At 62.1% G+C, this 54763-nt stretch carries 60 protein-coding genes (2 of these 60 cut by a window edge); 30 read left to right on the forward strand and 30 right to left on the reverse strand.

Translation table 11 applies throughout. The features are described from left to right. Together ACN6KF_RS25975 and ACN6KF_RS25980 are read left to right on the forward strand one after the other, a co-directional pair. Positions 1-1515: the 3' portion of an IucA/IucC family protein gene (locus tag ACN6KF_RS25975; protein WP_434959815.1), read on the forward strand. It extends 345 nt beyond the left edge of the window; 1515 of the gene's 1860 nt are visible here — the last part of the coding sequence; its start codon lies beyond the left edge, outside the window; it ends in the stop codon at positions 1513-1515. Beyond that, on the forward strand, positions 1512-2855 hold the full coding sequence (locus ACN6KF_RS25980; protein ID WP_434959816.1) for a lysine N(6)-hydroxylase/L-ornithine N(5)-oxygenase family protein: 1344 nt from the start codon (positions 1512-1514) through the stop codon (positions 2853-2855). The genes ACN6KF_RS25975 and ACN6KF_RS25980 overlap by 4 nt, the downstream gene beginning before the upstream one ends. 50 nt (positions 2856-2905) lie before the next feature. Here ACN6KF_RS25980 and ACN6KF_RS25985 read toward each other — a convergent pair whose 3' ends face one another. The 5 genes from ACN6KF_RS25985 to ACN6KF_RS26005 all read right to left on the reverse strand — a co-directional run bounded on the left by ACN6KF_RS25985 (position 2906) and on the right by ACN6KF_RS26005 (position 9192). After that, complete coding sequence (locus ACN6KF_RS25985) at positions 2906-4525, reverse strand: ABC transporter ATP-binding protein (RefSeq protein WP_434959817.1); 1620 nt, start codon at positions 4523-4525, stop codon at positions 2906-2908. Then, on the reverse strand, positions 4522-5361 hold the full coding sequence (locus ACN6KF_RS25990) for an ABC transporter permease (protein WP_434959818.1): 840 nt from the start codon (positions 5359-5361) through the stop codon (positions 4522-4524). The genes ACN6KF_RS25985 and ACN6KF_RS25990 overlap by 4 nt, the downstream gene beginning before the upstream one ends. After that, positions 5358-6302, reverse strand: a complete 945-nt coding sequence (locus ACN6KF_RS25995) for an ABC transporter permease (protein WP_434961302.1) — start codon at positions 6300-6302, stop codon at positions 5358-5360. The genes ACN6KF_RS25990 and ACN6KF_RS25995 overlap by 4 nt, the downstream gene beginning before the upstream one ends. A gap of 49 nt (positions 6303-6351) precedes the next feature. Then, the gene (locus ACN6KF_RS26000) at positions 6352-7929 is read right to left on the reverse strand and encodes an ABC transporter substrate-binding protein (RefSeq protein ID WP_434959819.1); all 1578 of its coding nucleotides are present in this window, start codon (positions 7927-7929) and stop codon (positions 6352-6354) included. Positions 7930-7998: 69 nt separating this feature from the next. After that, a complete protein-coding gene (locus ACN6KF_RS26005) occupies positions 7999-9192 on the reverse strand; it encodes a C45 family autoproteolytic acyltransferase/hydrolase (protein WP_434959820.1) in 1194 nt (397 codons plus the stop codon). Positions 9193-9312: 120 nt separating this feature from the next. Between ACN6KF_RS26005 and ACN6KF_RS26010 the strand changes: the two genes are divergently transcribed. Continuing rightward, complete coding sequence (locus ACN6KF_RS26010) at positions 9313-10212, forward strand: GntR family transcriptional regulator (protein ID WP_322434297.1); 900 nt, start codon at positions 9313-9315, stop codon at positions 10210-10212. A gap of 115 nt (positions 10213-10327) precedes the next feature. Then, the gene (locus ACN6KF_RS26015; protein ID WP_434959821.1) at positions 10328-12322 is read left to right on the forward strand and encodes a CocE/NonD family hydrolase; all 1995 of its coding nucleotides are present in this window, start codon (positions 10328-10330) and stop codon (positions 12320-12322) included. Positions 12323-12428: 106 nt separating this feature from the next. On the opposite strand, the gene ACN6KF_RS26020 is transcribed toward ACN6KF_RS26015, so the two are convergent. Then, positions 12429-13124 (reverse strand): glutathione S-transferase family protein, encoded by a 696-nt coding sequence (locus ACN6KF_RS26020; RefSeq protein ID WP_434959822.1) that lies wholly within the window; start codon positions 13122-13124, stop codon positions 12429-12431. Next, positions 13121-13747: a glutathione transferase GstA gene (gstA, locus tag ACN6KF_RS26025; protein ID WP_434959823.1), complete on the reverse strand. Its 627-nt coding sequence runs from the start codon at positions 13745-13747 to the stop codon at positions 13121-13123. Before gstA ends, ACN6KF_RS26020 begins: the two co-directional genes overlap by 4 nt. A gap of 153 nt (positions 13748-13900) precedes the next feature. Here gstA and ACN6KF_RS26030 point away from each other — a divergent pair, with 153 nt between their 5' ends. The 3 genes from ACN6KF_RS26030 (at position 13901) to ACN6KF_RS26040 (ending at position 15565) form a co-directional block, all read left to right on the forward strand. Then, on the forward strand, positions 13901-14881 hold the full coding sequence (locus ACN6KF_RS26030) for a LysR family transcriptional regulator (RefSeq protein WP_434959824.1): 981 nt from the start codon (positions 13901-13903) through the stop codon (positions 14879-14881). A 142-nt stretch (positions 14882-15023) separates the two neighbouring features. Further along, a complete protein-coding gene (locus tag ACN6KF_RS26035) occupies positions 15024-15275 on the forward strand; it encodes a type II toxin-antitoxin system ParD family antitoxin (RefSeq protein WP_434961303.1) in 252 nt (83 codons plus the stop codon). A 113-nt stretch (positions 15276-15388) separates the two neighbouring features. Then, positions 15389-15565 carry a type II toxin-antitoxin system RelE/ParE family toxin gene (locus tag ACN6KF_RS26040; protein ID WP_434959825.1) on the forward strand — a complete coding sequence of 59 codons (177 nt, stop codon included), beginning with the start codon at positions 15389-15391 and terminating at the stop codon, positions 15563-15565. Between the two features lie 39 nt (positions 15566-15604). Here the strand turns inward: ACN6KF_RS26040 and ACN6KF_RS26045 are convergent, their stop codons facing one another. The 4 genes from ACN6KF_RS26045 to bla form a co-directional block, all read right to left on the reverse strand. Then, positions 15605-17254 carry a sensor histidine kinase gene (locus ACN6KF_RS26045; protein ID WP_434959826.1) on the reverse strand — a complete coding sequence of 550 codons (1650 nt, stop codon included), beginning with the start codon at positions 17252-17254 and terminating at the stop codon, positions 15605-15607. Next, entirely contained in the window at positions 17251-17955 is a 705-nt protein-coding gene (locus ACN6KF_RS26050) for a response regulator transcription factor (RefSeq protein ID WP_434959827.1), read from the reverse strand. The genes ACN6KF_RS26045 and ACN6KF_RS26050 overlap by 4 nt, the downstream gene beginning before the upstream one ends. 17 nt (positions 17956-17972) lie before the next feature. Next, positions 17973-19532, reverse strand: a complete 1560-nt coding sequence (locus tag ACN6KF_RS26055; RefSeq protein WP_434959828.1) for a DUF4153 domain-containing protein — start codon at positions 19530-19532, stop codon at positions 17973-17975. A gap of 214 nt (positions 19533-19746) precedes the next feature. After that, positions 19747-20631 (reverse strand): class A beta-lactamase, encoded by an 885-nt coding sequence (gene bla / locus ACN6KF_RS26060; RefSeq protein ID WP_434959829.1) that lies wholly within the window; start codon positions 20629-20631, stop codon positions 19747-19749. 98 nt (positions 20632-20729) lie between these two features. Here bla and ACN6KF_RS26065 point away from each other — a divergent pair, with 98 nt between their 5' ends. Further along, on the forward strand, positions 20730-21617 hold the full coding sequence (locus tag ACN6KF_RS26065; protein ID WP_434959830.1) for a LysR family transcriptional regulator: 888 nt from the start codon (positions 20730-20732) through the stop codon (positions 21615-21617). 75 nt (positions 21618-21692) lie between these two features. Here ACN6KF_RS26065 and ACN6KF_RS26070 read toward each other — a convergent pair whose 3' ends face one another. From ACN6KF_RS26070 to trxA, 5 genes are all read right to left on the reverse strand, one after another. Further along, positions 21693-22157 (reverse strand): GNAT family N-acetyltransferase, encoded by a 465-nt coding sequence (locus ACN6KF_RS26070; protein ID WP_434959831.1) that lies wholly within the window; start codon positions 22155-22157, stop codon positions 21693-21695. A gap of 29 nt (positions 22158-22186) precedes the next feature. Continuing rightward, entirely contained in the window at positions 22187-23392 is a 1206-nt protein-coding gene (locus ACN6KF_RS26075; RefSeq protein ID WP_434959832.1) for a serine hydrolase domain-containing protein, read from the reverse strand. A 174-nt stretch (positions 23393-23566) separates the two neighbouring features. Continuing rightward, complete coding sequence (locus tag ACN6KF_RS26080; RefSeq protein WP_434959833.1) at positions 23567-23767, reverse strand: Trm112 family protein; 201 nt, start codon at positions 23765-23767, stop codon at positions 23567-23569. Positions 23768-23779: 12 nt separating this feature from the next. After that, positions 23780-24439 carry an LON peptidase substrate-binding domain-containing protein gene (locus ACN6KF_RS26085; RefSeq protein ID WP_434959834.1) on the reverse strand — a complete coding sequence of 220 codons (660 nt, stop codon included), beginning with the start codon at positions 24437-24439 and terminating at the stop codon, positions 23780-23782. Positions 24440-24627: 188 nt separating this feature from the next. Next, entirely contained in the window at positions 24628-25524 is an 897-nt protein-coding gene (gene trxA / locus ACN6KF_RS26090; RefSeq protein WP_434959835.1) for a thioredoxin, read from the reverse strand. Between the two features lie 684 nt (positions 25525-26208). On the opposite strand from trxA, the gene ACN6KF_RS26095 reads away from it, so the two are divergent. The 6 genes from ACN6KF_RS26095 to ACN6KF_RS26120 all read left to right on the forward strand — a co-directional run bounded on the left by ACN6KF_RS26095 (position 26209) and on the right by ACN6KF_RS26120 (position 30786). Continuing rightward, positions 26209-27099 carry a helix-turn-helix transcriptional regulator gene (locus ACN6KF_RS26095; protein WP_434959836.1) on the forward strand — a complete coding sequence of 297 codons (891 nt, stop codon included), beginning with the start codon at positions 26209-26211 and terminating at the stop codon, positions 27097-27099. Between the two features lie 341 nt (positions 27100-27440). Next, positions 27441-27896: a hypothetical protein gene (locus ACN6KF_RS26100; RefSeq protein WP_434959837.1), complete on the forward strand. Its 456-nt coding sequence runs from the start codon at positions 27441-27443 to the stop codon at positions 27894-27896. A gap of 361 nt (positions 27897-28257) precedes the next feature. After that, the gene (locus ACN6KF_RS26105; protein ID WP_434959838.1) at positions 28258-28848 is read left to right on the forward strand and encodes a hypothetical protein; all 591 of its coding nucleotides are present in this window, start codon (positions 28258-28260) and stop codon (positions 28846-28848) included. A 222-nt stretch (positions 28849-29070) separates the two neighbouring features. After that, complete coding sequence (locus ACN6KF_RS26110) at positions 29071-29610, forward strand: hypothetical protein (protein WP_434959839.1); 540 nt, start codon at positions 29071-29073, stop codon at positions 29608-29610. A gap of 101 nt (positions 29611-29711) precedes the next feature. Then, the gene (locus ACN6KF_RS26115; protein ID WP_434959840.1) at positions 29712-30083 is read left to right on the forward strand and encodes a hypothetical protein; all 372 of its coding nucleotides are present in this window, start codon (positions 29712-29714) and stop codon (positions 30081-30083) included. A 109-nt stretch (positions 30084-30192) separates the two neighbouring features. Continuing rightward, positions 30193-30786 (forward strand): hypothetical protein, encoded by a 594-nt coding sequence (locus ACN6KF_RS26120; RefSeq protein ID WP_434959841.1) that lies wholly within the window; start codon positions 30193-30195, stop codon positions 30784-30786. A 240-nt stretch (positions 30787-31026) separates the two neighbouring features. Here the strand turns inward: ACN6KF_RS26120 and ACN6KF_RS26125 are convergent, their stop codons facing one another. The 3 genes from ACN6KF_RS26125 to ACN6KF_RS26135 form a co-directional block, all read right to left on the reverse strand. Next, on the reverse strand, positions 31027-31542 hold the full coding sequence (locus tag ACN6KF_RS26125; protein ID WP_434959842.1) for a prolyl-tRNA synthetase associated domain-containing protein: 516 nt from the start codon (positions 31540-31542) through the stop codon (positions 31027-31029). A 126-nt stretch (positions 31543-31668) separates the two neighbouring features. Next, positions 31669-32436 (reverse strand): outer membrane protein, encoded by a 768-nt coding sequence (locus ACN6KF_RS26130; RefSeq protein WP_434959843.1) that lies wholly within the window; start codon positions 32434-32436, stop codon positions 31669-31671. Between the two features lie 67 nt (positions 32437-32503). Then, complete coding sequence (locus ACN6KF_RS26135) at positions 32504-32743, reverse strand: hypothetical protein (protein ID WP_434959844.1); 240 nt, start codon at positions 32741-32743, stop codon at positions 32504-32506. Between ACN6KF_RS26135 and mnmA the strand changes: the two genes are divergently transcribed. The 5 genes from mnmA (at position 32742) to glmM (ending at position 37976) form a co-directional block, all read left to right on the forward strand. After that, on the forward strand, positions 32742-33911 hold the full coding sequence (mnmA, locus tag ACN6KF_RS26140) for a tRNA 2-thiouridine(34) synthase MnmA (RefSeq protein ID WP_434959845.1): 1170 nt from the start codon (positions 32742-32744) through the stop codon (positions 33909-33911). The genes ACN6KF_RS26135 and mnmA overlap by 2 nt on opposite strands. A gap of 119 nt (positions 33912-34030) precedes the next feature. Continuing rightward, on the forward strand, positions 34031-35020 hold the full coding sequence (locus ACN6KF_RS26145) for a flagellar motor protein MotA (RefSeq protein WP_105863874.1): 990 nt from the start codon (positions 34031-34033) through the stop codon (positions 35018-35020). A 16-nt stretch (positions 35021-35036) separates the two neighbouring features. Beyond that, positions 35037-36074, forward strand: a complete 1038-nt coding sequence (locus ACN6KF_RS26150) for a peptidoglycan -binding protein (protein ID WP_434959846.1) — start codon at positions 35037-35039, stop codon at positions 36072-36074. Then, positions 36071-36541: a GNAT family N-acetyltransferase gene (locus ACN6KF_RS26155; RefSeq protein ID WP_434959847.1), complete on the forward strand. Its 471-nt coding sequence runs from the start codon at positions 36071-36073 to the stop codon at positions 36539-36541. The genes ACN6KF_RS26150 and ACN6KF_RS26155 overlap by 4 nt, the downstream gene beginning before the upstream one ends. Before the next feature lie 94 nt (positions 36542-36635). Next, positions 36636-37976: a phosphoglucosamine mutase gene (gene glmM, locus ACN6KF_RS26160; protein WP_434959848.1), complete on the forward strand. Its 1341-nt coding sequence runs from the start codon at positions 36636-36638 to the stop codon at positions 37974-37976. A 41-nt stretch (positions 37977-38017) separates the two neighbouring features. Here glmM and ACN6KF_RS26165 read toward each other — a convergent pair whose 3' ends face one another. Next, complete coding sequence (locus tag ACN6KF_RS26165) at positions 38018-39325, reverse strand: MFS transporter (RefSeq protein ID WP_434959849.1); 1308 nt, start codon at positions 39323-39325, stop codon at positions 38018-38020. Positions 39326-39350: 25 nt separating this feature from the next. Next, a complete protein-coding gene (locus ACN6KF_RS26170; protein ID WP_434959850.1) occupies positions 39351-40409 on the reverse strand; it encodes a histone deacetylase family protein in 1059 nt (352 codons plus the stop codon). A gap of 483 nt (positions 40410-40892) precedes the next feature. Between ACN6KF_RS26170 and ACN6KF_RS26175 the strand changes: the two genes are divergently transcribed. Beyond that, on the forward strand, positions 40893-41474 hold the full coding sequence (locus ACN6KF_RS26175) for a dienelactone hydrolase family protein (protein WP_434961304.1): 582 nt from the start codon (positions 40893-40895) through the stop codon (positions 41472-41474). Positions 41475-41636: 162 nt separating this feature from the next. Here ACN6KF_RS26175 and ACN6KF_RS26180 read toward each other — a convergent pair whose 3' ends face one another. Further along, complete coding sequence (locus ACN6KF_RS26180; protein ID WP_434959851.1) at positions 41637-42116, reverse strand: SRPBCC family protein; 480 nt, start codon at positions 42114-42116, stop codon at positions 41637-41639. Positions 42117-42811: 695 nt separating this feature from the next. Between ACN6KF_RS26180 and rpsU (ACN6KF_RS26185) the strand changes: the two genes are divergently transcribed. The 7 genes from rpsU (ACN6KF_RS26185) (at position 42812) to ACN6KF_RS26215 (ending at position 46859) form a co-directional block, all read left to right on the forward strand. Further along, a complete protein-coding gene (rpsU, locus tag ACN6KF_RS26185; RefSeq protein ID WP_434959852.1) occupies positions 42812-43096 on the forward strand; it encodes a 30S ribosomal protein S21 in 285 nt (94 codons plus the stop codon). Between the two features lie 705 nt (positions 43097-43801). After that, positions 43802-44038: a hypothetical protein gene (locus tag ACN6KF_RS26190; RefSeq protein WP_434959853.1), complete on the forward strand. Its 237-nt coding sequence runs from the start codon at positions 43802-43804 to the stop codon at positions 44036-44038. A gap of 36 nt (positions 44039-44074) precedes the next feature. Next, positions 44075-45145 (forward strand): lysophospholipid acyltransferase family protein, encoded by a 1071-nt coding sequence (locus ACN6KF_RS26195; RefSeq protein ID WP_434959854.1) that lies wholly within the window; start codon positions 44075-44077, stop codon positions 45143-45145. Between the two features lie 147 nt (positions 45146-45292). Continuing rightward, positions 45293-45778, forward strand: coding sequence for a hypothetical protein (locus ACN6KF_RS26200; RefSeq protein WP_434959855.1), 486 nt, complete (start codon positions 45293-45295; stop codon positions 45776-45778). Positions 45779-45897: 119 nt separating this feature from the next. Continuing rightward, a complete protein-coding gene (gene rpsU / locus ACN6KF_RS26205) occupies positions 45898-46188 on the forward strand; it encodes a 30S ribosomal protein S21 (RefSeq protein ID WP_434959856.1) in 291 nt (96 codons plus the stop codon). A gap of 91 nt (positions 46189-46279) precedes the next feature. Beyond that, on the forward strand, positions 46280-46621 hold the full coding sequence (locus tag ACN6KF_RS26210) for a hypothetical protein (RefSeq protein WP_434959857.1): 342 nt from the start codon (positions 46280-46282) through the stop codon (positions 46619-46621). A gap of 31 nt (positions 46622-46652) precedes the next feature. Next, complete coding sequence (locus tag ACN6KF_RS26215) at positions 46653-46859, forward strand: hypothetical protein (RefSeq protein WP_434959858.1); 207 nt, start codon at positions 46653-46655, stop codon at positions 46857-46859. Positions 46860-47095: 236 nt separating this feature from the next. Here ACN6KF_RS26215 and ACN6KF_RS26220 read toward each other — a convergent pair whose 3' ends face one another. The 3 genes from ACN6KF_RS26220 to ACN6KF_RS26230 all read right to left on the reverse strand — a co-directional run bounded on the left by ACN6KF_RS26220 (position 47096) and on the right by ACN6KF_RS26230 (position 48207). Then, complete coding sequence (locus tag ACN6KF_RS26220) at positions 47096-47305, reverse strand: cold-shock protein (RefSeq protein WP_434959859.1); 210 nt, start codon at positions 47303-47305, stop codon at positions 47096-47098. Between the two features lie 406 nt (positions 47306-47711). Then, positions 47712-47912, reverse strand: coding sequence for a hypothetical protein (locus ACN6KF_RS26225; protein ID WP_434959860.1), 201 nt, complete (start codon positions 47910-47912; stop codon positions 47712-47714). A gap of 88 nt (positions 47913-48000) precedes the next feature. After that, entirely contained in the window at positions 48001-48207 is a 207-nt protein-coding gene (locus ACN6KF_RS26230) for a hypothetical protein (RefSeq protein ID WP_434959861.1), read from the reverse strand. Between the two features lie 563 nt (positions 48208-48770). Between ACN6KF_RS26230 and ACN6KF_RS26235 the strand changes: the two genes are divergently transcribed. Both ACN6KF_RS26235 and ACN6KF_RS26240 read left to right on the forward strand, forming a co-directional pair. Then, entirely contained in the window at positions 48771-49019 is a 249-nt protein-coding gene (locus ACN6KF_RS26235; RefSeq protein WP_434959862.1) for a hypothetical protein, read from the forward strand. Positions 49020-50196: 1177 nt separating this feature from the next. Continuing rightward, complete coding sequence (locus tag ACN6KF_RS26240; protein WP_434959863.1) at positions 50197-50574, forward strand: hypothetical protein; 378 nt, start codon at positions 50197-50199, stop codon at positions 50572-50574. 309 nt (positions 50575-50883) lie between these two features. On the opposite strand, the gene ACN6KF_RS26245 is transcribed toward ACN6KF_RS26240, so the two are convergent. Together ACN6KF_RS26245 and ACN6KF_RS26250 are read right to left on the reverse strand one after the other, a co-directional pair. Next, positions 50884-51093, reverse strand: a complete 210-nt coding sequence (locus ACN6KF_RS26245) for a cold-shock protein (protein ID WP_149250444.1) — start codon at positions 51091-51093, stop codon at positions 50884-50886. Positions 51094-51379: 286 nt separating this feature from the next. Next, a complete protein-coding gene (locus tag ACN6KF_RS26250) occupies positions 51380-52192 on the reverse strand; it encodes an aminoglycoside adenylyltransferase domain-containing protein (RefSeq protein ID WP_434959864.1) in 813 nt (270 codons plus the stop codon). Between the two features lie 446 nt (positions 52193-52638). Here ACN6KF_RS26250 and ACN6KF_RS26255 point away from each other — a divergent pair, with 446 nt between their 5' ends. Then, complete coding sequence (locus tag ACN6KF_RS26255) at positions 52639-53100, forward strand: cupin domain-containing protein (RefSeq protein ID WP_434959865.1); 462 nt, start codon at positions 52639-52641, stop codon at positions 53098-53100. A gap of 112 nt (positions 53101-53212) precedes the next feature. Here the strand turns inward: ACN6KF_RS26255 and ACN6KF_RS26260 are convergent, their stop codons facing one another. The 3 genes from ACN6KF_RS26260 to ACN6KF_RS26270 form a co-directional block, all read right to left on the reverse strand. Then, positions 53213-53704 carry a GFA family protein gene (locus ACN6KF_RS26260; protein ID WP_434959866.1) on the reverse strand — a complete coding sequence of 164 codons (492 nt, stop codon included), beginning with the start codon at positions 53702-53704 and terminating at the stop codon, positions 53213-53215. Positions 53705-53845: 141 nt separating this feature from the next. Next, positions 53846-54400: a GNAT family N-acetyltransferase gene (locus ACN6KF_RS26265; protein WP_434959867.1), complete on the reverse strand. Its 555-nt coding sequence runs from the start codon at positions 54398-54400 to the stop codon at positions 53846-53848. A gap of 66 nt (positions 54401-54466) precedes the next feature. After that, positions 54467-54763, reverse strand: partial view of an ABC transporter permease gene (locus tag ACN6KF_RS26270; protein ID WP_434959868.1) — the end only. Its footprint extends 465 nt past the window's final position; 297 of the gene's 762 nt are visible here — the last part of the coding sequence; its start codon lies beyond the right edge, outside the window; the stop codon is at positions 54467-54469.

A 54763-nucleotide genomic window follows, 5' to 3' on the forward strand; every position in this document is an offset into this window, starting at 1 on the left:
CTGTGCATCTACGCCAAGGAGCTGTTCAGCACCTTGCTGGCGGATGCCCGGATCGCGACCATGGCGGGCTCCGGCGAGAGCGAACACCTGCTCACCCTGCCGGATGACCAGATCCAGGCCTATCTCGACGGCCATCCCAAGGCGCCGGCCAGCAAGGGCCGGATCGGTTGGGGCCTGGAGGACTTCGCCCGTTACGCGCCCGAGTTCCAGCCCACCTTCCAGCTGTTCTGGCTGGCCGCGGATCGCAGCCGCTGCCGCCTCAGCCTGGCCGGGGACATCGACGAAGAGGCGCTGCTCGCTGCCTCCCTTGGCGAGGAGGAGCGCGAGAGGCTGCTGGCCGCCTGCAAGGCAGCGGGCCTCGATCCGACCCGTTTCATGCTCCTGCCCGTGCATCCCTGGCAGTGGGACAACATGATCTTGGCGCAATTCGCCGGCGAAATGGCGGCCGGACGTATCGTGCCGCTCGGGCTCTTCGGCGATGCCTATCGTCCCCTGCAGTCCCTGCGCACCCTCGCCAATGCGGCCTCGCCAGCCAAGCTCCACCTCAAGCTCTCCCTTACCATCCTCAACACCTCGGCCTGGCGCGGCGTGCCCGGCAAATACATGACGATCGGGCCGGCCTTCTCGAACTGGCTCGCCGACAAGACCAGGCAGGATCCCGAGCTTGCCAACGCGCTGGTGCTGCGCGAATGCGCGGGTGCCTTCTATCCTCACCCCCTCTACGAACGCATCGCCGACGCTCCCTACCAGTTCCGCGAAATGCTGGGTGTGATCTGGCGCGAGAGCCCGGAAGCAGGCCTCGCCGCCGGCCGGCGCCCGCTGATGCTCGGCGCCCTCATCAAGAGCGACTTTGCCGGCGTGCCGCTCGCGGCTGCCCTGATCGCGGCATCGGGCCTGTCGCATGCGGAATGGCTGGCGCGCCTGTTCGATGCCGTGGTCCTGCCGCTCTACCACTTCCTCTGCCGCTATGGCGTGGGCTTCATCGCGCATGGCCAGAACATCACCTTGCTGCTCGAAGGTAGCGTGCCCTGCGGTGTCGCATTGAAGGACCTGCAGGGCGACGTCGACCTCGTCGACCAGGCCTTCGCGGAGGCCGCCGACCTCGAGCCCGCCATCCGCGACACCCTGCTGAAGCGGCCGGCGGCGCATCTCCTGCAGCACCTGCAGACCGGTCATTTCGCCAGCGTGCTGCGTTTCCTTTCCGATACGCTCGCAAGCCACGATCGTTTCCCGGAAATCGAGTTCTACGGCGTGCTGGCGCGGCGCCTGCGCCTCTATCAGGCGCGCCATCCCGATCTGGCGGACCGCTTCGAGCTGTTCGATCTCTTCACGCCGAAGGTGCCGCGCATCTGCATCAACCGCGTCCGGCTCGCCATCGGTTATGGCGACGCCAACCGCCGCCCGGTACCCAGCCTGGGCAGCGAACTCGACAACCCCCTTCACCTCGCCGAACGCGAATCCCGCCCCCTCCGGGACCGCAGTTTCGCCGACAAATCCGCAGGAGTTCAGGCATGACACAGCGCAATCCGCTCGACCTCGCCGGCATCGGAATCGGCCCATTCAACCTCAGCCTGGCCGCGCAGCTCGATGCCATCGACGGCGTCGAAGCCGCCTTCTTCGAGAAGCGCGAGCGCTTCAACTGGCATCCGGGCATGATGCTGCCCGACGTGACGCTGCAGACCTCGTTCCTGAAGGATCTGGTCACGGCCACCAATCCGACCAGTCCGTGGAGCTTCATCGCCTATCTCGTCGCGCATCGGCGCTTCTACGACTTCATCAATGCCGAATTCGCCGATGTTCCGCGCCAGGAATTCGCCAATTACCTGGCCTGGGTCGCCAAGGGCCTGGACAACCTGCGCTTTGGCGAAGACGTCCAGGGCCTCGATTTCGATGGCCGCCACTTCATCCTGCAGACGGGCAACGGCACGGTCGAAGCCCGCAATGTCGCACTCGGCATCGGCCTGCAGCCCTACCAGCCCGACTTCGTACGCAAGCTGACCGGCCAGAACCATTTCCACTCCTCGCGCGCCGCCTTCGAACTCGCCCGTGCCGCGGGCAAGCGCGTGGCGGTGATCGGCGGTGGCCAGAGCGGCGCGGAGATCCTGCTTCATCTGCTCGGAGCGGGCGAAGCCGCCGCGGCCTCGGTCGACTGGATCAGCCTGCGCCCAAACTTCCAGCCGCTCGATGCCACGCCCTTCACCAACGAATTGTTCACGCCGCATTATGTGCGCAACTTCCACAACCTCGCCGAGGGGCGGCGCCTGTCCACCGTGGAGCGCGAGAAACTGGCGGGCGACGGCGTTTCGGCCTCCACGCTGTCGCAAATCTACCAACGCCTCTACACGTTGCGCCATATCGAGCGCGGCGGCCCCCAGGCCCGCCTGATGCCGCATCGCGAAGTGCTGGATGTCGAGCAGAACGCCGGCGGCTTCCGGCTGGTGATGCGCAATGGCTTCGACGGCGGCATCGAATTCAGCCAGGCCGACGTGATCGTGCTGGCCACGGGCTATAGCTATCGCCTGCCCGACTGCATCGCGCCGATCCAGGACCGCATCGCGATCGACGGAACGGGCCGGCTGCGGCTGGATGCCGACTTCTCAGTGAAATGGGACGGCCCGGCCGACAACCGCATCTTCGCGTTGAATGCCGGGCTGATCAGCCATGGCATCGCCGAACCCCAGCTCAGCTTGATGGCGTGGCGCAGCGCGGTAATCGCCAATGCTCTGCTTGGCCAACCCTTTTTCGACGTCGAGCCGCCGGCCTCGCCGCTGGCCTGGTCAACGGGCGGCGACCAGGCGGAGGTCGCCGACGCCGAGGTCAAATATTTGCGCCATCCGTCCCATCGCAGTTGCTGACGATGAGAAGTATGGCGGCGGCAGCCTGGCAGACGCGGGGCGACGGCGCCTCAGGCCGACATCGCCTGCGGGACGGCCAGGGACGGCGTCGCTTCAAGCAAGGCGCGCGTATAGGCGTGCTGTGGCCGGTCGAAGATCTCGGCGACACTGCCCTGCTCGACGATCCGGCCGTCCTTCATCACCACGATGCGGTCGGCGACTTGCGAGACGGCCGCCATGTCGTGCGAGATGAAAAGGCAGGCAAAGCCGTGCTTGTCCTGCAGGCGCCGAAACAGCTCGAGCACCTGTTTCTGGATGGTCATGTCAAGCGCCGACACCGGCTCATCGGCGACCACGAAGGCAGGGTTGCGCACCACCGCCCGGGCAATGGCGACGCGCTGGCGCTGGCCGCCCGACAGGGCATGGGGAAGGCGCTGGGCGAAACCGGCGAGTCCCACCTCGGCGAGGATGGCGTCCACCCGCTCGCGCCGCTCTGCCCGGCTGAGCCTGGGTCCATGGGCCAGGGGTTCGGCGACGATATCGCCGATGCGCTGGCGCGGATCGAGCGAGGAATAGGGATCCTGGAAGACGAGCTGGCAATTGAGGCGGAAATCGCGCTGGCGCGCCCGCTCGGCCCCGGCCATCGGCTCGCCACGAAAGGCGACCTCGCCGCCGGCCAAAGGCAGTAGGCCGATCATCGCCCGCCCCAGCGTGGTCTTGCCGGAACCGGAGCCGCCGACCACCGCTACCGCTTCGCCGGGGCGCACGGCCAGAGACACGCCGTCGACGGCCAGTTTGGGAGGGGTCGACGAGAACATCCCGCCAGAGCCCGGAAAACGCACGCTGACCTCGCGCGCCTCGATCAGGGCGGGCGCGTCGGGAACCGGCGCGCGGTTGTCCTCGCGCCTGGGCAAGGCATCGAGCAGGGCTCGCGTATAGGCCTGACGCGGACGGGTCAGCACCTCGGCCACGCCGCCCCGTTCGACCAGCCGTCCGCGCTGCAGCACCACGACCTTATCGGCATATTGCGCCACCAGGCCGAGATTGTGGGTGATCAGCAGCACCGCCGTACCCTCGGTCTGGGTGAGTTCCACCATCAGCCGGAGCACTTCGCGCTGCGACAGCGTGTCGAGCGCCGTGGTCGGTTCGTCGGCAATCAGCAATTTCGGCTTCAACAGCATCACCGAGGCCAGCATGATACGCTGGCGCATGCCGCCGGAAAACTGGTGCGGATAGGCGGTCAGGCAGCCTTTGGGATCCTTGATCTGCACCCGCGCCAGCATCTCGCAGGCCAGACGATCGGCCTCGGCCGCCGTGACCTTGCGATGCAGCATCAGGCCTTCGGCAAGCTGGGCTCCGATGGTCATGGCCGGATTGAGCGAGACCATCGGCTCCTGGAAGATCATGCCGATCGAGCCGCCGCGCAACCGGCGCATCGCCTCCGCGCTCAAGCCATCGACATCCCGTCCCTCGAACAGGACCTCGCCAGCGATGCGACGCACCTGCGGGGGTATCAGCCGCAAGGCGGAGCGCGCCGCCATGGTCTTGCCGCTGCCGGATTCGCCGACCAGCGCCACGATTTCTCCAGCCCCGACATCGAAGCCGACGTCGTTGAGGATGCGCAGGCCGCCGGGCCCCTCCATGGTGAGGCCGCGCACACTGAGCAGCGGGTTTGCGATCGTCTCGTTCATCGCTGTCCCTCCATGCGCGGATCGAAGCGGTCGCGGATGGCATCGCCCATCAGATTGATGCCGAGCAGCGTGAAAGCGAGGCACAGGCCGGGCGCGATGCCGAGCCAGGCCGCCCGCTCGATATAGGGCCGGGCCGCCGCCAGCATGTTGCCCCAGCTCGCCATCTCCGGCGGCGCTCCGAGGCCGAGGAAGCTGAGGGAGCTTTCGGACAGGATCACCCAGCCCAGCATCGAGGTCGCCAGCACGATGATCGGCGCCAGGCAGTTGGGCAGCACATGCTTGACCATTGTCTTCCATTCGGAATTGCCGATCACGCGCGAGGCCTCGATGTATTCGCGCTCGCGCACCGACATCACCGTGCCGCGCACTACCCTCAGCACGGAGGGTGTATAGGCGAGGCCGAGAGCCAGCACGATCGCCCCGACGCTGTGGTCGCGCCCGACGATGACGATGACGCCGAGCGCCAGCAGCAAGCCGGGAAAGGCCAGCAGGGCGTCGCTGACGACCATCAGGATACGGTCGGCCGTTCCCTTGAGATAGCCGGCGAGGAGACCGAGCGTGGTACCGACCACCACGGCAAAGCCGACGGACAGGCAGGCGATGCCCAGGCTGATCGCCGCCCCGGCCATCACGCCGGAGAGGACGTCGTGGCCATATTTGTCGGTACCGAGCCAATGCGCGGCCGAGGGTGGCTTGAGCAGCGCGGCGAAATGCACCTTCATCGGCGGATAGGGCGTCCAGACCAGCGACAGCAATGCCATCGCCACCACGACGCCGACGAAGACGCTGCCCAGCGCAGCATTGAAGCGAAAACGGGGGATGCGAAGGAAGCTCATGTCGCCGAGACCCTCGGATCGAACAGCGGGTAGCACAGGTCCACCACCAGGTTGACCAGCACATAGATCAGCGCCGTCATCAGCAGGCAGCCCTGGATGACGGGGTAGTCGCGCGAGAAGATCGAATCCACCATGAGCCGCCCGAGCCCCGGCAAGGTGAACACCGTCTCGAGCACGGCAATGCCGCCGAGCAGATTGCCGAGTGTGAGGCCGATCACGGTCCAGGTCGGCGCGAAGGCATTGGGCAGGACATGCCGCAGCAGCACCCGGCTTTCCTTCAGTCCCTTCGCCCGGGCATGCATGACATATTCGAGCCTGAGCACCTCGATGGCGCTGGCGCGCGACATCCGCGTCAGCACGCCCGTCTCGATCAGCGCCAGCGTGGCGATCGGCAGGATCACATAGAGCAGGGCCTGGCCGGCATCCTGCGAGAAGGGCACATAGCCTACCACCGGCAGCCAGTGCAGCTTGGCGCCGAAGACGAGCAGGAAGATCATGCCCAGCCAGAAGCTCGGGATCGACAAGAGCAGCGTGGCGCTGGAGACGATGGCGAGATCGGCCACCCGATTCTGCTTCCAGGCCGCCAGCAATCCACCCGGCACCGCCAGCAGGGCGGCCAGGAAGACGGCGGCCAGCACGATGATGGCCGAGACCTTGAAGCGATCGACGATCAAGGGCAGCACGGCCTGGCCATTGGTGATGGACTGCCCGAGATCGCCCTGCAGCATGTGCTGGAGCCAGTACCAGAACTGCACGACGATCGGCTTGTCGAGCCCCATGCCGATACGCAGCGCCTCAAGCTGGGCCTCGCTGGCATTGTCGCCGAGCGCGACCTGGGCCGGATCGCCCGGGATCAGCCGGACGAGCACGAAAACCATGACGGCGACGAGCAGGAGCGTCGGGATCGCCCACAGGATCCGTCGTGCGACATAGAGAGCCAGTGCTTTCATTGCTGAGCTACCTCGCCAGGCGGGGGTGTCGGAGGAGATGCTATTTCAGCGTCACGCCCCATCCCCTGGGCTGGCTGAGAGACCAGACCTCGAAGCCCTCGACATTGGCGCGCGTTGCCCCCTTGGCCGCGGGATTGTAGACCGCGATCATCGGCACGTCGGTGCGGAACATCGTCTCCATCTGGTCGATCAGCGCCTGCCTCCGGGCCTTGTCGGCGATCTGCGTGCTCTGCTTGAGCAAAGCAAGGGCGGCAGGATTGTCCCAGACCTTGCGCGGCGCCTTGGCCTTGTCGCCGCTGACCATGTCGAAGGACAGGGACGGATCGAGCCGGGCCGAATAGGAGAAGGCCGCGGCCTGGTAGTCCCCCTTGGTGTAGTGGTCGAGCAGGGTCGCCCAATCGAGCACTTCGAGCTCGATCTTGATACCGGCCTCCTCGGCCATCGCCTGCACCAGCACGGCCATGTCATAGAGATATTGATAGTGCTTGGAGGTCAGCATCCGGATCGGCTGACCCTTGTAGCCTGCCTCGGCCAGCAATTTCCGGGCGGCGTCGAGGTCGCGCTCCGGCATCTTCGCCTCGGGCTCGCCGTAATAGGCCGAGCTGACCGGGATTAGCGACCGGTTCGGCTTGCCCTCGCCTTCGGTGACCGCCTGGACGAGCTGCGGCACGTCGAGCGACAAAGCGAGCGCCTGCCGGATGCGCGGATCCGACAGCAGCGGGTCCTTGGTCTGGAACAGGATGGCGTTGAGCTCCATGGTGGGTTTGCTTTGCACCTTCACATCCGCGTTCGCGCGCAGCTCGGCCATGTCGGAGACGGCGATGTCGGGAATGACGTCGATGCCGCCCGAGAGCAGGGCCGCCTTGGCTGCGGAGGGATCGGGAATGATCATGAAGCGCACGCCGGCGACCTTGGGCGTCTTGTTGCCGGCATAGCCGTCGGGTTTGCCGGGCAAGGGTGCATAGGCATCGTTGCGGGAAAAGTCGATATATTGGCCGGGCACCCAGGCCCCGAACTTGAACGGGCCGGTGCCGACAGGCTTGATCCATTTGCCGTCCGCACCGACGGAGCTACGCGCATAGATGCCGGTGCCGCCGCAATCGACCCGCGCCAGCGTGGTCAGGAACAGGGCCGAGGGTTCGGCCAAAGTGAAGCGCACGGTGAACGGATCGGGCGCTTCGACGCCAGTGACCTTCATGCGCCCGCTGCCGTCGAATTCCGGCAGGCAGCGCCAATTGTTCTGCGGCGCCATGTAGCGCTGCCAGTCGAACAGCACATCCGCAGCGGTCAGCGGCGTACCGTCATGAAAGGTGATGCCCTTGCGCAGCTTGAAGGTGTAACTGCGCCCATCCGCCGACGTCTCCACGCTCTCCGCCAGCATCGGCCCCACCGTGGCATCCTCGCGGAAGGCGACCAAGCCCTCCAGCACATTCATCACCACCGCGTCGGAATTGGCGTCGCGATTGATGCCGGGATCGGTCGAACGGATATCGGCATTGAGCTGGATGCGCAGCACATCTCGCGGCTGGGCCACAGCCGGCGCTACGGCCAGCAGCCCGAGGGCTGCCAATCCGCAAGTAAAGATCTGACCGCAGGCGAGGGTCCGAAAGTTCGTCATGTCAGTTCCCTATGCGATTTGTCGTCGGGATGGTGGAATGAACCGGACGGTCTGCGCCGCCTCGGCGTATCAGGCGGCATGCCGGGGCAGGACGCCGCTGCCCGGCACGTGGATGTTCATGTCGAGGCGATAGGTTTCGAAGCTGCGGTTGAGCGCCGGCAGCATCGCCACTTCCATCACGCCGAGCGCAGGCTCCATGGCGATCATGGCGACGGTCGCCGAAAGATTGGTGGAGCCCTCCCGGTGCGGCGGGCGGCAGACGGCCCAAGGCGTTTCAAAATCGTCGAACAGGGCCGCCTTGACATGATCCATGGTGACGGCGCCGAGATGGGGCTCGATCAGCGCCCGCACCCGCAGGTCCCGATAGAGCGAGTCCGGCGTATCGGCAATGCCGCGATCGACCAGTTTGGACAAGGCGACCGGGCTCTGAAAATGGTTGGCATGCACAATCAACCCGGCTTGCGGCAGCACCTGGAAGGTCTCGTCGGGGGCGCATTCGAAGTCGATGGCAATGCCGTTGGCCTGGGCAACGATCATGTTGTTGGCCGCCGATTTCGGCGTGGCGTAGACGGCGTGCATGGCCAGGGCCAGGCGCTTCTGCTCCAGGACCTTGCGCCGGATCAGAGCCAGCGGCACGCCGAGGCGGCGATAATCGCGATCCGTCTCCAGATAATTGGCGGTGATGGAGATGCCGGCGGAATTGAAGCCGCTGCGCGCAAGCCCACCTGCCTCGGTGAAGGTAAGGATGTCCGGGCCGTCCTCGCTGCGGATCTTCAGGACGATGGCGGTTTCGGCGCATTCGGCCTTCCAGTCCCAGTTCTGGGCGTGGAGCAGGCGGCCCGAGGCGGTGGCTTGGGGCAGGACGACAGCGCCGGTGCAGCCATCGGCTTCGAGCGGCGCGACGATGCCGTTCTCCCGCATTTCGGCGAGCTTGAGAATTTCGGTGCGGGCATTCAGCAGCACGATGGCCGCATAGGGCAGCTCCGCGCCTTCGGCGATGCCGTGCATTTCATCGATATAGGCCGGGGCGAATTCGCGGATGGTCGGCTCGAAGCGCGAGACCAGCCCCTCCACCTCGTTCCAGGGCAGTTTGGCCGCCTCCAGCTGCGCCGAGTAATGCTCGATGCCGTGCCGGATGCGCGCGGCAGCCTGCTCGCCATATTGCCGGCCCCTTTCCCGCGGAGGACCGGCAACCTCGATCAGGGGAAGCGGCAGGACTCGCGGCTGATAGGAGACCGGGCCATCACCGTTTCGCGAACTCATTTCCACCATCTCCCACTTTGTATGTCTGTGCGATGAAGGCCGAGCCTTCATTGTCGACGCGGGACCTGATACATCAGAATTGAACAGGTTCACGCACCATGAATTGTATTTTGTGATTACATGAAACAATCTGAGCTGGATGTCAAGGAGCCGTCGACCCGCTTGCGGCAGGATCTGCTCGACCGCATCGTCCGCCTGATCCACGACGAGGCGATGCAGCCGGGCGCGCGGCTGAACGAGAACCGCCTCGCCCAGGAGCTCGGTGTCTCCCGCACACCGATCCGGGCCGCCCTCGACCAGCTCGCGGCGGGAGGCTTCGTCGGGCGCCGGCCCAACCGGGGCGTCGAGCTCATCGCCCTGCCGCCACCGCCCGCGCCGCCCCCCTCGCGCAGCACCGACCTCGACGACGAATTGCTGGTGCGCATCGCCCACGACCATGAGCGTCAGAGCCTGCCTCTCGACATTTCGGAAGCCGAGCTGATGAAGCGCTACGGCGTCAGCCGCCAGCGCGTGCGGGACGCCCTCGCCCGGCTCGAAGAGCTCGACATCGTCGAGCGCAAGGCCGGCTATGGCTGGCATTTCGCCGATCTTCTACAGGACGACGGCGCCAATCAGGAAAGTTATCGTTTCCGCATGCTGGTGGAGCCGGCCGCCATTCTCGAGCCCGGGTTCAAGCTGAGGCCGGGATGGGCTGGAGACATGCGCGAACGCCATGCCACGGCCCTGGCCACGGCCCGGGCAGGCCAGTGGAGCGCCTCGGCCAGCATCGCCTTTTTCGAAACCAACGCCGCCTTCCACGAAGGCATCGGCGCCGCATCCGGCAACCGCTATCTCGCTCATGCGGTTCGGCGCCAGTCACGGCTGCGGCGCCTGTCGAACTATGACTGGACCTATGGCAGGGACCGCGTCGAAATCTCCTGCCGCGAGCATATGGAGATCCTGGAGAGGCTGGTGGCAGGCGATTTCGAGGTCGCCGCCGCACTGATGCGCCGCCACCTCCAGAATGCAAGTCTGGTTTAGAAATATCTCGGGAACATTATGGCTTTAGTAATCACGAAAGACACAAAATACCCCTGATCGCCCTGCATTCCCCGACCGTGCTATGAGAAACGGTCCAGCCAATTCAGAGTGAACCATGCCCAATCCCGTCCGCACCATCGAACATCTGACGATCGCGATGCCCGACGGCGTCAAGCTGGCAGCGCGCCTGTGGCTGCCGGAAGGGGCCGAAGCCAGGCCCGTCCCCGCCATCCTGGAATATATCCCCTATCGCAAGCGGGACGGGACGCGTTCGCGCGACGAGGCCATGCATGGCTGGTTCGCGGCACGGGGCTACGCCGCCATTCGGGTCGACATGCGCGGGTCGGGTGACAGTGAGGGACTGCTCGACGACGAATACCTGCCGCTGGAGCAGGAGGACGCCTGCGCTGTGATCGCCTGGATCGCGCAGCAATCCTGGTGCGACGGCAAGGTCGGCATGATCGGCAAGAGCTGGGGCGGTTTCAACGCCCTTCAGGTCGCCGCGCGCAGGCCGCCGGCCCTGCAGGCGGTGATCAGCGTGTGCTCCACCGACGACCGCTATGCCGACGACGTGCATTTCATGGGCGGCGCCCTGCTGGCGGACAATCTGTGGTGGGGCTCGGCGATGATGGCCTGGCAGGCCTTGCCGCCCACACCCTCGCTCCATGGCGAGAGCTGGCGCGAGGCCTGGGAGCAGCGCCTCGACCACCTGCCCTTCTTCCCCGCCATCTGGGCTAGCGAACAGCATCGCGGGAGCTATTGGCGGCAGGGCTCGGTCTGCGAGGATTGGTCCGCCATCGCGGTGCCGATCTTCGCGGTCGGCGGCTGGGCGGACGCCTATTCCAACGCAATCCCGCGCCTGCTCGAGCGCCTGCCCGGTCCACGCCTCGGCCTGATCGGGCCGTGGGCCCATCATTACCCGCATCAAGGCACGCCCGGCCCCGCCATCGGCTTTCTGGAGGAAGCCCTGCGCTGGTGGGATCACTGGCTCAAGGGGCAGGACAACGGCATCATGTCTGAGCCGATGCTGCGGGCCTATATGCAGGAACGCGGCAGCTCGGATGAGGGCCGCAACGGCCGCTGGATCGGCGAGGCCTCCTGGCCCTCACGTCTGATCACCCGGCGGCCGATGTTCCTCTCGCCCGGCCAATTGTGGTGGCGGCCGGCGCCGGCCGCGGAGCTTGCCATCCGCTCGCCGCTCTGGTGCGGCGCAGGCGGCGGCGAATGGATGAGTTCCGGCCTGCCGGGCGAAGCGCCCGCCGACCAGCGCCTCGATGACGGCCTGTCCCTCGTCTTCGATTCCAAAGAGCTCGCCGACCGTACCGAGATTCTAGGCGCTCCCGAACTCGTGCTGGAAATCGCCTCCGACCGGCCGGCCGCGCAGATCTGCGTGCGGCTATGCGACGTCGCGCCCGATGGTTCTTCCGAGCGTGTCTCCTACGCCATCCTCAACCTCACCCATCGGGATGGTCACGCTGAGCCCAGGCCCCTCACGCCCGGCACTTTCGAGACGGTCCGCATCAGGCTCAACGACTGCGCCCATGCCTTCGTGGCCGGCAATCGTGTTCGCCTGTCGATTGCGACCTCGGCCTGGCCCACGGTCTGGCCCGCACGCGACCAGGCGACACTGACGGTCCGGACCGGCGAAGCCGCCCTGATCCTGCCGGTGCGTCGGCCGCGGCGCGAGGACGCCGCCCTCGCCTTCCCGCCGGTCAGCATGGCCGAGACCGGCCCGGTCCATGCGAGCCGCCCGCCTCAGGCCGAGCGAAGATTCAGCCTCGACCTCATCGAAGGCACGGCCCATCTCGTGGTCGACGGCGACGCCTTCGGCTCGGCGCCGATGCGGTTCGAGGAAATCGCCACCGATTTCGCCCATAAGCTGCGCCGGGAATTCTCCATCCGCGACGGCGAACCGCACAGCGCCTGCCAGACGGTGATGCATCATTGCACGCTAACCTGCGATGGCATCGAATTCCGCATCGAGGCGGAAGCCCGCATGATCGCCAATGACGAGAATTTCGAGATCAGCGCCCGGGTCCGCGCCCTGCAGGACTGGGTCGAGATCGCCGACCGCAGCTTCCACGAGGTGATCCCCCGCCTGCTGGTGTGAGAGGCCGGAGCGCAGCGGTGCTTTCCAATTTCGTCAGGCTGACGGGTCTGTTATTCCCGGCGAGGCCGGGGGCCGGGGATGACAGACCCGCCTCTTATCGCCCGCTTCACGCCGCCTGTTTCAGCAGGAAGGCATCGTGCCGAACGAGAAAGGCGCGCAGGCGATCGGGATAGTCGGACTCGACCGCCGCCTGCACGCTGGGGCGTGCCGACAGGGCCTGGCGCCAGGCTTGTACACGGGGCAGCCCTGCGAAGACGGCGGTATCGGCAAGCGTGTCGAACAGGTCGAAATAGCGGAAGATCGGTGCAAAGACGGCATCGACCAGGCAGAAGGCTTCGCCGGCAAAATAAGGGCCTTTACCGAGCACATCCTCCACGCGAGCGAATTTGCCCGCGATCTTGGCACGTGCGCGCTCGTAACCAGCCTCATCGGTAGCCGTCTCCAGGCCCCAGAGATCGGCGAGAAGGGAGGAGCCGAATTCCATCCATCCCCGATGCCGGGCCCGCTCGAGCGGATCGGCAGGATGTAGCCTCGGCCCCTCCACGGTCTCCTCGACGAATTCGCAGATGACGTTGCTCTCGAACAGCACGGCCTGTGACTGTCCTGCCCGCTCGACCAGCAGCAACGGCACCTTGCCGAGCGGCGATAGGGCCGTGAACCAATCGGGCTTGGCCGAGAGATCGATGAAGCGCCGTTCGAACGGCGCTCCCTTCTCCATCAGCGCGATGGCCGCGCGCTGCACATAGGGGCAGAGATGGTGGCTGACGAGCGTCAGCCTGGCGGACCGGAACTGCGTGCTCATGCCGCCACCTTCATGCCTTCCGCCTGCATTGCGGCCTGCACGGCAGGACGCGCGCCGACGCGTGCCATGAAGGCGCGGATCACCGGGAAAGGCGCAAGGTCGACCTTGGTGTAGGGCGACCAGCCAACGATGGTGAAGAGATAGGCATCGGCAGCGGTGAAGGTCTCGCCCAAGAGGAAGGGGCCGCCCTCGGCCAGATGACGCTCGACGGTGGCGAGGCGCTCGGCGATCTTGATACGGGCGACATCCTGGGCCTGCGTGCCATATTCGGGATGGAACAGCCAGGGGCTGTACATCTTGTGCAGTTCCGAGGCGATGAAGTTGAGCCAGGATTGCAGGCGAGCCCTCTCGACCGTGCCGGCGGCCGGCGCCAGGCCGCTTTCGGGCTTGAGATCGGCGAGATATTGGCTGATCGCAGCGCCTTCGGTCAGCACCGAGCCGTCGTCGAGACGCAGCGCCGGCACGTAATGGTTGGGATTGACAGTGGTGTAGTCGACACCCTGTTCGGTGATGTGCGGGGTCTTGCGCAGGTCGACGCGTTCGAGCTCAAGCCCGATGCCGGCCTCCTTCGCCACGATATGGGGCGAGAGCGAGCAGGTGCCGGTGGCATAATAGAGTTTCATGTCCCATTCCTTTCAGCTTGAAGCGGCCGCCCCGCCGGCATCGGGCGGGACCTGCGGCCTGTTCGACGCAAAGGTTAGGGCAATGCACACACGCATGGCCAATTGGGATTGCACCAGCAGTGCTTGCGTGACTGCAAGCCGTTGCAATGCTATGTGGAAGCCCAATTCTATGGGGAAACCCAATTCTATGTGGAAACCATGGACGACTGGAACGAATTGCGCCTGGTGCTGGCAATCCAGCGCGCCGGCAGCCTCACCGCAGCGGCCAAGGCCCTGGCGATCGATCACTCCACGGCCTTCCGGCGCCTCAACGCCCTGGAAGCCCGCCTGGACCTGCGCCTGTTCGAGCGCCTTCCCGGTGGCGTCTACCAGACGACGGCGGCCGGCGAGCGCATGGCCGTCGCCGCCGAGCGCATGGAGGACGAGGCGCTGGCCTTAGACCGTGACATCACCGGCCGCGACCATCGCCTCTCGGGCCGGCTGCGCGTCACCTCCTCGGAGACCTTGGCCTATAGCCGGCTGACGCAGCACCTCGCTGCCTTCCGTCGCATCCATCCAGGCATCGTGGTCGAGCTTGCCATCGACAATCGCGTGCTCAGCCTGTCGCGGCGCGAGGCCGATATCGCCTTCCGCCCGGTGCGACCACGGGAAGGAGATCTGTGGGGCAGGAAGCTCGCCGGCATGGCCTGGACCTTCTACGGCTCACCAACCCTCGTGGAGGCGAATGGCGGGCCGGCCGCATCCGCCAAGGACCTCGCCGGCCAGACCTTTGTCGGCTGGCAGGAAGGGACGGCAGGCATTCGGGCTGCCGATTGGCTGGTGCAACACCTGCCAGCCGACGCCACCGCCTATCGCTCGAACAGCCTGGTCAACCAGGCGGTGGCGGCCAAGGCCGGCCTCGGCTTTGCCCTGCTGCCCTGCTATCTCGGCGACAGCGATTCCGGCCTCGCCCGCGCCCTCGCCGAACCGATGCCGGAACTGATGGGCGAATTGTGGATCGTCACCCATGGCGATCTCAAGAACACTGCCCGCATCCGCGCCTTCTTCGATCTGGTCGGCACCGGCCTGGCTGCGGAGAAGCGGCTGTTCGAGGGCAATGGCGTCCCGAAGACGATAGATGCAGACAAGATTTGAAGGTGAAAGCGTGCGCGCAATCCTGTGCTGAACGAACCCGGGTCGCAACTGGTTTTACCTTGGGTCTCAGCGTCTCGCGGGGAAACGCGATCGGTAGGGTCTAGTACCAAAAAATAATATATACTGGTATCGATTTGGAGATATAGACAGGGCCCGCAATATCTCGGTCTCCTTGGGAGATCACTTCGCGACCTTTATCGACGAACAGGTCGACACTGGACGTTACGGATCAGCGAGTGATGTCGTACGTGCAGGCCTTCGCCTGCTTGAGAAGCAGGAAGTGCGATTTAAAGCACTGCGCAATGCCCTGATCGCCGGTGAGGAGTCCGGGCCTCCCAAACCATTCGACGGTGAAGCCTTCCTCAAACGGTTGCATGATAAGCATGCCGGATAAAATCAGCCACTACCGTCTCACGCAACAGGCCGAAAGCGATCTCGCGGAAATCTGGCTCTATACGCTCCGAACATGGTCGCGCGAGCAAGCCGAATAGCTATTTTCGTACACTTTTGGCAGCCTTCGAAGGGCTCGCCGCTGGGGCAAAAACCGGCCGCCCGGTCGAGATCCGGGAAGGCTATCTCAAATATAATTTCGGCTCACATATCGTATTCTATCGCCGCATGGAGCAAACCATCGACATTATCCGCATATTGCATCAGCGCATGGATATCGGCCGGCATTTCTAGAGCAAAACGCTCTAGAAAAATCTCGACACTCAACCCAGATCACCCCACCCCATTCCGCTGCAAACGCAGGCGGAAGCAGGCACCGGGACCCTCATCGACATAGTCGATGCTGGCACCGCTGTTGGCGAGCAGGGAGCGGGCGATCGGCAGCCCGAGACCGGTGCCGCCATTGGCGCGCTTGGTGGTGAAGAAGGGTTCGAACAATCGGGTTCGATCGTGGGCGGAAATGCCCGGGCCGTTGTCGGCGACCCAAAGGTCGAGATGACCGTCCCCGACCGTCGCCGCCGAGATCGTCACCCTCGATGCCCCGGCCTGGCGGCTGTTCTCGACAAGCGTCGTCAACACCGCTTCCAGAACATCGGCCGGGACACGCACGGTGGGCAAGCCGGCATCGAGATCGACTTCGACCTTGAAGTCGTCGTCGGAGCCGGCATCGGCGATGCGGCGCACGGGATCGGCCAGAGGCGTGGATACGGCCTCGCTTTCGTCCGCCATGTCGGCGCGGGCGAGTTCGAGCAGGCGGGCCACTAGGCGCGACAGGCGCTCGGCGTCGCCCTCGGCATTGGCGATGAAGCGCCGGCGCTCCTCGACGCTCATGGTATCGCCGTGCTCGTCGAGAAGCTCGAGCACCCCGCGAATGCCGGTGAGCGGCGTCTTGAATTCGTGGCTCATCGCAGCAGCGAAATCGCGCAGATAGCGCGAGCGCAGATCGATGGCCACGGCCATGCGCCGGAAATTGTCGAAAAGCGCCCGGATCTCGATGGTGGCAGTCGCCGGGGTCGGCGGCACCTCGGCGCCGCCACGGCCGAGATGACGGCCGACCTCGGCGCTCGCCTGCGTCAACTGTTCGATCGGCTTGGCGATAGCCCTGGACAACAGGCCGGCCAAACCGATGATCACCGCGAGGATGATGCCGAAGCCGAGCGCAATCTTGCCGAGATCGTCGTAGATGCCGCGGAACAGGGCGCGGGGTGAGCGCGACAGCAAGAGGACGCCGACGGTGCGATCGCCCAGCTTGATCGGCCGGGCATAGTGCACGCGGATGGCCGAAGCGCGGCTGAAGACTTCGAAAGCGTAGCGCGGCGCATAGTCGCCGCGCCGGCGCAGAACCGATTGCGAGCGCCCATTGATGGCCGACTGGACTTCCGGCAGAAAGGCGTAGCTCTGGCCCTGAAGCGGCCCGTCCGACAGCACCGTGCCCCTGGCGTCGAGGATCAGCGCGCTCGCCAGCGTGGTACGCCGGCTCTGCTCGATCAGCCGCGCGATCGCCCCGGCCGCCACCAGCGCCTCCGCATCCGGCGGCTGCGACGAGGCGATGGGCAAGGGACGCTGGGACAGGATCGGCATGGTGTTGAGATCGATCGTCAGCGCCTCCGGCGTGAAATAGGGCTCCGCCGTCGCATCGTCCCGCCGATAGGATTCGTTCGGATCATTGTCCGTCGGAGGCGGCACCGGCGGCGGCTTCGGGCCGGGCCAGGCGAGATCGAAGGCAGCGTCGTAGACGGCAGCCTGGGCGATCAACTCCGCCTCGGTCTGGCGCACCAGGACATTTTCGTAGACCCGCAGGAAGATGGCGCCGAGGCCCGGCATCAAGGCGGTGAACAACAGCACGCCGATCAGGATCGAGCGCAGGCGCAGCGCCGGCCAGCGCGCCTTGACGGCGTCCTTCAACCGGGTGAGCAGGATCACGCCGCCTTGCCCGCGCAGGAGCCTATGCGATAGCCGATGCCTGCCCGGGTCTCGATCACGTCCTCGGCACCCACGACCGAAAACTTCTGGCGGATATGGCGGATATGGCTGTCGATCGTGCGGTCAGTGATGGCAAAGCCCGGCCCGTGCAGGCGGTCGATGATCTCGTCGCGGGAAAAGACCTTTGACGGCGTCGCCGCCAGGATCTGCAGGAGCTGGAACTCCTTGGCAGTGAGGCCCACCGATGCTCCGTCCCATTGGGTCTGCCAGCCTTCGGGATCGAGGTTGAGCAGGCCGCGCGCCAGCACCGACGCCGGCGCCGCCTGGACCGGCTTGGCGCCGACCCGCTTGAGGATGGCCCCGACACGCGCCACCACTTCGCGGGGCGAGAAGGGCTTCACCACATAGTCGTCGGCGCCCATTTCGAGGCCGAGCACCCGGTCGATCTCATCGTCCCGGGAGGATAGGAACAGCACCGGCAGCTCGCTTTGCGCCCGGAGCCGGCGGCAGACTTCGAGCCCATCCATGCGCGGCATGTTGATGTCGAGGATGGCAAGGTCCGGCTTGAGGGACAGGGCCTTCGCCAGGCCTTCCTCGCCGTCACCGGCCTGGTGCGTGGTCATGCCGGCCTTGGCAAGGGCGAAAGCCAGCAATTCGCGAATATGCGGATCGTCATCGACGATGAGAATGGTGCGGGACATGAGCGATGAATGTCATTTCAAGGGGAAGGTGTCAAAGTGGGGTTCGGCAGTGTTTGACCGGGCAGCGGTCCCGCCTGCTGCAACCGCCAGGCGCCGGCCAGGGTCCATCGGCGCCAATCGACCTGCTGCGCCTCCAGCCTGGTCTGCACCGCCTGCCTTAACCCGCGCAACTCGGCAAGATCACGGCTCTGCGCTGCGTCGGCGGCCACGCTGGCATCCTTGAGCGCCAGCAGTGTGCCCGTACCGCCGAGGCTCGCCACATAGGACGTATCTTGCCGCCATTCGAAGGTTTGCGGCGATCCCCGTCGCTCGAGATTCCAGCGGGCAATGACACCCTCGAAATTGATGAAGCAGCAGACGCCGAGCACGATGGCAAGGCAAAGAGCATTGGCGTTTACAAGCCACACGCCATCGCGCTGGCGGGCGATACGCCATGAGATCAGCGCCAATCCGGTCATCACCAGGAACAGGAAGATCAGGGCCGCAATACGCAGATAGGTCAGCGAATAGGCCTCGATATAGGCGATGACGCGCAGCATGGTGGAGGCCACCAGCAGCATGGTCTGGCCAATCCACAGATAGACCAGCAGGCGCACGCCCGCCCTGCTTGCCAATGGCGAGCCCGTACGCAGACAGATGAGCACGAAACCTGCCGCCAGCAGGGCTGCCAAAACCAGGGCTTGCGTACCGCGATGGGCATATTGGGAAAAGGTCACGCCTTCAGGAAGCCTGGCACCGCTCCACAGAAAGGCAATGTCCGAGACATTCTGGAGGGCGAACACCAGATTGAAGGCGGCGAGCGCCATCACCACCGGCGTCACCCCGGGCCAGGCGGGCAGGATTGGCAACGGCGCGTAGGCGGAGGCACTGGCGAAGAGGCGCAGGCGCAGCGGCCTGAAGCTCGCCCACAGCGCCACCACGCTCGCCAGGACGAACAGGCCATGCCAGATCAGGCCGGTGCCCTCGCTCTGCAGGGCGAGCCCATTCCACAAGGCAGAGAATCCCAGGCCGATCAAGGGATTGGCGTCGGAGAACAACAGCAGGAAGAGGATCGAGCCGAAACCCGCCACGAGCAGGCCTCCGGCGATCCCGCGAAGAGCGAGGGCTCCGCGCCGCCGCATGATCCGCGCGAGTCGACCTGTGTCGATCAGGGCCGCCATCGGGCTGAGAACGCCGTAGAGCGGGAGGCGGAGGACCCAGAGCAGCGCATTGCCGAATTCCCCATAGCGCGGCAGCAACAGCGCCAGTGCCAATCCCGTCAGGAAGAGCAAGCCGGCAGGCAGGCTCGGCTCGACGATCAGGGCAAAGCCCGCAAGGCTGGCGCCGACCACGGCGATGCGGCTGGCCCGGCTTCGACGCATCAACGTATCGCAGGTCAGCAGCGCTCCGAGCCAGGCGAAAGCCAGGAAGCCGATGATGCTGCCGACCTGCGGCAGCGCCTGCCCGGCCGACAGCGCAAAATCGGCAAGGGCAGCCAACACCATGACGGCCAGGCCCTTCAGAACGAAACTCAATCGAAGAGGTTGACGGTTGCGGGTCGGCAGGGACTGGTCCGGCGAAGCGGATGCGATCGGCATGGGTTCCTCCATGGCCTCCATCTTGCTTCACCGATGTTCAGCCGCGATACAGCACTCGTGGCGGCGTGATGGGCGGTTCGTGCAGAAATCGTGCAGAAACCCGGCCCGGAGCGCGGACATCCTGTCCCCTCATGAGAACGCTGCGCTCGCAAGGTGGCACCAGCGGACATCGCGACATGAAGGCATGTCGCGATGTCCGCGCTCCAAACCGCCCTCAGCCCGGCAGGCTCGCCACCACCGCCTTGGCCACGGCCGCCAAGGCGGCCTCGCGGCGCTCGACCGGAGCAGTACTATCGGTCAGATAGGCGGCAATGAGAAGGGGCGGACGGGCGGGCGGCCAGGCGATGGCGACATCATTGGTTGAACCGCGCTCACCGGTTCCCGTCTTGTCGCCGACGTCCCATCCCGCAGGCAGTCCGGCATGCAGCCGGCTACCGCCGGTTCTGTTGGCCTTCAGCCAGGCATTGAGCTGGCTGCGCGAGAATGGCGACAGCGCATCTGCGACCAGCAGGGCTTTGAGGTCCGCCAGCATGGCGGCGGGGCTGGTGGTATCGCGCGGATCTCCCGGCAGCGATTCGTTGAGCTCCAGCTCCCAACGGTCGAGACGACTGACCGAATCACCGATCGAGCGCAGATAGCGGGTCAACCCGGCCGGGCCGTCGACGGCCTCCAGCAAGAGATTGCCGGCCAGATTATCGCTCCGTGTGATCGCTGCTTCGCAAAGCTCCGCCAAGGTCAGCTGTCCGCCGGCGTGCCTGGCTGTTGTCGGCGAATTGGGCAGCAGCCTCGCGGCCTCGATCGAAACCATGCGGGCGAGTTGCTCGCGTCCCTGATCGACCCGGGCGAGCACCGCAGCGGCGACCAGCAGTTTGAAAGTGCTGCAGAGCGGAAAAAGCTCATCGGGCCGATAGGCCAGCCTCGTGTTCGATTTGAGATCGAGAGCGGCCACGCCCAGACGTCCTCCCACCCCGCCTTCGATCCGCCCGATTGCCGCTGCGAAATCCGACGAGGCTGGGGAACTGGCCGATGAAAGCGTGCCGCCCAACGGCAGCAAGAACAAGGTCGCACCCGCCCCAACCATGAAATTCCGTCTGGTCATGCCAACTCCCTACAATGTTCAATGCCAGGATGGCGGTAGCTTGAGCGGGCGACAAACGATGATAAATCGCCTCAGACCTGAGAAAAATTTGGGGATACATGATCCGCTCGCATCTGCCTCTCAATGCCCTGCGCGCCTTCGAGGCCGCGGCGCGCCATCTCAGCTTCACCGGTGCCGGGCTGGAATTGCGCGTGACCCAGACCGCCGTGAGCCACCAGGTGAAGAATCTGGAGGAGATCCTGGGCGTGCGCCTGTTTCGTCGCCTGCCGCGCGGCCTTGCCCTCACCGAGGAGGGCCAGGCCCTCGTCCCGGTTCTCAACGAGGCCTTCGGGCGCATCGGCGCAACGCTCGACCGCTTCGAAAAGGGTCATTTTCGCGAGGTGGTGACGGTCGGCGTGGTTGGAACCTTCGCTGCCGGCTGGCTGTTGCCGCGCCTGCATTCCTTTCGCGAGGCTCACCCTTTCATCGATTTGCGCGTCCTGACCAACAACAACCGGATCAATCTGGCCGGCGACGGGCTCGACTATGCCATCCGCTTCGGCGACGGCTTGTGGCACGGCACCGAGGCGATACTGCTCATGCCTGCTCCACTTTCGCCCGCTTGCGCGCCGGCGGTCGCCAAACGCCTGCGTCAGCCGACGGATCTCGTCGGCGAAGTACTGCTGCGCTCCTATCGCGAGGATGAATGGCAGCTCTGGTTCGCTGCGGCGCACGCGAGCGGTCCGACCACTTCTGCGGTGGTCTTCGATTCCTCGGTCACCATGGCCGAAGCGATCGCGCAGGGCATCGGCGTCGGCCTGCTGCCGATTGCCATGTTCTCCGATGCACTCGCGACGGGCCGGCTGGTACGCCCTTTCGAAATCGAGGTTCACGCCGGTTCATACTGGCTGACCCACCTCAAATCCCGCCAGCCTTCACCTGCGATGCTGGCTTTTCGAATCTGGCTCCTGGCAAGCTGCCAGACGGAGACAACGCTGCCTGCCTGACGACAACGATTCGCCGATCTCAGACACGATGATGGGGCGGCCTGTGCCGGTCGCGGCAATCAGCTCCGAAATGGCTCATGCCGGCTTGGCAGCCAGCTCCATCAGGACGATCTCGATCGGATCACCACCGACACCGTGGGAAAAATGCCCGGTCCGCACCGTCGCAAAGCCATGGTGCCGATAGAAGCTCTCGGCGTTGCGGGTCGCTTCCACCTTGATCGGCCCGCTATGGCCTGCCCTGGCCGTTTCAATGCCGATCTGGAGCAGGCGCTTGCCCAGCCCGGCTCCCGCCGTCTCCGGCAACAGGAACAAGCGCGTCACCTCACCGGCTTCGGCGTCGACGAAGCCGACGATCGAGCCCGCTTTCTCCGCCACCACCGCACCGCCCTGCGCGATAACGCCCTCATAGAAAGTCGCGTCGCGATCCCCCATCCACCCAGCAAGCTGCGCCGCCGAATAATGGCTCCCCGCCAATCCCAGCACCGATCGACGGGTTACCTCGAACAGCGCGGCCCCGTCACCTGCGTGGGCCGGGCGCAACGTGATTCCAGCCGCATGGTCCATGCCGCTTACGCCAAGGCCTCGCGAATAGCCCGGACGGCGGCCAGGCTGGCGCGCGTCCGCGGTGCGTGCAGGAATTCCGGCCAGCTCGACAGCACCACGGCCGCGAATTCGCCGACGGGATCGATATAGATCAGCTGCCCGAACACGCCGCGCGCCATATAGGCGCCGCGCTCGACATCCTCGATCCAGAACTGGTTGTGATAAGCACCGCTCGGAAGGATGTCGCGATAGACGCCCTGGAACAGATCGGGCCGGGCGCCGAAGCGGGTGTCCTCAAGCCAGGCGGAAGGCAGAAGACGCCGGCCGGCGATCTCCCCGCCCCCGAGATGGAGCAGTGCAAAGCGCGCATAATCCCGCAAGGTGGCGTTGAAGCCGCCGTCAGCCAGACCGTAGCCGGCGGAATCCACGGTGAAATAGGCGTCCTCCTCGGCACCCATCGGCGCCCATAGCTCTCGGCTCACCAGTTCGGGCAGCTTGAGGCCGGAAGCGCTCTGCAGGATGAAGGCCAGCACATCCGTCTCGACTGAGCGGTAGTTGAATATGGCACCATGGACGTTTTGACTGGCCTGGAGCTGCAGGATCAGCTCGAAGACATGAGCAGGCCAGCTCGGGTCCTTGCGTGCTTTCCAACCACTGGCCACGTCCATCTTGGCGATGTGAGAATCAAGCGCCGTATAGGTTTCGTCGAATACGACGCCAGTCGTCATGTCGAGCACTTGCTGCACGGTGGCGCCACGATAGGCCGTGGCCTCCAGCTCCGGCAGATAATAGGTGACCGGCGCGGCCGGATCGAGCAGGCCCCGCCCGATCAGAATGCCGGCGACCGTGGCAACCACGGATTTGGCGACCGATTGCGACAGATGCTGGCTATGGCCGGTCATGCCGTTGAAATAGCGTTCGGCCACGACCTTGCCGCGATGCAGCACCAGGAGACCGTCGGCGTAATTCGCTTCGAAGAAGCTTCCGACCGTCGCCGGCTGACCGTCGCTCTCGAAGGCGATCCCGTCTATGTCCTGCAAGGCAGGCGGCAGCGGAGTCGCCGGGCCAGTCCCGCGCCAGACCTGCGCCGTCGGCACCAGCTCCCGCACATGCTGGAACGACCAGCGGTTCCATGGTGCACGATCCCAATCCTCACGTGGGATGGAGGCGGCACCGAGAAGGGTCGGTTCCTGTGTCGATTCTTGGAGCTCCGGCAGGCGGCTGTCATACATTCTCTGCGTCTTCCTTTCGGCTAAAGCGTTTTGTGATTTGACCGAGTCACCTAGAATCGCAAAGACGCGTCGGAACAAAGAGTTAGAGAAAAAGTGCGATTCGGAGAAATCGCGCTTTGCTCTAGCGGGCAAGATGGCTCGAGAGACCGGCCCGATCCTTTCGGTAACCCGTCCTTACTCGATAATTCTTGCCTCCTCGGGCAACATGATAGGGAAACCCTCACGGATGGGATAGGCGAGCTTGGCCGCGCGCGATATCAGCTCCTGCTTTTCCGCATCATATTCCAGCGTCGTCTTGGTCAGAGGACAGACCAAAAGCTCCAAAAGCTTCGGGTCGGTCAGCGGCGGCGGGCGATGCGGCGTCGGCGTGGCCATCGGCACTCACTCTCACTGCAGCGGCGTATCGGAGCCGTCGCCGCTCTTGGCCAGTTCGATTTGGGTGATGGCGATCAGGATCTCGGCGCGCTCGCGCAGGCACGAGGCTTCGAGCAGCGCCTGTTTCTCACGCCGCCCGAACGGGCTCATCATCGACAGGGCATTGACCAGCGCCTCGTTGGAGGCCTCGTGGATGTCGTTCCAATCGACCTGGAAGCGGTTGACGGCCAGATAGGCGCGCAGCGTATCGATCAGGCTCTTGCGATCGACCTCTTCCTCGCCCGCACGCGGCGTGAAATCGACGGCGAAAGGTTCGGCCGTGACGCGGCATTGCCGATAGGCCGTCGGGACCGTCTCTTCCGACAAGACCTTGAAGCGCGAGATGCCGGTGAGCTGGATGAGGTAGCGCCCATCGCCTGTTTCGGCAAATTGAGTGAGGCGTCCGATGCAGCCGACCTGGAACAGGCGCGGCATGGTCTCGTTATCCTCGTCCTCGGGCTGAATCATGCCGATCAGGCGTGGCCCCTTCAGCACATCATCGATCATGGCGAGATAGCGCGGCTCGAAGATGTTCAGCGGCAGTTGCCCCCGAGGCAGCAACAGTGCACCTGCCAGGGGAAAGACTGGAATGACGGGAGGCAGATCCGCCTCCGTCTTGAACAAGGGATGCATCGGCTGCCATTCCTCAAACGACCAAAAGCGTTTTGCGATTTGACGGAACCACCCAGAATCGCAAAAACGCGTCGAGACAAAAAGTTAGAGCAAACGAGCGTTCACGCTTGAACGCTTTTTTGCTCAAGAGGCCGCGACTGCGATCCCCCAACAATATCTTACGGCCTGCTGGCGGCGCGCGTCACTATTTATGAGAACAGGATCGACGACAGCCGGCGACGGCCATAGATGGTGTTCTCATCCATCGGGCCCCAGGCCTCGAAGAACTGCACAAGCTGTTTGCGCGCGCCGTCATCGTTCCACTTGCGGTCGCGCCGGGCAATGTCGAGCAGTTGGTCGACGGCGTCCTCACGCCGATTGGCGGCAACCAAAGCCAGGGCATAGTCGAATCTGGCCTGAAAATTCTTCGGATCGGCTTCCACCTGGCGGGCCAGCCCTTGCAGATCGCCGACATCGCTGGCCTGTTCGGCGAGCTCCAACGCAGCCCGGGCGCTGGCGATGAGGGGATCATTCTCCTTGCCCTTGGGGGTAAGCGAAAGTGTGGCTTTGGCCTGTTCCAATTCCCCGGCGGCAAGCGCGCAGCGCGCCAAGCCAGCGATTGCCTTTAGATTCTCGGCATCCTGTTCGAAAATCTGCGCAAAAAGTTGGGCAGCCGCCGCACCCTCGCCCTCGTTCAGCAAGGCCTCGGCCTCGGCCAGCATGGCCTCCGTGTCCGGATCGCCGCCCGGGCCCGCAATCTTCGTGATGAATTCCTTGATCTGGCTTTCTGGAATAGCGCCCATGAAGCCGTCGACGGGCTGGCCCTTGGAGAAGGCGAAGACGGCGGGAATCGACTGCACCCCCAATTGCCCGGCGATTTGCGGATATTTGTCGATATCCATCTTCACCAGTTTGACCTTGCCCTTGGCCGCTAGCACCGTCTTCTCGAGAATGGGGCCCAATTGCTTGCACGGACCGCACCATTCAGCCCAGAAATCGACCAGCACCGGCTGCTTCATCGATTCCTGAATCACGTCGGCCATGAAGGTCTGAGTGGTGGTATCCTTGATCAGGCCGTTGGTCCCGGCAGCATCGTTGCTCATCATTCCTACCCGCTTGGAAAGCTTCGTCTGCGGTTAGATGGGGGCAAATCGCCGCGAAGGCAACCGTCACGCATGTCATTGCCGTACGAAACAATAGATTTCGTCTTGCTTGTTGCGAGAATGGAACGAATGGAACTCCATACCTATTTTTCGCCAACAAGGCTCGAAAGGGGTAACAGTGGTAGTCAACCACCAGCAAAACGACCGCGTGACATATCGAAGAGCGTCGCCTGGTGCCTCGTATAGAAAGAAAACATATTCGCCTATACATACAGAACTGAGAGGATATTTTCGAAGATTAAAGTTTCTTCATCGTATTCGGAAACTTCACTCAAATCACGGCGAATTCACGCCACCCTCAATATAACCTGCCTACACGAACCGGGAAGGCGGAAATTACCTTATGCCTCAATATGATACCTTTTTGGGCTGACGATAGGGAAGGTCCCTTTCGGATTAATCCCAAAAGACTTTCGCGAATAGTCGTTTCTGTGAGATAAATGACACATCGCGATGATCAATATTCTGGCATCCTATTATTCGTGAATCGTTTTACTTTTCGGACTCCGCAGCAAAGAAGTTCGTGGCGGACGACGAAGCTGGATGTGTGAGACAACAGGCCGTTCAGGCCTGTCACGCAGAACAGCCATACAAGTGTAATGGCTCGCATCCTAATGACGTATTAGGATGAAAGCCCAACTCACAAGAAGACTTGCAGAGGAAGTAACGCCAGAATTTTCAAGAGGCCAAATCATGAGTCATCACGTCACCTGCAATGACATGCTGGACTGCCATGATCACAGACAAACGGAACCAAGCGTTCTGACTGTTGCAGACCGCAAAGTCGTCCTGCTGATCGAGAGTCGCCCCCTGCTGGGCGAGATCTTTTCACATGCCCTCAAAGAAGCTGCCGACGATATCGACGTCCGCATCATGGGCTCTCCCGGAGAAGGTGGCCCGCAAGCCTCGCTCGCCATACTGAGCCTGGTACAGCGCAGCACCGATCCGCTCTTCATCGCCTTTGTCATCCAGCAATTGCAAGCCCGCATCGGCAAGCTGCCTTTGCTGGTGGTCACCGACAACAGCGATCCTTCGATTGGCAGATTGATGGACGAGGCCGGCGTCCACAGCTGGATCACCGCCTCGATGGGCTTCAATGCCATGGTAAGCGCGATCCGGCAGGTCCTGTCGCTGCCACCGCGCCAGGAAACGCCTGCTCGGCCTACCGCCTATTCGAACGCAACCGCCCTGTTGGCGGAGCAGCCATTGAATACGCCCAAACCGCAGCCCGAGCGTCGTCTGCGTTCCGATATCCACCTCAACCTGACAGACCGCGAGATGGATGTCCTGAGCCTGCTTCAGAAGGGCAAGCAGAACAAAATCATTGCGCATGCCCTCAACATTTCCGAGAGCACCGCAAAGGTTCATATTCGCAACATCATGCGCAAATTCCACCTGCGCAACCGGACCGAAGTGGCCCTGATGTGCGGCAGCCAGATGCGAGCGCCCGGCACCACCATGATGATCGGGCCCGATTGCGAGGACAGCCAAATGGCCGTTCCAGCCATCGCCTATTGACCACCACGACGTAAGACGTCCGATGGACCGGGCTGGGTGTGTTGGGGAACTCTGATCCAGCCGTTCCACACTTTGAATATCTTCCCTCTTGAACAATCCGGGGCCTTTGAGCTGCATGGCACGCATCAGCGTCGTCACGCGGCAATATTTGTCGTTCCCAAATCAATTTTTAGTATATCGCCATTGAATTAATACCCCTTTGTACTAATTCCAATAGACAAGTTTCCCTACACTGAAAAAACAATAAGATTAAAACTGTAATCACCGCGGGCTTAAAGCACACGCTTCTGCTGATTACAGCCTTAAGCACCTCACAAGACAGACCGAGTGGAGAGACAATTATGAAATCGCTTCTCATCGCATCCGCCCTGATCCTGAGCGTCTCCAGCGCCGCGATGGCCTTCAGCGTCGGCAGTGGCAACGGCAACGGCAACGGCAATGTCGGCTTCGGCAACGGCAACGGCAACGGCAACGCCAATACCGGCGCCTTCAACGGCAACGGCAACGGAAACGGCAACTGGGGCGCCCTCAACGGCAACCTGAACGGCAACGGGAATAGCGGCGCTGTCAACGGAAACGGCAACGGCAACGGCAACGCCGGCATCGGCAACGGCAACGTGAATGGCAACGGCAACACCGGCCTCGGCAACGGCAATGCCAACGGCAACCACAACTTCGGCTTCGGCAACGGCAACGTGAACGGCAATGCCAACTATGGCATCGGCAACGGCAACCTGAACGGCAACCACAACTGGGGTGCCCTCAGCGGCAACGGCAACGGCAACGGCAACCAGTAAGTCTTGCCTGCTCTCAGGGAGCTGGCCTGGCCTTCCTCCCGGCCACCAGTCGGCTCCCACTTCCCCTGGCGTTCAGCATTCGCTCCTGGAATTCTGAAATCTGGATGCGGCATTTCGCTTCCCTCCCTGCTCCGGCGTAGCGTTCCACGGACGGCCGACGGAAGAGGATCCTGCATCCAGGCCTTTTGGCCGAGCTCCAGGTAGCTCGACCTGACGGAACGAACAGCCCCGAGCGTGCAGGCCTAGTCACATTGCATCATGGACGGGCCGCGGCAGCGACTGACCGCACCGCCCGATCATCGAACACGCCTCTCCGCCTTCGGGTCAGGCTGTTTTTCGAGTCGCAAGAAAGGACAGTATTATGCGCACCCTCCTCACGCGGCTGCTGCTGAGTGCGGCACTGGTTTGCACCCCGGTCCTCAGCGCCTATGCGGGAACCGGCAATGGCAACGGCAATGGCAACGGCAACACCGGAACCGGAAACGGAAACGGCAACGGAAACGGCAATTCCGGTACCAACAACGGCAACGGAAACGGCAATAACAACTCCGGAACCGGCAACGGCAATATGAACGGCAACGGCAATACCGGCACCGGCAATGGCAACATGAACGGCAACGGAAACACCGGAACCGGCAATGGCAATATGAACGGCAATGGCAATACCGGCACCGACAATGGCAACTATAACGGCAACGGCAATACCGGGACCGCCAACGGCAATCTGAACGGCAACGGCAACACCGGCATGTTGAACGGCAACTACAATGGCAATTTCAACACCGGGACCGGTAACGGCAACATGAACGGCAATGGCAATTACGGCATTGGCGGGCCCGGCGGCCCGACACCCGGTGGCGTATCGGTCACGGCGACGACGTCCTCCCCTGCAAGGGCCCTAACCGAGCGATACGGTTGCAACATTCTCAACAATGGCTGCACCTCGCATTGAGATGAAAGCCAACAGGGCGCCTCCTCCCGATTTGGAGGCGCACCGAACACCCATTCGGGGCGCACGATCATCCAGCAATCGCCAGGCATCGATCTCGCGGCGCGAAGCGCCTCCAGAAAGAGCGGGCCGCATGTGCATCTGCCCTCGCCCCCGTCAAGGGATCGGAAGACCATAATGGGAAAGCTCTGCCTTTCCCGAACCCAGTCCAGGAAAGGTAGAACCATGAGAATGACCCTGCTCCATGCGGCGCTGTGCGCCGCACTGGCCTGCACCTCGATCTCCGCCGCTCATGCCTTCAGCTCCGGCAATGGCAATGGCAACGGAAACGGCAATGTCGGCATCGGTAACGGCAACGCCAATGGTAACGCCAATACCGGCATCGCCAACGGGAACGGCAACGGAAATGGCAATTGGGGCGGCTTCAACGGCAACGCCAATGGCAACGCCAATAGCGGCCTGGCCAACGGCAATGGCAACGGCAATGGCAATTACGGCCTTGGCAGCGGTAATTTGAACGGCAATGCCAATTCCGGCACACTGAACGGCAACGCCAACGGCAACGGCCCGCCGGACGCCCATGGCAACATCGGTTACGGCAATGGCGGGACCGGCAATATCGGCGCCTTCAACGGCCGTGGAAACACCAGCTCCACCAGCGGCAACAACAACATCGGCGCCGCGAACGGCAACTACAATGGTGGCATGTTCAACGGCAACGGCAATATCGGCTCGTTCAACGGCAACGGGAACGGGCGGCCATAGGAAGCTGTCGAGGCAGCTTCGGCCGGATCGATCACCAAGGGTCGATCCGGCCTTTATGCTTTATACTGAACCACGCTGTTCCTGATCAAAGGAATGCAATCATGATCGCAGACCTCGATATCGGCTGCTGGCAATCCTCGCCTTCCCTGCAGGTTCCGGCGCTTTCCCGCTGCCACATTTCGGCGCGGCATCAAGGGACGCCGCAAATCGAGATACTACGGAAAGATGATGTTATCTTGGTTCAATACAATGTTGGCCAAGGAAACAACAACGGTAATGGCAATACCGGCAACTTTAATGGAAACTTCAACCAGGGAAACAACAACGGCAATTTTAATTCTGGCAATGGCAACGGAAACTGCTTCACCAGCGATAACAACGAAAACCATAACGACACAATGTATAGATGGGACTACAAGCGCATGATGGAAGAACTTCAGCGCTGCGGCATTACTCCCCGTCAGGTTCCTTAGCGAAAAAATATTGTATTCATTGCGAGAATCCCATTTGTAGCGTAGCCTCCAACACACCTCATAGACTTGCCGAAAGTTTGTGAACGTGTTTGTGCTTGGGGGAACGCATATGAAATCGCTTACAAAGAGTATTGTCTATTTCTTCGCCGTCGCCATCTTCCTTGCCGCCGCTTCGCTGGCGCAGGCACAGAACGGGACAGGCAACGGCAATAATTCAGGCGACGGATCGGGTAACGGCAACGGCAACGGCAACATCACCGGCAATGTCGGCGGCGCCACTTTGAATAATCGCGATCGGCGCCAGGCTCCCGCGGCGTTTGCCCCCGGCCTTGCGGCAGCAGGCATCGAGGCCTGCCTCGGCAGTGTCAGCCTTGGCGGTTCGGGCGCCGGCTTCGGCTTCAGCTTCGGTACCACGAAGCTCGACCAGGGCTGCAACATCCGCCTTTTTGCCCGCACGCTACAATCCATGGGCTATCGCAGGGCCGCCACCCAGATGCTGTGCTATGACGCCGATGTTGCCGGCGCCTTGGCGACGGAAGGCATTCGCTGCCAGGTCGGCCCCAGGGCCGCACCATCGACCGGCGTAGCCGGTGTGCAGCAGCCGGCGCAGCGTTATGCCGGCAGCGCCACGGCTGCCCCAACCGCCTATGCGCCTCGCCGCAAATGCATGAAATACGATATTTTCCGCGGCTGCCTCGACTGAGCGAGATCGGGCCCGTCAGCGATCCGACAGGCTTCCTGACCGGTGCCCCCGCATAAAGCCAGAACCAGGAGGCATTGAAAATGGCTTCTGGTTCTGCTTCTCGATTTTCACCTAATCTTTGATTTGGTGTCTGATATCGACAGATGTTCGGGTCTCGGATGCGTCAGCATCTCCGAGACTTGCTCCTAATGTCGGGAACTTTAGAGCCAGGCGCGCGCTTTGCCGGAACCGCGCCTGGTCTCAGGCGTCAGCCTGCTGAGGCTGCGATACCGCAAGGATTTTGGGCTCGTGGCCCGTCGCCCGTAGAAAGGCAATGAGGTCTTCGCGGGCGATCGTGGTGGTCTGCGTATTGACCAGCGGATGATGGTTGAGCTTGTCGTTCTCGAGCAGCCCCTGGTCGAGCACGACAACAACCTGCCCTTCGGTATCGTTGATGGCGCCGAAGGGCGTGACCGCGCCAGGCAAGACACCCCAGACCTGCGTCAGCAAATCGGCCGAACCGAAGGACACCTTGCCTTGGGCGCCGATGATCTCGTGGATGCGCTTGAGATCGACGCTGGCATCTTCTTCCAGAACCACCAGGAACAACCTGCCCTTGCGGTCCTTCAGGAACAGGTTCTTGGTGTGCCCACCGGCAATCTGGCCCCGCAGCGCCTTCGAATCCTCCACCGTGAACAGAGGCGGATGCTCGACCGTCGTCACGGCGATTCCGAGCTTGTCGAGGAAAGCGAAAAGATCGTCAGGCGTAGCCGGCATGGTTCGAGGTCTCCAGGAAAGGGACCCTGACTAGAACGACAGACGGGTAGACGCAAGACTGGCCGACCAAAGCAAAGGGCTCCGCCATGCGGAGCCCTGGGAATTGGAACGGCAGCGAAATTGCGATCAGAACTTGTAGTTCACGCCGGCGCGCACCGTATGTACGGAGACATCAGCCTTGGCGGTGACCTGGGCAATGTCGCTGACGGCCTGCTTGATCGTCTCGGCTTTGCCGAGATCGACATAGAGATATTCGGCTCGCACCGTCCAATTCTGCGTCAAGGCATATTCGGCACCGGCGCCCAGGGCCCAGCCGAATTTGGTCTCCGATCCGGACAGAACCGAGGTACCCGCGCTCACCGTCGACTTCACGCGGCCATAGGCCAGACCGCCAGTGCCATAGATCAGCACGTTGTCGAAGGCGTAGCCGGCGCGCAGGCGGGCAGTGCCAAACCAGTCCAGTTGCGTCTTCACGCTGACGGGAATGTTCTGGTCGCCGATGAAGGTCTTCTTGGAATCGAGACCTGCATATTGCAGGTCGGCTTCGGCGCCAACAACCCAATGCGGATCGAACTGGTAGTTGTAGCCGATCTGGCCACCGCCGACGAAGCCATTGGCGGTATCCTTGACGCGGGCGAGGCCACCGTTCAAGCTGAAACCGAGCGCGGCGGGCAGGTTATTGGCGCCCGTGGTCGGCACCGCCTTCAGATCCGTGTCGAGATTGCCGCGGCCATAGCCAGCGTTCAGACCGGCATAGAATCCGGTCCAGGTGAAGGACGGCACGATTTCCGGCGCGACGGGCTCGACGGGCGGCGGCGCTAGGTCGGCGGCGAATGCCGCTGCCGGCGCAAGAACGACGACGCCCGCAAGCAGAGCACTCCTAAGAATTTGCATTTTAATACCCCAGCACTTGGCACTTGTTACGCTCGAACGCCTGATAGCACCGCCTTTACATGAAATCCTATGACATAAATGCAACACTGGCTTTTTTATTGAGCAATCCATAACAGATATACTTAACAAGCATGGTTAATGACGCCAACATCGCAGCTGTATTACGCAAGGTAATATAGGAGTTAATGTTGACGATGCCCTGTGCTGCAACCTCCGTTCGAACATCGGCGTTCCCCTCGCGGCCGAAATCGCGTAAAGGAGCGCCGTCGCAGAGACCTTGACCCTCTGATGGACGGAAGGATGCCATGTTGAACTCACTCGACCTGCCGCGCCGGCCGCAGGATACCCGTGTCGTTGTTGCCATGTCGGGCGGCGTCGACTCGTCCGTTTGTGCCGCTCTTCTCAAGGAGCAGGGCTATGACGTGATCGGAGTGACGCTTCAGCTCTACGACCATGGTGCCGCCGTTCACCGCAAGGGCGCCTGCTGCGCCGGCCAGGACATTCACGACGCGCGCGAAGTCGCCGACCGTATCGGCATTCCTCATTACGTGCTCGACTATGAAAGCCGCTTCAAGGAAGCGGTGATCGACCGTTTCGCCGATTCCTATGTGGCTGGTGAAACACCGATCCCCTGTGTCGAATGCAACCAGCGCGTCAAGTTCCGTGACCTGCTCGGCACCGCGCGTGACCTCGGCGCTGACGTGCTCGCCACCGGTCATTACGTCGCGAGTCGCGCCGTGCCCGGCGGGCGCGGCCTGTTCCGCCCGCGCGATGCCGAGCGCGACCAAAGCTATTTCATGTTCGCCACCACCAAGGAGCAGCTCGACATCCTGCGCTTCCCACTTGGCGACATGACCAAGCCGGAAACCCGCCAGGCCGCCGAGCGTTTCGGCCTGTCGGTCGCCGCCAAGCCCGACAGTCAGGACATCTGCTTCGTACCATCAGGCCGTTACGCCCAGGTAATCGAGAAGCTCAAGCCAGGCGCCGCCGTCCCCGGCGAGATCGTGCATCTCGACGGCCGGGTGCTCGGCCAGCACCAGGGTGTCATTCACTACACCATCGGCCAGCGCAAGGGGCTAGGCATTGCCACCGGCGAGCCGTTGCATGTCATCCGCCTCGATGCCGAGGCGGCGCGTGTGATCGTCGGCCCGCGCGAAGCGCTGGCGACCCGGCAGGTCGCCCTGCGCGACGTCAATTGGATCGGCGACGGCGCTCTCGATGCCCTGCCTGCCGAGGGTCTGGAGATCGCAGTGCGCGTGCGCTCGACCCGCGCACCCAAGCCGGCTTTGCTGCATTTCGGCCCGGAAGGTCCAACAATCGAACTCACCGAGGCTGAAGATGGCGTTTCGCCGGGGCAGGCGGCCGTGTTCTATGACCATGCCGATGGCCAGGCCCGAGTCCTCGGTGGCGGCTTCATCCGTGGTGCGCGGCCGCAGACCGTGTTCGCCTATGGCAGCCAGACGGTAGCGGCCTGAACCGCCTCGCCGACCATTGAGGGCGTGCGTTCCGGCCTTGCTTTGAGCTAAGCTCTGGTCGAAAAGGAGAGCCCTCCCTTCGAGGGTTCGCGTATAGATTGCTGCAACGGCGTGGTGCGATGGCCAGAGACCTAGATCCCTACAAGCTGTCTTCCCCCCGGATTTTCTTCATCCGCATGTTGATCTTCCTGGTGCTGGCAGCCTGCGTCACCGCCGTGCTCTATCGCCAGCTCTATATCGCCTTCATGGCCAATCCCGGCCTCAACGGCCTGATCATCTTCACGCTGCTGCTCGGCATCGTCTTCGGCTTCCGCCAGGTGATCCGCCTGCTGCCGGAAGTGCGCTGGGTCAATGCCTATCGCCTGCGCGATCCCGGCCTCGAGCTTCGCGACCAGCCGGTGATGCTGGCGCCCATGGCCACATTGCTCGGCGACAAGGTCGGCCGGCGCTCGATCTCGCTCTCGACCCTGCGCTCCATTCTCGAATCGATCGGCATGCGCCTCGACGAGCAGCGCGAGGTTTCACGCTATCTCACCGGCCTCCTGGTCTTCCTCGGCCTGCTCGGCACGTTCTGGGGCCTGATCGAGACGGTGGGCTCGGTCGGCAATGTCATCAATTCCATGTCGGTCGGCGGCGGTGACGCCAGCACCGTGTTCGAGAGCCTGAAAAGTGGCCTCGCCGCCCCGCTCAAGGGCATGGGCGTCTCGTTCTCGTCCTCGCTGTTCGGTCTTGCCGGTTCGCTCATCCTCGGTTTCCTCGACCTGCAGGCCGGCCAGGCCCAGAACCGCTTCTACACCGAGCTGGAAGATTGGCTCGCCGCCACCGTGACCGACATCGAGGCCGAAGGCCTGGCCCGCGGCGGCTCGGACGGCGAGATGGCGGCGATCAAGTCGGCGATCGAGCGTATGGCCGACGGCTCGCGCGAGGCCGGCTCTGGCCGCAACGCCACCGCCGCCATGGCCCAGCTCGCCGAGGGCATCCAGGGCCTGGTGCAGCATATGCGCTCCGAGCAGCAGATGATCCGCGACTGGGTCGAAAGCCAGGCCGAACAGCAGCGCGACATCAAGAGCGTGCTCGAGCGCCTGATGCAAGAGCGCGAGAAGAACTGATGCCGGAGGCAGAATAATGCCCCTTGGACGCAGCCGCCGCCGCAGCGAGGGCATTAATTACTGGCCGGGTTTCGTCGACGCCCTGTCGACCCTGCTCCTGTCCATCATCATGATCCTGTCGATCTTCGTGCTCGGCCAGTTCTTCCTGTCCCAGGAAGTCACCGGCAAGGACGAAGCACTCAACCGGCTCAATGCCCAGATCGCGGAATTGTCGCAACTGCTCGCCCTGGAGCGCACCAACGGGCGGAGCGCCCAGGAACAGCTTTCGGTGCTCACCAGCGGTCTCGACAAGGCCAATACCGATAAGGCGCGGTTGCAGGACCTGCTCGACGACGCTCAGAAAGACGCCGCAGCCGCCAGCGCCCAGGGTGGCCAAGTCGCGCAGATCCAGGGTGAACTCGACAGCCAGAAGCGCATTTCCGACCAGGCGATGGCACAGGTCGAACTGCTCAACCAGCAGATATCCGCCCTGCGCCGCCAGATCGCCGCGTTGGAACAGGCCCTCGATGCCTCCGAATCCAAGGACCGAGAGAGCCAGACCAAGATTGCCGATCTCGGCTCGCGCCTGAATGCGGCCCTGGCCCAGCGGGTGCAGGAACTTTCGCGCTTCCGTTCCGACTTCTTCGGCCGCCTGCGCGAAGTGCTCGGCAACCGTCCTGACGTGCGCATCGTCGGTGACCGCTTCGTCTTCCAGTCGGAAGTGTTCTTCCAGGCCGGCCAGGCCACCCTCCAGCCCGAGGGCAAAGCCGAGATGGACAAGCTGGCCGCCGCCCTCCTCGACCTGCAGGACAAGATCCCCAACGATATTCCCTGGGTGCTGCGCGTCGACGGCCATACCGACGACCGGCCGATCAACTCGCCGCAATTTCCGAGCAATTGGGAGTTGTCATCCAGCCGCGCTATCTCCGTGGTGCAGTATCTGATGTCCAAGGGTATCCCGGCACAGCGCCTGGTCGCGGCAGGTTTTGCCGAATTCCAGCCGATCGACACGGCTGGCACCGACGAGGCGCGCAAGAAGAACCGCCGCATCGAGCTGAAGCTGACCGAGCGATGAGCATCGCCGCGGTCACCCTCCGGCCGGCGGAGGCTGCCGACGAGCCGGCGCTGAGGTCCCTGTGGTGCGGGGCCTGGCAGGCGACCTATCCGGCCTTCGACTACGAGGCGCGCTGGCCGGGGCAGTGGCGCCATTGGCGAGCACTGGAAGCGGAAATTTTCGTGGCCATGCGCGACGAGGACGCCGACGACGACACGATCGTCGGCATGCTGGTTCTGGCGCCGCAGGAGGACGATGCCCTGCTGCTGGAACAGATCGCGCTGCCGCCGGCCGAGCATGGCAGCGGCATAGCCCATCTGCTGATGCTGTTTGCCAAGCAGAAGGCCCGCTCCGTCCTGCGCCTCACCGTCAACGCCTTCAACGAAAGGGCGATCCGCTTCTATGAGCGCGAGGCATTCGAACGCTGCGGCAGCGGCGTCAATCCTGGCTCCGGCCTGCCGACCTTCGACTATGAATGGCGGCGCTGAAAAGGCAGCCGGCTGTTACGGTTGAACACATTTTTTGAAGCAAATTGCCCGAAGATTCAGGCATAATCACCCCAGAAAGTTTTGGGATTGTCGCATGAGTCGCAAATATTTTGGCACCGATGGCATTCGCGGCCGGGCCAACAGTGTCATTACGCCGGAACTGGCGATGAAGGTCGGCATGGCGGCCGGCCTTGCCTTCCAGCGCGGCGAACATCGCCACCGTGTGGTGATCGGCAAGGATACCCGACTGTCGGGCTATATGATCGAGAACGCCCTGGTGGCCGGTTTCACGGCTGTCGGCATCGACGTGATGCTGCTGGGCCCGATGCCGACGCCCGCCGTGGCGATGCTCACCAATTCACTGCGTTGCGACATCGGCGTGATGATCTCGGCCTCGCACAATCCCTATGACGACAACGGCATCAAGCTGTTCGGCCCCGACGGCTTCAAGCTGTCGGACGAGACCGAGCGCGCCATCGAGGCCTTGATCGACACCGACCTGTCGTCGCGGCTGGCCGGTTCGCGCGATCTCGGCCGCGCCCGGCGCATCGACGACGTGCGCGCCCGCTACATCGAATTCGCCAAGCGCACCTTGCCGCGCCAGCTCCGGCTCGATGGCCTCAGGGTGGTGGTCGACTGCGCCAATGGCGCCGCCTACAAGGTCGCGCCCGAGGCGCTGTGGGAACTCGGGGCCGACGTCATTCCGATCGGCGTGGAGCCGGATGGCTACAACATCAACAAGGATGTCGGCTCCACCGCCCCCGAAGCGCTCTCGCACAAGGTCCGCGAGTTGCGGGCCGATATCGGCATCGCCCTCGACGGCGACGCCGATCGGGTTGCGATCGTCGACGAGAAGGGTCATGTCATCGACGGTGACCAATTGATGGCAGTGGTCGCCGCGGATTGGAAGGAAGAGGGCAGGCTCACCCAGCCCGGCATCGTCGCCACGGTGATGTCCAATCTCGGCCTGGAACGCTATCTCGGCGGGCTTGGCCTGCAACTCGAACGCACCGCGGTGGGAGATCGCTACGTGCTCGAGCGCATGCGGGCGCGAGGCTACAATGTCGGTGGCGAGCAGTCGGGTCACATCATCCTGTCGGATTTCGCCACCACCGGCGATGGTCTGGTCGCCGCCCTGCAAGTGCTGGCGGTGCTCAAGAAGGCAGATCGCCCTGTCAGCGAGGTCTGCCATCGCTTCGATCCGCTGCCGCAGATCCTCAAGAATGTGCGCACGCGTGGCGGCAAGGTGCTGGATGATCCCACGGTCGCCAAGGCGATCGAGGGCGCGCGCAAGCAGCTCGGTGATGGCGGCCGCCTGGTCATCCGTCCCTCCGGCACCGAGCCGGTCATCCGCGTCATGGCCGAAGGCGACGACCGCGTGAGTGTCGAGACCGCCGTGGACGACGTGATCGACGCCATCACCAAGGCCGCATGAATGGGAGGCGGATCTTGAGATCCGCCCGCCGCATCATGGCCTCAGGATCGGACCTGCTCCTCTTCGATGGGCAGGAAGAGGCTCGACAGCAAGGTTAGCCCAGCGATCACCATGAAGAGCAGCGACAGCGGCAGCCATTGCACGCCATAGGTTTTCACCAGCCAGACCCCGACCACGGGCGTGAGGCCGCTGAAGATGGCTCCGCTCAGCGACGAGCTCAAGGAAATGCCGGTGTAGCGCAGATGCACCGGAAAGGCGCGCGTCAGGAAGGGCGCCATCACGGCATAATGGGCCGCGACGAAGAAGGTGCCGCCCAGGATGCCGATACGGATATTACCGAGATCGCCGGTCACGATCAGCATCATCATGGGGATGGCGAAGACAAACGCGGCCGCCGACATCGCCACCAGCAGGATGCGCTCGTTGAACCGGGTGGCGATCCAGGAACCGAACGGAAAGGCGACCAGTTCGAGCACGCCGACCCAGAAAATCACGTTGAGAATGTCGGATCTGGAGATGCCGAGCGACTCGGTGGCGAAGGTCGTCATCAGCGTGGTCAGGAAGTAGAAGCCGGCAACGCCGAGCAGGCATAGGCCCATGCCGAGCAGGAGTGTGTAACGCCGCGTGCGGAAGATCTCCTTGGCTGGCACGATATCGTCCTGCGGTGCTTCCTGAAGCCGCTTGACCAGTTCCGGGCTTTCCTTGATGCCGGCGCGGATGGCGAAGGCCACGATGATCAGCACCGCGCTGGCCAGGAAGGGAATGCGCCAGCCCCAGTTGAGAAAATCTTCCCGCGGCAGATCCGAGACCGTTCGAAAGGCGAGCGCCGCCAGCATCAGGCCGATCGGACTGCCATATTGCGGGGCCGAAGCAAGAAAGGTCTTCCATTTCGGCGGCGCGTGCTCGGCGGCGATCAACACCGCCCCACCCCATTCGCCGCCGACGGCAACACCCTGGATGAGACGCAAAAGGATGAGCAGGATCGCGGCACTGATGCCGATCGAATCATAGCCGGGCAGAAGACCGATCAGCACGGTTGCTCCGCCCATCAGCAACAATGTGATGATCAGCGAGTTCTTGCGCCCGACCTTGTCGCCGAAATGCCCGAACAGCAAGGCCCCGACCGGGCGAGCCACGAAGCCGATGGCGAAGGTGCCGAGCGAGGCGATGATGCCCATGTAGCGGTCTTCTGACTTGAAGAAGACGTCTCCGAACACCAGGGCAGCCGCCGTGCCATAGACGTAGAAATCATACCACTCGATCATGGTGCCGACGAAGGCGCCGAGCGCGGCACGGATGGGCTGCCGTTCAGGCGTTTGCTGGCTCTCGGCAGTCACGGTCTGTGTCATGGTGTCACTCGCTTATTACGATGGTTCAGCGCGGCGGCCGTGATGCGCGGAAGGCCGAGACGAAGCGCGGCGCGGCTTGGGACACGGCGCTGAGCGAATAGCCGCCCTCCTGCACGATAACGATGGGAAGGGGCAGAGCACCCCAGACAGAGCCGATCGCCTCATAGGCGGCCGTGGTCACCGCGAGCTTGGAGAGCGGATCCTCGCGATGCGCGTCCCAGCCGGCTGATACCACCAGCGCCTCAGCCCCGAAAGCTGCCACGGCAGCGGCCAGCGCCCGGTTGGCCTCGATGAACGCTTCATCGCCGCTACCCTCGGCCAAGGGCAAATTGAGGTTGGCGCCCTCGCCAGGCCCCTCGCCCTTCTCGTCGGCATAGCCGGTGTAATGGGGATAATAGCTCGACGGATCCGTATGGGTGGAACCGAAGAAGACATCGCCGCGGCTGTAGAAGATCGCCTGCGTGCCATCGCCATGGTGGGTATCGAAGTCGATGACGGCCACACGCTGAAAGCGCTTGCGTAGCCGCTCCGCGACGACGGCGGCATTGTTGAAGAAGCAGAAGCCGGCGGCGCGATCGACATAGGCATGATGCCCCGGGGGACGGCAGAGGGCGAAGCTGTCGAAGGCACCGGCGACGAGATCGTCGGCAGCCGCCACGGCGCTCTGGGCGGAGAGATAGGCGGAGGCGAAGCTATGCTCCGTCATCGCGTTGGACAGGCCGTTGATGTACCAGCCCGTCTGCCCGAGAATGCCCTTTGGGCGCGGGGCGGGACGCGGGCGGAAGGCGGCATCCGCGCCCTGATAGGGGCTGACTGCCGGCAGCACCTCGGGGCCGGCATTGGGCAGTTCCTGGAAGCGGCGATAGGCCGTCTCCAGAAAGTCGATGTAATGGCCAGCATGGACGGCCTCGATCGGCGCCCGGCCCGCATCCCTCGGCTCCTCGAGAGTCAAGCCGAGCGCCGTGAGAGATCCGACCAGGGTTTGCGCGCGCTCGGGGTTCTCGAGGGCACTGCCAATTCGACCATTGATCATATATTGGGTCGGGCGATGCGCCATCTGCCTGTCGGAAAAGAACAATTTCATCGAGCAACACTCCAGGCAGCGAATGCGAGGCCCTAAGGCATTTTCCGGAAAAGTCGGCAGGCTTTTCGGCTGAGAAAATGCGTCGGAACAGCAAGTCAGAGAAAAAGTGCGATTCGGATAAATCGCACTTTGCTCCAGTCTTGCAGAAGCTGGCGAGAACGCCACCCATGCGGGCACCAGTCCTGTGAATTGGACTGACGAAAGCAAAGCACCTGGACTTGTTGCCGCTGGCTTGGCACCCCGTTTCGCCGTACTCAATGCCAAGGAGACAGGGTTTTTCCGCCTAACCTTCAATTTGCAACATCGGCGTGGTTATACCGGCTTACATAATGTTTGACCTGCCATTCCCGGCCGTATCCCCACAAGCATTGCTTGTGAGTGGCAGCGAGGGGAAGGGAATCCAGGGGCCAGTTTGCATACACAGGTCAAACATTATGCAAGCTGGTATGAGGTGCCGGTATCGCTGACAGCCGGAGATCCATGATGGCTGAGATTTTGCTGTTTCATCATGCTCAGGGGCTCACCTCGGGCGTGCAGGCGTTTGCCGAGGCGTTACGGACCGGTGGTCATCTCGTCCACACGCCGGACCTGTTTGACGGGCGTATCTTCGCCAGCATCGAGGAAGGCCTCGCTCATATCAACGAGACCGGCTTCGACGCCATGCGGGCGCGAGCCGAGCACACAGCAAACACCTTGCCGCCGGACCTCGTCTATGCCGGCTTCTCCTTCGGCGTGGTGCCGGCCCAAAGGCTTGCCCAGACCCGCCCGGGTGCACGCGGCGCCCTGCTCTTCTATTCCTGCCTGCCGATCAACGGCGAATGGGCCTTCGGACCGTGGCCGCGCGGCGTTCCGGTGCAGATCCACGGCATGGACCGCGATCCCATCTTCGTCGGCGAGGGTGACCTCCAGGCAGCGCGCGAAATCGTGGAGACGGTGGAGGACGCAGAACTGTTCCTATATTCGGGCGACCAGCATTATTTCGCGGACAGCTCGCTGCCATCCTTCGACGCGGATGCAACCAGCCTGCTCACCCGGCGCGTACTCGAATTTCTCCGCCGCATCTAGGACAAAAAGCGTTCACATCTGAATGCTTTTTCACCCTAACATCTTGTTTCGACGCGATTTTGCGATTCCGTGCGGTTCCATCAGAGCCGCAAAACCCGTTGGAGCAAAGCGCATTCCGGTGAGAAAGCGCTTTGCTCCGGACACGGTCGATCAGATCCCAGCTCAGCGCATCAGCAATTGTTCGCTTTCGGTGATGGCTTCACCGACATTGGGCTGCCCCCTGCCGGTGGCGATCAGATCCCGCAAGCTGCCATTGATGTAGGTGTGCCAGCCGTCAGAGCAGGCATCGTAGCATTCATAGTCCGGCACCAGTCCCAGATGGGTGAAGGTGACCTCGGTCTGGTCCCCCTTCCTGGCGATCTCGAAGACGATGTCGGTCCCTTTCCACTCGGATCTGTCCTGCGTGAAGCTGAAATAATTGTCGAGCACACGCCAGACGACCTTGCGGTTCGGTATCATCTCGCGCAGCTGGATCTCGCAGCGATGGAGGTCTTGGAAGTGATATTTGAACTTCTCGCCGACCCGCGCTGTCCGGCCCTCGATCTCTTCCGACCACCAGCCGCGTACATCGTTGATGGCGGCGAAAGCCTGGGCCGGCGTCTGGTCGACCGTGAAACTGGTGGTGTAGCTGCTATCCGTCATGGCTGCCTCCCGTTGTCTGGTTCACTGCCGGGATTGTAGGAAGGCCAAGCGCACGGCGTGAGTTACAAGCATGGCGGGATTCGGAGCGTTCGAGATTGCCTCCGTCCTGGCCCCATGCTCAATTCAACGAGGTCGAAACGGCCGGGTCCATCTCCAAAGCACGGATCAATCCAGGAACGCCGGCCGGCAAGTATCCCTGGCCATGCAGCTATCGGGTTCCGAATTCGGCACCCTGCATGCGGCTATCCGATCCTAGCTATCCCGGGGTGAATGGTGTACAACCATCGGAAGATGGAGCGAAATCAGCGTATGAGACGCTGCCCAAGTTGAGACATGCTCCACAATCGGCGGATTGACCAAAGCTCTTACGGCATCGTGCCTGCAAGCTGCGATTTTTCCAGAAAACTGCAGCTCTTCTCCCGGCTTTGTCACGGCGCGCCGTGGGACGGGTTAAGTCCGTGGTGGGCAATTTGAAAGGTGCCTGCCTCCTCCAGAGCAAAGCGCGTTCAAACGTGAATGCTTATTTGCTCTAGCACCTTGTTCCGACGCGTTTTTGCGATTCTTGGTGTTTCCAAGAAACCACAAAACGCTTCAGCTCCGGCCGATCAGAGCATTTGATTGGTGCAAGACGGTTACGATTCATCTTTGGGCCGGCGCCGCGTTCGGCCCTTTTGTTTTTGGTATTTGGAGATTTTATGCTGATACTCGTTCGTGAGAACAACATTGAGCAGGCGCTCAAGGCTCTCAAGCGCAAATTGGCACGCGAAGGCGTCCTTCGTGAACTGAAGCTGCGCAGAGCTTATGAAAAGCCGTCCGAGCGCAAGGTGCGCGAGAAGGCGGAAGCTATTCGTCGCGCCCGTAAGCTCGCTCGCAAGCAAGCTCAGCGCGAGGGCCTGCTGCCCGCGCCCAAGCCCAAGGTTCCGTCGAGAGGACGGGGAGCCCTGCCGAGAAGCGCCCCCCCGATTGCCGCCAAGACGTGATTATCGCCTGGCCAGCGTCCTTCGGTGCGCCCGAGGCTCGCGGAATTTGTGACACGGCGAGCGCCGTCCCGACACCTCCAATGCATCCAAGGAGGAGTGATTGACGAAGCATACGTTTCAGGTCGGCGATATCGTCATCCTTCATTCGTCTATTTCAAGACACGAAGAAGGAACATATCAAGTAACCCGACAAATGCCCTCGGACGGCCCCGAGCCCGCCTATAGGCTCAAGGGTGTGGCGGATTCCCGCGAAAGGGTGGCTCAGGAACACGAACTGCGCGCTTCCAGGCAAGGCATCAGCCCTGTAGCGGACTCACCCGAGAGTACTCTGCGTCCCAGTCGTACCAGACCGACACGCCGGCAGACTTGAGATAGTCACACGGGGGACGCAGGCCCCCGGGTGATTGCCCTTGCCGGCTGCAAACCATTGGGCATCTGGCCGCCTTTCGATGAAGAAGGAGAGACAGCTTGCTGAAAGGCGTCACTCCCGTGGAACGGGATCTGTCGGGCGAGGTGTCGTTATCACGGGGATCCCCGACAATGCCGCCGCCTTTGAGGGCAAGCCCCCTGTGAGAGTCCCATCGAGGCCAGGCTCACCACATGCTGAGGGCCTTTCGCGAGGGCGATCAGATCAGCGACGACCTTGTTGTAACCAGACGGATCGTTCTGCACTGAGGTAGCGGTTCCGGTTCGCGAAAGGTGGCTATGACGAAAACCAAGAGTTCCCACCTGGCGTGGGAGGAAAAATACGCGGCTCTCACAGCAGCCGCGCAGGAGATCATCGATCGCGAAGTCTCGGAACGCGACAAGAAGACCGCGCATCTGAGAGAGCTCAGACTCGCGCAAGAAGCAAAAATAACGGAAGACGGCCAAAGTCACGATAAGCCGGCTGGCTCTGCCGCCAAGCCTCGTCGCGTGCAGCGGGCCAAGACGCAGCGTTAGGTTCAGTGATGTGTGCCCCCAATGGCGGTAGCGGCGATGGATCTCGCCGGATGCTGGCAAAAACATATGTCGGACGCGAATGCCGGTATCGACCGGCGGGCGACTTCCTCCATCTCGCACGCCCAACGCCCTGGTACGCGCTTCTCGTACATCGCCGTGACATTTGGTCGAGCCAGTGGCTTCATTGCGATGATGCCCAACTTGTTGGATATATCTAACGTGATCCCGTCGGAAACAGGGCGCAGCTGGCGAAACAGCAAACACGCCGCCGAATATCTCCTGTTGCGCGGCCTCGTCGGCCTTCTGCACATCCTGCCGCTCGACTTCGGCTCCTGGGCCATGGGCTCCATGTGGCGCCTGGCCGCGCCACGATTACGCCGCCACGAACGCGCATTGCAGCATCTGGCTGCGGCCTATCCTGCAAAGAATGCCACCGAAATCGATGCACTGGCGCGCACGATGTGGATGCATCTGGGGCGGACTTTTGCCGAAAGCCTGATGGTGGATCGCATCGTCAAGGCAGGGCGGATCGAGGACGCGAGCGGTCCGCTGATCGAAGCGGTGAAAGCCACCGGCAAGGGCGTCGTTTTCGTCTCGCTCCATACCGGAAATTGGGAACTCGTCGTTATTCCGACGGTGACGAGCGGCATCAAGGTTGCCGGCGTCTACCAGCGCATGAAGAATCCGAAGGTCGATGACTACGTCGCACTCGTGCGCCGACACCGCTATCCGCGCGGACTCTTCGTCAAGGGTGCGAATGTCGGCAAGAAACTGCTGCGCATCGTGCGCAGCGGCGGCGCCATCGCATTGCTGGCTGATTTGCGCGACCGCAACGGGCTCTCCGTCCCGTTTTTCGACCGGCCAGCTCCCTCGACCACCTTTCCTGCCCTGCTTGCCCGAGGCAGCGATGCCCTGCTGGTCGCGGCCCGAGTCATCCGGACGCGCGGCGTGCGCTTTCGGATCGAGGCCGAGATCCTCGATGTGCCCCACACCGACGATCGAAATGCCGATGTCGACGCGGCAACACATCAGACTCACCGGCTCTTCGAAAAATGGGTGCGCGAATATCCCGAACAATGGATGTGGGCCCACCGCCGATGGGGATAGCGGCCATGCATCGAGAACGATTATGACCGGTATTACGATACGGCCTTACTCAATGTCTCCAAGACGGCATCAAACTTAGCCTCCAGAGATTTCGTCGTAATTTCAAATATATAATGACAAATCTGAAACCTGATGATAGTTTGAGATATGTCAAAACTAGATTTTTTTGTTCCTTCTGAGCTTTTTGTAAAATCAAAATCTGCCGGATGGACTCGAAATTCTCTAAAATATCGACGGTTTGACAGCCTCGCCTCGGCCGTAAAATTTGCTATGGACGAGTATGGAGCCAATCTTAACGGGACCTCCATTCATACGAATACGTGCGAATATACAGGTTCCGCCATTCGCTCTCTGTATGAGAACGAAGACTATCCGCTCGAAGGAAGGTATGCCGTCCTAGGTGACGCCAAAGGCGGCGCGCTTTCGGCTTCTCGAAACCCGCAGGCGACAAGCCATAAGTTCAAGATCGGCGACACCGTCATCTATTTGCGTCCGGGCTTGGTGGGTCAGAGCGGCTATTATGAAGTCGTCAAGGTCCTTCCCGTCGAACATGCGGAACCGGCCTATCGCATCAAGAGCAAAAGCGACCAGCATGTGCGTGCCGTCAAAGAGCGTGAGATAACGCCCGCGTGACGGCTCGATTCTAGTCGGCCGATTGAGATCGGCTCGATTACAAAAAATATCGGCCTTTTGGAGCAACAGACCACGTTCGGGATGGCTCCCATTTTACCAACCGAAAAGGAGACGACTCATTGCAAGTGCTCGTGCGGGACAACAATGTCGAACAGGCCTTACGCGTATTGAAAAAGAAGCTGCAGCGAGAAGGTCTCTTCCGCGAGATGAAGCGCCGCAGGGCCTATGAGAAGCCTTCAGAAAGAAAAACCCGGGAAAAGGCCGAGGCGGTGCGCCGTGCCCGTAAACTCGCGCGCAAACAAGCCCAGCGCGAGGGTCTTCTCCCGCGTCCCAAGCAACAGGAAAATGCCGCCAAGCGCAACGGCCCAGGGCGCGCGCCTCTTCCGGTGAGCCCCGCCAAGGTTTTGTGACATCTTCCAGATCTCCCCTTGCGATGAACCGTTTCGTCGTCGCAAGGGGACATTGCGCATTCATCGGATCGTCTGGACGCGCGAAGCGAGGATGGCTATTCCACGTTCCCCTCTGGGGCGTCGGGCCGGAAGGCGGACGCCGGTTTTCAGCAAAAACGATGCGATAACAACAAGACACCGCATCAATGCCGCTTCCGATGCTGTCGAGCAAAACGCTCAAGGGAATGCGATGGCGAAGCCTGTTGACCCTATCGAGCGTGTTTGCCGTGCCCTCTGCCGCCATCACGGCCAGTTGAAAGACTCGTCATTTGACGGCAAGCCAATATGGGAATCCTATCGTGACGAAGCGATGGCGATCTTGTGGGCGCTGAAGGATGGAGACTGGTTGCCGAACGGACTCGTGGTGAGGAAAGATGATCGCCACTCGATCTAATGGCCTTGCCCGCGCAATGACACGAGCGCGCATGGATCCGCCGTGGCTTGCCAAGCGAGTCGGTGTCGATCCGGCCGTTCTTGAAGCCTGGATCAAGGGGCACGAACCGATACCGCGCGAGATGGCGGTAAGGCTCTCGGCTAAGCTCAAGACGACCGTTGCCGACATTCTGTTTGGCGTCGACTATGACCAAACCAGTAACGGCAGCGGATGGCAAATGAGGCGCCGAGGACGTTGACGGATATTTTGCCCGGCGGACGCAAAAAAGGCCGGGCGCGAACCCGACCTCCTTCGAGCGTCTCGGCAGACTATGCCAGTACATCCGTGGTCAAAGACTGCAGGCGCTGCAGCAAAGTGCGTTCATGATCGAACGCCTGTTTGCTCTAACTCTTTGTTTCCAAGCCAATCCATGGGATTGGCTTAAGCGTCTTTGCGATTCTTGGCATCACCGCCAAATCGCAAAACGCTTTAATTCTATACGGTCTGCAGATTCTCGGCAGAGGCCTTACCGCTACGGCTATCCGTGACGACGTCAAAGCTGACTTTCTGGCCTTCGCGAAGTTCAGACATGCCGGCTCGCTCGACAGCGCTCACGTGGACGAAGACGTCCCGGTTGCCATCTTCAAGAGCGATGAAGCCATATCCCTTCTGGGAGTTGTACCACTTGACGATACCTGTGTTCACGACGATTTCCTTTCAATCGACATAGACAAACCTGCCCATTGATATCAATGGGCGCTACATTTCTACCGAAATTGTCAGGGGGAATCGTCAAAGGCGATTTAAAGATCGCCCGGTAATTCATCAGCAAGATCGATACTTCTCTATATATCTTAAACATGTTCGAAACAAGGTGGCCGTGAGTTTAATTTCTATTGGAGAAATGATTGAAGGAATTGTCGTCATTCTTGGCTTTAGGTCGCCCCGCTCGGCGCTCATTTGCGCCTGTGGAAGCCCCGGCTGCCCCCTGCCCGGCCTCGCTGCCTTCTTTCCGGAGCACCGTGCGATTTCTCCCAATCGCGCTTTTCCGCCAACTTCCTGTTTTGCCTAATGTCTTAAGTCAAAAATCGATCAGCTTTCCTGGAAACTACTATCGCTTGTCCTCGATACGGTTACGTGGAAAGACAATCAGGTCACTGGTAACGCCATAAGACAAAAAGCGACCTCGGTGGTCATAGACAGGCACTGCCCGGGCTCCTGCGCATTGCCCGCGCTCGGCCCAATAGGCATTGATCGTCGTAGCCTGACGTTCTGCTTCGTCCAGCGACGAGCCCTGGTCGATATTGCTCACGATAAGGTCCCCCTGCGGCGCAGATCCTGGGCCGGGCAGGTTGTACTGAAATATGATGCTCGCATTCGCTTCCACTTGCGAAAAAATTTCACCGCCGTGGCGCTGACCCAGCCTGATGTGCGGCTTTCATCGCATCTCTAATTTGCTCAAACCGTAAATTTGACAGGATTTCTTCAACAACCAGGCGATGATCATCCAACACATCCGCGGCCGGAAGTCCTGTAAAATGGATGATGCTTTCCCCTCGCTCGGAGTCATCCATCCGATCGATGGTTTTATTGCCTTTGATAGTCATGTCGCGCCTCAAACGATTCCGTTGCAGGCGAGAGGATAGAGGCCGCTCCGCCATCGACGCCTGTTGGGTAGGCCTGTGTCGATGATGTCTGACATAATGCGCTTCTTGGCGTCATTCCCCTAGTCAATTTTACATGACATAGGCTGCACGCATCTAGGAGATCTTGCACTTCAGATTGAGAAATCCGTGATCCGATCGGCCCCTCAAGAAGTCACGTCTATAAATATAATCGTAGGCCCATCGCCCAAAAGCTGCTACAGTTCTTGGCGAATGATACCTCTCGACAATTTGATCTCTCAGATCGTGACCTCTGATCGTTACGCCTGTGATCAACATTGAAGTTTGCATATTTTTGTACGCTGCCATTTTCACCGTTCAATTCATGCAGCGATCACCCTTTATTACGTGATCGACCTCTCGGCGACATTCAAGCGACAGCCCCTATTCTTGCAAGCATGGATTGATGCCCTTCTCCCTTGAGGAGTGGCTGGCTCTCTCCGTTACATCCTGTTCTGTATCTCGCTGGCCGAGACGAGCGGTCGCCAAACTGCTGGAGGATCGAAATGTCGAACGACAATGTGCATTTCAATGCCGAGGAGTTCGAGCGGGAACAGAATCAGGGCTATCTGGACGGATGGCAAGCCGGCGGTAAACAGCCGACGCGTTCACTGAAACATCGAAGCGCCAGCTATCGATATGGCTGGTCTAACGGAAACGATGACCGCCTCGGCAAGGCGAGAGTGTCCGGCGAGTTGAAACTCATGCACGCCAATGCCGTGCTTGCAGTCGACATGGCCTGGAGCGCCACATGACTGCTGGGCCCTTTGGAGATCAAAAGCTGAATGGACCCGGCGCCACGGTCGGCGTTTCCAGGCGGATTCTTCGATGCGAGGCTGAGATTGAGCCGCTCTATCTCTTCTTGGTGAAAGCCGCGACCGAAGTCGGGTGGAGCATGCCGAGATTGCGATTGCCGTCACCCGCCTCGCGGATCTCTCGCTCATCGGCAGGGAGCCCCAACGTTGCAGGCGACGCAATGATCGAGCATTGAACTCCGGTCACCCGTTTCTCGTTTCACATGTTGCAGGGCTGGGAGCGAGTCTGCCATGCCCTCCAGGACTCTCGGATATATGGATCAGACATGGTCAAGATCGCATTCTCCGAAAGCCTCGCGAGGGGAATTGATGTCCTCACGGAAGGAGGCAAACGCCATGAGTGAAGACAAAGGGCGACCGAATGAATGGGCTGCCAATCATGAGGCAATAGATACGGCAGCCCGATTCAGGATTGATACGGACGCGCTCACCCGCGACGAACAGATAGCCAGACTCAAAGCCCTGCGGCTGGCGCGCGAAGCCTCTCAGCCCAAGGTAGGCGCCGTGGTCAAACCGTTACGATCCAGCAAGAAGCCAAGACGGGCAAGGACCCAACCGCACAGGGGCTGAACATCGCGCCGAAAAGTGGGCGCCGGTTTTCGGAAAAAAACGATGCGGCAACAGTAACCCATGGCATCGGTCAGACTTGAGCGTCCAAACCCGCACAGATTTGAGCGCAGGCGGCCACCTCGGAGGCCGATAGGGCAACCGGGGCTCTTTCGACTACGCTGACCGAGGTCCAAGCCGGCGCGACGACGGATCCCCGTTGCCGGAGCTCCGCAGGATCCCGGCCGATGTTCGTTTGGCATTGTAAACGGAAGGAACGCAACAAAGGCGCCGGTCTCGCACGAAAGGGAGCTCCGACCAGAGGCTCAGTGGTTCGCATCGCCCCTGGCCGGTTCCCACCGGGAGAGAGCGAATCCCTGCAACCAGCGCAGGACATCTATCAGATATGCAACTGCATGTACGATAAATTGGGCTCCTGATTAAGGGCCGCCGGGTCACGTACCGGCAGGCCCGTTTGTTGCGGCCGGCCCCCTCAGGCCAATGGATATAGGCGGCACTTATGAGGCACCCGGCTTGTAGGCGGGCATGAAAACCCGCACGTGCAGGCCCAGTGCCGACAAGACCTTTCCATGCCGTCTCGTCAGTGAGGCGGCAACACACTAAGCTGATCGGCCGTCTTCATGGCGTTCAGTTCGCGCTGCCGAGCCGTCCGCTCAAATGGCTCTCCGAGACTCTTGATCCTATAAACCGGCTCCAAGCCGTCGGCAGGCAGAAGCCGGATGATTTCATAGGCCTTGTCCTGCTCGCAGACAGGAGCAAGCCTCAAGGTGACGAAATCGCCAATCCCAAAAACATGTATGCCCATCCTCTGCCCTATGATTCGATCGTGTTCTGGAATGGGTGTGGCACTGCCGCCGCCATTCTCCCGTGGATCGGATTTCAGCGTTCAACGAAGCAGATCTGGAAGACGAAAATGCTTGAGCTTTGATGGAGGCAGGCTTGCGGACGAGCTTGAGGCTCGCCGCATCGTATCTGCCCTTGTTGCAGAATTTTCACCCGATCGGCACTCCCCGTCGCGAATGTCGATGAGCGAAAGCCTCACACGGAAGTCCCGGCATCATGAGCCGTCGTTGAAGACGACCATGCCACCGAACGTCCGCGGCGTCCCCTAGAGCAATGCACATTCATGGCTGAACGCTTGTTGCTCTAGCTCCTTGTTCCCAAGCCAATCCGTTTGATCGGCTTGGGCGTCTTTGCGATTGGAAGCGTTTCCGTCTCATCGCGAAACGCTTCGGGGTCAGCCCACCCTGAGGTCGCCGGCCGATGATTTGCCGGTCTTGCGGTCACGAACCAGTTCGAAGCTGATCTTCTGACCTTCAGCCAGCTCGCGCAGACCAGCGCGCTCCACAGCGCTCACATGCACGAAAACGTCGGGTGTTCCGTCGTCCGGCTGGATAAATCCATATCCCTTGGTGGAGTTGAACCACTTAACAGTACCTGTGCTCATATCGTGCCCTTTTTGAACTCCCTTCGCACCTTCCAGGTGGAGGACTATGCCAAGTCACGTCGGTGGAAGGCTGGCTTGATTCAAGGGCTTATTGGCCACTGAAGATCGAGGTCACCGGCCAAAATCGACGGTTTTAGTGTGCGCCGAGCGCCGGAGTCCGTCAAGCCGCAAGTAACGCGCATAAGTAACTCGCCGCAAGTAACCGCCGGGATCGCTGCCTTGGAATAGGCGGCCTCCATGCCGCCCGTGATCGATCCGCGGCCCCCGCCTACGTTCCCTTTGTCGCTCAGGCTACATGGGTGGACTGCATATAGTTGCGAAAAGCGATGAGCGGTTCGCGGTGCCAGGGGCCGCCCGACAATTGCCTTTCGCGCTGTGTCCGCGGCCAATCGGAGGCCCGGTAGGCGGCAAGAGCCTGGGCGACCACAGCCCTGTGCTCCTCCGGCAAATGCGTCAGAGCCCATTCGCCAGCCTCCTCCTTCCCCGGCACGATGTGATCCGCGGCCTCAGCCATCATCGCCCAGCGGCAGAGATTGAGAATGCCGTAATAGGGCGAGGCGAGGATATTCTCCCCCTCCAGGATCCAGGCGATGTCACTCCATACCGAGGCCAGATAGTCGGCCCATACGAGGTCGCCGATCGCCTCCGAGGGAGGTGGGCCATGCAGGCCGACGCCGCGATATTTAGCGACGGTCAGATGCGCGATCAGATCTTCATCGGTCGGCGGCCTGCCGCCGGACCACGATTGCGGTGCGGTGGTGGTCTCGCTGAAATGCACCAGATAGGGCAAGGGATGTCGCGGTGATCTGGCGTCATCAGCCCGTATCACGCTGACCTCGAGGCCGCCGACATAGGGCCTGCGGCGATGGAGGCGTTCGAAAACGGCATGCAGCAGGCCGGCCTCGTCAACCGTCAGATCTTCCACCAAGACGAGAAGATCCACGTCGCTCTTGGGCATGCGGAAACTGCCCATGGCCAGCGAACCGTGCAGGATGATGGCCGAGAGCCTGTCTGCCAGCGCCCCCCTCAGCGCAGCGACGACTTCATCGAGATAGGAACGCAGCGTCTCCTCGACATCCTTCGAACTCGAACCGGACATGTCCCGCAATGACCTCCCTGTCTCGCCGCCGATGGTATCGACTGGCTTGAGAAATTGATCAAAAAGCCGCGGAGACCTCGACTTTTGCCACCATCGGGTTTGTCCTACACCGAACAAGTTGTCCGGTGTAAATCCGGAGCTGCCCTCTCGACGCGCAGTGGTGTCTGAATGCTCGGGTCGAAGCCCGGGCATGACAAAATGAGGCTTTTCTTGGCTCCGGTGGCAACTTTTCGATCAGGTTCTGAGGCGAGTCTGTATAGGCGTTTGCATTGAATTCTTGGCGATGAACTGGATTCCCTTAGTCCCCCTCCGAACTGTCCGGCCCGGCGCCCTTGGCGGGGCGTCGGGTCGAAACGGGCTCGCCCTTGTTTCCCAAGCCGGAAGGGACATGATCATCGCTCTTCCGCCGTCGCCGCCCAGACTGTCATGACAACCGGGAGCCTGCCATGCCCAAGATCGACCTCGTCGCCGTCCCTGAGCACCAGGGCTCGGGCTACCCGCCGCCCTTCGATGCTCCTTGCGCCGAACGGGTGCGGCAACGCCTCGGCGATGCCGGCCGCCTCCAGGATTTCGGCATCAATCTCATGCGTCTGCCGCCGGGGAACTGGTCGAGCCAACGTCACTGGCATACGGCCGAGGACGAATTCGTCTATGTGCTGCAAGGCGAGTTGATACTCGTCGAGGATGGCGGCGAAACGATCCTGCGCGCCGGCGATTGCGCCGCCTTTCCCAAGGACTCCGGCAACGGCCATCACATGATCAACAGATCCGGTGCCATGGCGGTCTATCTCGAAATCGGCTCACGCTCGCCTGCCGACGTGATCTATTGCTCCGACATCGACATGATGAGCCCGAGTTCCGACGGTCGCTTCCTGCACAAGGACGGCACGCCCTATTCCAAGGCCTGACCCGCCGGACCATTCCCGGGAGGACGAACAGGATGGCCGGCGGCCGTCATTCGGGCACGTGCAAAACCGGGCCCTGAGGTACGATAGGCGGATGCGGGCTCCGCGAGCCGGCTCAGGCGGCCGTTTCAGCCGCCCGAAGCAGGCTGTCTGCCTGCGCGCGTGACGATGCAACCTGCTCGGCAAATTCCGCCATCAGGGGCTGATACATCTCCGGCGGCGGATATTCAGCATAGCTGTGGCGGGCTGATGTCGATGCCCATGCGAGCTTCTCGGCCGTACAGGTTTCGATAAAGGGCTCGGTCCACACCGCCTCGGCCAGCATGGTCGGGCGGATGTTGACGAAGAAGTCCAGGTCCTCAGGCCTGGTGAACAGCCAGCTCTTGCAATGCGGACAGAAATAATGTCGTGACGGGCCGTGGAGTCCGCCGATCACCGGCTCCCCGCGGGTCACGCGAAACCCTTCCGTGGGAATTGCCGCACTCAGCGAAAAGGCGCTGCCGCTCATCTTCTGGCAGCCGCGGCAATGACACGCCATCGTCATTAGGGGCGGCGCGGTGACCTCGAACTGGACCTGCTCGCAGCGACAGCTTCCGATCATGTGCATCGTTTGGCTCCGTGTGGGTATTCCAAGGTGGTCTCAAATTTGAGACCACCTTGCCACGTCATGGTTACGACGGTTGGCCATCCTGCTACTGCGCCAATGAGGGAATGTCGAGGACAGGAGCTCACGGCAACCCGGGCTTCGTCACCCCGCAGATCCTGCCTCGCTGCTGCCTTCCGCATCGACCTCTCCCAGCCAACCCTCGAACAGGGTGACGATGGAATCATGATAGCGGACGTCGGAACCGGCCTCGAGCCCGAGCCTGCGGGCGATCCTGATAGAAGCGGCGTTCTCCGGCGCGATGATCGCCGTCACCCTCCGGCCCGGATGCACGCTACGCGCCCAGTCGAAGGCCGCCCGGCTGGCTTCCAAGGCGATGCCCCGGCCATGGGCGTGGGAGGCGAACACCCAGCCTGCCTCCAGCGAGCCCACCAGGCTCGGCTCGATGTCGCGCATGGCGTCCTGGAAGCCGGTCATGCCGAGATAGCGCCCGTCTGCCTTTTCGATCACCGAGAAATAGCCGAAGCCGAAGAAGTGCCAGGTGCCATGGGCCTGCAGAAAGCGCTGCCACATTTCCTCCCGGCTGCGCTTCTTGCCCGAAATATGCCTGTAGACTTCCGGCTCGGCCCACATGGCGGCATGGGGCTCGAAATCGTCGAGAACGGGCTTGCGCAAGAGCAGGCGCGGCGTCTCAATCATCGTAAAATCTCGCTCTTCTATGAAATCACCCTGTGACGCCACTGCCGACCGGCGCCCGAAAACCCGTCAGACCTTGATCCGCCACCCGGTACGGAAGATCACCGCGATCGCGACCAGGCACAGCAGCATGAAGACCAGCGTCATGCCGAGGCTGAGCCCGAAGTCGACATCCGAGACACCGTAGAAACTCCAGCGAAAACCGCTGACGAGATAAAGAACCGGATTGGAATGGCTGACCCCCTGCCAGAAGTCAGGCAGCATCTTGATCGAATAGAAGCTGCCGCCCAGAAAGGTCAGAGGCGTGATGATCAGGGTCGGCACGATCTGCAGCTTTTCCCAGCCATCCGCCCAGATGCCGATGAG

The organism is Labrys methylaminiphilus subsp. lupini (assembly GCF_051161885.1).
GTDB lineage: Bacteria > Pseudomonadota > Alphaproteobacteria > Rhizobiales > Labraceae > Labrys.

Bases quoted from the DNA above. Each gene is read 5' to 3' on its own strand.
- ACN6KF_RS25980 (WP_434959816.1), top strand. From the start codon at position 1,512: ATGACACAGCGCAATCCGCTCGACCTCGCCGGCATCGGAATCGGCCCA.
- ACN6KF_RS25985 (WP_434959817.1), bottom strand. From the start codon at position 4,525: ATGAACGAGACGATCGCAAACCCGCTGCTCAGTGTGCGCGGCCTCACC.
- ACN6KF_RS25990 (WP_434959818.1), bottom strand. From the start codon at position 5,361: ATGAGCTTCCTTCGCATCCCCCGTTTTCGCTTCAATGCTGCGCTGGGC.
- ACN6KF_RS26000 (WP_434959819.1), bottom strand. From the start codon at position 7,929: ATGACGAACTTTCGGACCCTCGCCTGCGGTCAGATCTTTACTTGCGGA.
- ACN6KF_RS26005 (WP_434959820.1), bottom strand. From the start codon at position 9,192: ATGAGTTCGCGAAACGGTGATGGCCCGGTCTCCTATCAGCCGCGAGTC.
- ACN6KF_RS26010 (WP_322434297.1), top strand. From the start codon at position 9,313: ATGAAACAATCTGAGCTGGATGTCAAGGAGCCGTCGACCCGCTTGCGG.
- ACN6KF_RS26015 (WP_434959821.1), top strand. From the start codon at position 10,328: ATGCCCAATCCCGTCCGCACCATCGAACATCTGACGATCGCGATGCCC.
- ACN6KF_RS26020 (WP_434959822.1), bottom strand. From the start codon at position 13,124: ATGAGCACGCAGTTCCGGTCCGCCAGGCTGACGCTCGTCAGCCACCAT.
- gstA (WP_434959823.1), bottom strand. From the start codon at position 13,747: ATGAAACTCTATTATGCCACCGGCACCTGCTCGCTCTCGCCCCATATC.
- ACN6KF_RS26050 (WP_434959827.1), bottom strand. From the start codon at position 17,955: ATGTCCCGCACCATTCTCATCGTCGATGACGATCCGCATATTCGCGAA.
- ACN6KF_RS26055 (WP_434959828.1), bottom strand. From the start codon at position 19,532: ATGCCGATCGCATCCGCTTCGCCGGACCAGTCCCTGCCGACCCGCAAC.
- bla (WP_434959829.1), bottom strand. From the start codon at position 20,631: ATGACCAGACGGAATTTCATGGTTGGGGCGGGTGCGACCTTGTTCTTG.
- ACN6KF_RS26065 (WP_434959830.1), top strand. From the start codon at position 20,730: ATGATCCGCTCGCATCTGCCTCTCAATGCCCTGCGCGCCTTCGAGGCC.
- ACN6KF_RS26075 (WP_434959832.1), bottom strand. From the start codon at position 23,392: ATGTATGACAGCCGCCTGCCGGAGCTCCAAGAATCGACACAGGAACCG.
- ACN6KF_RS26080 (WP_434959833.1), bottom strand. From the start codon at position 23,767: ATGGCCACGCCGACGCCGCATCGCCCGCCGCCGCTGACCGACCCGAAG.
- ACN6KF_RS26085 (WP_434959834.1), bottom strand. From the start codon at position 24,439: ATGCATCCCTTGTTCAAGACGGAGGCGGATCTGCCTCCCGTCATTCCA.
- trxA (WP_434959835.1), bottom strand. From the start codon at position 25,524: ATGATGAGCAACGATGCTGCCGGGACCAACGGCCTGATCAAGGATACC.
- ACN6KF_RS26095 (WP_434959836.1), top strand. From the start codon at position 26,209: ATGAAAGCCCAACTCACAAGAAGACTTGCAGAGGAAGTAACGCCAGAA.
- ACN6KF_RS26100 (WP_434959837.1), top strand. From the start codon at position 27,441: ATGAAATCGCTTCTCATCGCATCCGCCCTGATCCTGAGCGTCTCCAGC.
- ACN6KF_RS26105 (WP_434959838.1), top strand. From the start codon at position 28,258: ATGCGCACCCTCCTCACGCGGCTGCTGCTGAGTGCGGCACTGGTTTGC.
- ACN6KF_RS26110 (WP_434959839.1), top strand. From the start codon at position 29,071: ATGAGAATGACCCTGCTCCATGCGGCGCTGTGCGCCGCACTGGCCTGC.
- ACN6KF_RS26115 (WP_434959840.1), top strand. From the start codon at position 29,712: ATGATCGCAGACCTCGATATCGGCTGCTGGCAATCCTCGCCTTCCCTG.
- ACN6KF_RS26120 (WP_434959841.1), top strand. From the start codon at position 30,193: ATGAAATCGCTTACAAAGAGTATTGTCTATTTCTTCGCCGTCGCCATC.
- ACN6KF_RS26125 (WP_434959842.1), bottom strand. From the start codon at position 31,542: ATGCCGGCTACGCCTGACGATCTTTTCGCTTTCCTCGACAAGCTCGGA.
- ACN6KF_RS26130 (WP_434959843.1), bottom strand. From the start codon at position 32,436: ATGCAAATTCTTAGGAGTGCTCTGCTTGCGGGCGTCGTCGTTCTTGCG.
- mnmA (WP_434959845.1), top strand. From the start codon at position 32,742: ATGTTGAACTCACTCGACCTGCCGCGCCGGCCGCAGGATACCCGTGTC.
- ACN6KF_RS26135 (WP_434959844.1), bottom strand. From the start codon at position 32,743: ATGGCATCCTTCCGTCCATCAGAGGGTCAAGGTCTCTGCGACGGCGCT.
- ACN6KF_RS26145 (WP_105863874.1), top strand. From the start codon at position 34,031: ATGGCCAGAGACCTAGATCCCTACAAGCTGTCTTCCCCCCGGATTTTC.
- ACN6KF_RS26150 (WP_434959846.1), top strand. From the start codon at position 35,037: ATGCCCCTTGGACGCAGCCGCCGCCGCAGCGAGGGCATTAATTACTGG.
- ACN6KF_RS26155 (WP_434959847.1), top strand. From the start codon at position 36,071: ATGAGCATCGCCGCGGTCACCCTCCGGCCGGCGGAGGCTGCCGACGAG.
- glmM (WP_434959848.1), top strand. From the start codon at position 36,636: ATGAGTCGCAAATATTTTGGCACCGATGGCATTCGCGGCCGGGCCAAC.
- ACN6KF_RS26165 (WP_434959849.1), bottom strand. From the start codon at position 39,325: ATGACACAGACCGTGACTGCCGAGAGCCAGCAAACGCCTGAACGGCAG.
- ACN6KF_RS26170 (WP_434959850.1), bottom strand. From the start codon at position 40,409: ATGAAATTGTTCTTTTCCGACAGGCAGATGGCGCATCGCCCGACCCAA.
- ACN6KF_RS26175 (WP_434961304.1), top strand. From the start codon at position 40,893: ATGGCTGAGATTTTGCTGTTTCATCATGCTCAGGGGCTCACCTCGGGC.
- ACN6KF_RS26180 (WP_434959851.1), bottom strand. From the start codon at position 42,116: ATGACGGATAGCAGCTACACCACCAGTTTCACGGTCGACCAGACGCCG.
- rpsU (WP_434959852.1), top strand. From the start codon at position 42,812: ATGCTGATACTCGTTCGTGAGAACAACATTGAGCAGGCGCTCAAGGCT.
- ACN6KF_RS26190 (WP_434959853.1), top strand. From the start codon at position 43,802: ATGACGAAAACCAAGAGTTCCCACCTGGCGTGGGAGGAAAAATACGCG.
- ACN6KF_RS26195 (WP_434959854.1), top strand. From the start codon at position 44,075: ATGGATCTCGCCGGATGCTGGCAAAAACATATGTCGGACGCGAATGCC.
- ACN6KF_RS26200 (WP_434959855.1), top strand. From the start codon at position 45,293: ATGTCAAAACTAGATTTTTTTGTTCCTTCTGAGCTTTTTGTAAAATCA.
- ACN6KF_RS26210 (WP_434959857.1), top strand. From the start codon at position 46,280: ATGGCTATTCCACGTTCCCCTCTGGGGCGTCGGGCCGGAAGGCGGACG.
- ACN6KF_RS26215 (WP_434959858.1), top strand. From the start codon at position 46,653: ATGGATCCGCCGTGGCTTGCCAAGCGAGTCGGTGTCGATCCGGCCGTT.
- ACN6KF_RS26230 (WP_434959861.1), bottom strand. From the start codon at position 48,207: ATGACTATCAAAGGCAATAAAACCATCGATCGGATGGATGACTCCGAG.
- ACN6KF_RS26235 (WP_434959862.1), top strand. From the start codon at position 48,771: ATGTCGAACGACAATGTGCATTTCAATGCCGAGGAGTTCGAGCGGGAA.
- ACN6KF_RS26245 (WP_149250444.1), bottom strand. From the start codon at position 51,093: ATGAGCACAGGTACTGTTAAGTGGTTCAACTCCACCAAGGGATATGGA.
- ACN6KF_RS26250 (WP_434959864.1), bottom strand. From the start codon at position 52,192: ATGTCCGGTTCGAGTTCGAAGGATGTCGAGGAGACGCTGCGTTCCTAT.
- ACN6KF_RS26255 (WP_434959865.1), top strand. From the start codon at position 52,639: ATGCCCAAGATCGACCTCGTCGCCGTCCCTGAGCACCAGGGCTCGGGC.
- ACN6KF_RS26260 (WP_434959866.1), bottom strand. From the start codon at position 53,704: ATGCACATGATCGGAAGCTGTCGCTGCGAGCAGGTCCAGTTCGAGGTC.
- ACN6KF_RS26265 (WP_434959867.1), bottom strand. From the start codon at position 54,400: ATGATTGAGACGCCGCGCCTGCTCTTGCGCAAGCCCGTTCTCGACGAT.